Source organism: Bradyrhizobium sp. IC4059 (assembly GCF_020193615.1).
GTDB lineage: Bacteria > Pseudomonadota > Alphaproteobacteria > Rhizobiales > Xanthobacteraceae > Bradyrhizobium > Bradyrhizobium yuanmingense.
Genome location: NZ_JADYVH010000002.1, coordinates 894,913 through 952,583, shown reverse-complemented (window position 1 = coordinate 952,583; position 57,671 = coordinate 894,913). Strand labels below are relative to the sequence as shown.

46 protein-coding genes (1 of these 46 running past the window's edge) are annotated in these 57,671 nt (G+C 65.0%); 26 read left to right on the top strand and 20 right to left on the bottom strand.

What is annotated here, in order from left to right:
- The 6 genes from I6F12_RS10480 to I6F12_RS10455 form a co-directional block, all read left to right on the top strand.
- Positions 1-433: the end of a VTT domain-containing protein gene (locus tag I6F12_RS10480; protein ID WP_225156124.1), read on the top strand. Its footprint begins 1,787 nt before the window's first position; only the last 433 of its 2,220 coding nucleotides appear in the window; its start codon lies off the left edge, out of view; the stop codon is at positions 431-433.
- Positions 433-1,107, top strand: coding sequence for an endonuclease/exonuclease/phosphatase family protein (locus tag I6F12_RS10475; protein WP_225156123.1), 675 nt, complete (start codon positions 433-435; stop codon positions 1,105-1,107). The genes I6F12_RS10480 and I6F12_RS10475 overlap by 1 nt, the downstream gene beginning before the upstream one ends.
- Before the next feature lie 170 nt (positions 1,108-1,277).
- Positions 1,278-1,469, top strand: coding sequence for a hypothetical protein (locus tag I6F12_RS10470; RefSeq protein WP_035999201.1), 192 nt, complete (start codon positions 1,278-1,280; stop codon positions 1,467-1,469).
- Between the two features lie 224 nt (positions 1,470-1,693).
- The gene (locus tag I6F12_RS10465; RefSeq protein WP_225142005.1) at positions 1,694-2,014 is read left to right on the top strand and encodes a DUF1476 domain-containing protein; all 321 of its coding nucleotides are present in this window, start codon (positions 1,694-1,696) and stop codon (positions 2,012-2,014) included.
- Between the two features lie 105 nt (positions 2,015-2,119).
- Positions 2,120-2,410 carry a hypothetical protein gene (locus tag I6F12_RS10460; protein WP_035999207.1) on the top strand — a complete coding sequence of 97 codons (291 nt, stop codon included), beginning with the start codon at positions 2,120-2,122 and terminating at the stop codon, positions 2,408-2,410.
- A gap of 949 nt (positions 2,411-3,359) precedes the next feature.
- Complete coding sequence (locus I6F12_RS10455; RefSeq protein WP_225156122.1) at positions 3,360-4,286, top strand: septal ring lytic transglycosylase RlpA family protein; 927 nt, start codon at positions 3,360-3,362, stop codon at positions 4,284-4,286.
- Here the strand turns inward: I6F12_RS10455 and I6F12_RS10450 are convergent.
- A complete protein-coding gene (locus tag I6F12_RS10450) occupies positions 4,280-5,236 on the bottom strand; it encodes an alpha/beta hydrolase (RefSeq protein WP_225156121.1) in 957 nt (318 codons plus the stop codon). The two genes, I6F12_RS10455 and I6F12_RS10450, sit on opposite strands and share 7 nt — an antisense overlap.
- Positions 5,237-5,390: 154 nt before the next feature.
- Here I6F12_RS10450 and I6F12_RS10445 point away from each other — a divergent pair, with 154 nt between their 5' ends.
- The 9 genes from I6F12_RS10445 (at position 5,391) to I6F12_RS10405 (ending at position 15,126) form a co-directional block, all read left to right on the top strand.
- Positions 5,391-6,653 carry a D-alanyl-D-alanine carboxypeptidase family protein gene (locus I6F12_RS10445; protein WP_225112894.1) on the top strand — a complete coding sequence of 421 codons (1,263 nt, stop codon included), beginning with the start codon at positions 5,391-5,393 and terminating at the stop codon, positions 6,651-6,653.
- A 2-nt stretch (positions 6,654-6,655) separates the two neighbouring features.
- Entirely contained in the window at positions 6,656-7,342 is a 687-nt protein-coding gene (gene tmk, locus I6F12_RS10440) for a dTMP kinase (RefSeq protein WP_225112893.1), read from the top strand.
- The gene (locus I6F12_RS10435) at positions 7,339-8,385 is read left to right on the top strand and encodes a DNA polymerase III subunit delta' (protein ID WP_225140893.1); all 1,047 of its coding nucleotides are present in this window, start codon (positions 7,339-7,341) and stop codon (positions 8,383-8,385) included. Before tmk ends, I6F12_RS10435 begins: the two co-directional genes overlap by 4 nt.
- A gap of 108 nt (positions 8,386-8,493) precedes the next feature.
- Entirely contained in the window at positions 8,494-10,440 is a 1,947-nt protein-coding gene (gene metG, locus I6F12_RS10430; protein ID WP_225156120.1) for a methionine--tRNA ligase, read from the top strand.
- 13 nt (positions 10,441-10,453) lie between these two features.
- On the top strand, positions 10,454-11,230 hold the full coding sequence (locus I6F12_RS10425; RefSeq protein WP_036039597.1) for a TatD family hydrolase: 777 nt from the start codon (positions 10,454-10,456) through the stop codon (positions 11,228-11,230).
- A gap of 13 nt (positions 11,231-11,243) precedes the next feature.
- Positions 11,244-12,041, top strand: a complete 798-nt coding sequence (locus I6F12_RS10420; RefSeq protein ID WP_035999229.1) for an MBL fold metallo-hydrolase — start codon at positions 11,244-11,246, stop codon at positions 12,039-12,041.
- Between the two features lie 158 nt (positions 12,042-12,199).
- A complete protein-coding gene (locus tag I6F12_RS10415; protein ID WP_035999231.1) occupies positions 12,200-12,793 on the top strand; it encodes a TRAP transporter small permease in 594 nt (197 codons plus the stop codon).
- Between the two features lie 2 nt (positions 12,794-12,795).
- Positions 12,796-14,109: a TRAP transporter large permease subunit gene (locus I6F12_RS10410; RefSeq protein ID WP_035999234.1), complete on the top strand. Its 1,314-nt coding sequence runs from the start codon at positions 12,796-12,798 to the stop codon at positions 14,107-14,109.
- A gap of 39 nt (positions 14,110-14,148) precedes the next feature.
- Complete coding sequence (locus tag I6F12_RS10405; protein WP_057029200.1) at positions 14,149-15,126, top strand: TRAP transporter substrate-binding protein; 978 nt, start codon at positions 14,149-14,151, stop codon at positions 15,124-15,126.
- A 54-nt stretch (positions 15,127-15,180) separates the two neighbouring features.
- Here I6F12_RS10405 and I6F12_RS10400 read toward each other — a convergent pair whose 3' ends face one another.
- The 8 genes from I6F12_RS10400 to I6F12_RS10365 all read right to left on the bottom strand — a co-directional run bounded on the left by I6F12_RS10400 (position 15,181) and on the right by I6F12_RS10365 (position 26,587).
- On the bottom strand, positions 15,181-16,830 hold the full coding sequence (locus I6F12_RS10400) for an acyl-CoA synthetase (protein WP_225156119.1): 1,650 nt from the start codon (positions 16,828-16,830) through the stop codon (positions 15,181-15,183).
- Between the two features lie 21 nt (positions 16,831-16,851).
- The gene (locus tag I6F12_RS10395) at positions 16,852-18,741 is read right to left on the bottom strand and encodes a TRAP transporter large permease subunit (RefSeq protein WP_225156118.1); all 1,890 of its coding nucleotides are present in this window, start codon (positions 18,739-18,741) and stop codon (positions 16,852-16,854) included.
- A gap of 30 nt (positions 18,742-18,771) precedes the next feature.
- Complete coding sequence (locus tag I6F12_RS10390) at positions 18,772-19,803, bottom strand: TRAP transporter substrate-binding protein (protein ID WP_225137299.1); 1,032 nt, start codon at positions 19,801-19,803, stop codon at positions 18,772-18,774.
- 572 nt (positions 19,804-20,375) lie between these two features.
- Positions 20,376-21,344 (bottom strand): tripartite tricarboxylate transporter substrate binding protein, encoded by a 969-nt coding sequence (locus I6F12_RS10385; RefSeq protein WP_225156117.1) that lies wholly within the window; start codon positions 21,342-21,344, stop codon positions 20,376-20,378.
- Positions 21,345-21,410: 66 nt separating this feature from the next.
- Complete coding sequence (locus I6F12_RS10380) at positions 21,411-22,595, bottom strand: CoA transferase (RefSeq protein WP_306469111.1); 1,185 nt, start codon at positions 22,593-22,595, stop codon at positions 21,411-21,413.
- Positions 22,596-22,619: 24 nt separating this feature from the next.
- On the bottom strand, positions 22,620-24,842 hold the full coding sequence (locus tag I6F12_RS10375; protein ID WP_225156116.1) for an acyl-CoA dehydrogenase: 2,223 nt from the start codon (positions 24,840-24,842) through the stop codon (positions 22,620-22,622).
- Positions 24,843-24,851: 9 nt separating this feature from the next.
- Entirely contained in the window at positions 24,852-25,661 is an 810-nt protein-coding gene (locus I6F12_RS10370; RefSeq protein WP_035999270.1) for an enoyl-CoA hydratase-related protein, read from the bottom strand.
- 56 nt (positions 25,662-25,717) lie between these two features.
- Positions 25,718-26,587, bottom strand: a complete 870-nt coding sequence (locus I6F12_RS10365) for a GntR family transcriptional regulator (RefSeq protein ID WP_051056824.1) — start codon at positions 26,585-26,587, stop codon at positions 25,718-25,720.
- A gap of 81 nt (positions 26,588-26,668) precedes the next feature.
- Here I6F12_RS10365 and I6F12_RS10360 point away from each other — a divergent pair, with 81 nt between their 5' ends.
- Entirely contained in the window at positions 26,669-27,808 is a 1,140-nt protein-coding gene (locus I6F12_RS10360; RefSeq protein WP_035999273.1) for an acyl-CoA dehydrogenase family protein, read from the top strand.
- Between the two features lie 512 nt (positions 27,809-28,320).
- Entirely contained in the window at positions 28,321-32,139 is a 3,819-nt protein-coding gene (locus tag I6F12_RS10355) for a Dyp-type peroxidase domain-containing protein (RefSeq protein WP_225156115.1), read from the top strand.
- A gap of 27 nt (positions 32,140-32,166) precedes the next feature.
- On the opposite strand, the gene I6F12_RS10350 is transcribed toward I6F12_RS10355, so the two are convergent.
- The 4 genes from I6F12_RS10350 to I6F12_RS10335 form a co-directional block, all read right to left on the bottom strand.
- Positions 32,167-35,256, bottom strand: coding sequence for an adenylate/guanylate cyclase domain-containing protein (locus tag I6F12_RS10350; RefSeq protein WP_225156114.1), 3,090 nt, complete (start codon positions 35,254-35,256; stop codon positions 32,167-32,169).
- 302 nt (positions 35,257-35,558) lie between these two features.
- Complete coding sequence (locus I6F12_RS10345; protein ID WP_225156113.1) at positions 35,559-36,386, bottom strand: hypothetical protein; 828 nt, start codon at positions 36,384-36,386, stop codon at positions 35,559-35,561.
- 87 nt (positions 36,387-36,473) lie between these two features.
- Positions 36,474-37,766 (bottom strand): siderophore utilization protein FsrB, encoded by a 1,293-nt coding sequence (gene fsrB / locus I6F12_RS10340; protein ID WP_036028050.1) that lies wholly within the window; start codon positions 37,764-37,766, stop codon positions 36,474-36,476.
- Between the two features lie 212 nt (positions 37,767-37,978).
- Positions 37,979-38,854: a helix-turn-helix domain-containing protein gene (locus I6F12_RS10335; protein ID WP_225140868.1), complete on the bottom strand. Its 876-nt coding sequence runs from the start codon at positions 38,852-38,854 to the stop codon at positions 37,979-37,981.
- Positions 38,855-39,109: 255 nt separating this feature from the next.
- Here I6F12_RS10335 and I6F12_RS10330 point away from each other — a divergent pair, with 255 nt between their 5' ends.
- The 5 genes from I6F12_RS10330 to I6F12_RS10310 all read left to right on the top strand — a co-directional run bounded on the left by I6F12_RS10330 (position 39,110) and on the right by I6F12_RS10310 (position 45,145).
- Positions 39,110-40,327 carry an amino acid ABC transporter substrate-binding protein gene (locus I6F12_RS10330; RefSeq protein WP_225156112.1) on the top strand — a complete coding sequence of 406 codons (1,218 nt, stop codon included), beginning with the start codon at positions 39,110-39,112 and terminating at the stop codon, positions 40,325-40,327.
- A gap of 64 nt (positions 40,328-40,391) precedes the next feature.
- Positions 40,392-41,267 carry a branched-chain amino acid ABC transporter permease gene (locus tag I6F12_RS10325; RefSeq protein ID WP_109143775.1) on the top strand — a complete coding sequence of 292 codons (876 nt, stop codon included), beginning with the start codon at positions 40,392-40,394 and terminating at the stop codon, positions 41,265-41,267.
- Positions 41,264-42,934 carry a branched-chain amino acid ABC transporter ATP-binding protein/permease gene (locus I6F12_RS10320; RefSeq protein WP_225156111.1) on the top strand — a complete coding sequence of 557 codons (1,671 nt, stop codon included), beginning with the start codon at positions 41,264-41,266 and terminating at the stop codon, positions 42,932-42,934. The genes I6F12_RS10325 and I6F12_RS10320 overlap by 4 nt, the downstream gene beginning before the upstream one ends.
- The gene (locus I6F12_RS10315) at positions 42,927-43,658 is read left to right on the top strand and encodes an ABC transporter ATP-binding protein (protein ID WP_036028046.1); all 732 of its coding nucleotides are present in this window, start codon (positions 42,927-42,929) and stop codon (positions 43,656-43,658) included. The genes I6F12_RS10320 and I6F12_RS10315 overlap by 8 nt, the downstream gene beginning before the upstream one ends.
- 35 nt (positions 43,659-43,693) lie before the next feature.
- Positions 43,694-45,145 (top strand): aldehyde dehydrogenase, encoded by a 1,452-nt coding sequence (locus tag I6F12_RS10310; protein WP_225156110.1) that lies wholly within the window; start codon positions 43,694-43,696, stop codon positions 45,143-45,145.
- 51 nt (positions 45,146-45,196) lie between these two features.
- Here I6F12_RS10310 and I6F12_RS10305 read toward each other — a convergent pair whose 3' ends face one another.
- The 3 genes from I6F12_RS10305 to I6F12_RS10295 all read right to left on the bottom strand — a co-directional run bounded on the left by I6F12_RS10305 (position 45,197) and on the right by I6F12_RS10295 (position 50,958).
- A complete protein-coding gene (locus I6F12_RS10305; RefSeq protein WP_225156109.1) occupies positions 45,197-47,437 on the bottom strand; it encodes a TonB-dependent siderophore receptor in 2,241 nt (746 codons plus the stop codon).
- 326 nt (positions 47,438-47,763) lie between these two features.
- The gene (locus I6F12_RS10300) at positions 47,764-49,752 is read right to left on the bottom strand and encodes a primary-amine oxidase (RefSeq protein ID WP_225156108.1); all 1,989 of its coding nucleotides are present in this window, start codon (positions 49,750-49,752) and stop codon (positions 47,764-47,766) included.
- Between the two features lie 15 nt (positions 49,753-49,767).
- On the bottom strand, positions 49,768-50,958 hold the full coding sequence (locus I6F12_RS10295; protein ID WP_225156107.1) for a serine hydrolase: 1,191 nt from the start codon (positions 50,956-50,958) through the stop codon (positions 49,768-49,770).
- A gap of 183 nt (positions 50,959-51,141) precedes the next feature.
- Between I6F12_RS10295 and I6F12_RS10290 the strand changes: the two genes are divergently transcribed.
- Positions 51,142-52,131, top strand: a complete 990-nt coding sequence (locus I6F12_RS10290; protein WP_225156106.1) for a helix-turn-helix domain-containing protein — start codon at positions 51,142-51,144, stop codon at positions 52,129-52,131.
- A 6-nt stretch (positions 52,132-52,137) separates the two neighbouring features.
- Here the strand turns inward: I6F12_RS10290 and I6F12_RS10285 are convergent, their stop codons facing one another.
- From I6F12_RS10285 to I6F12_RS10275, 3 genes are all read right to left on the bottom strand, one after another.
- The gene (locus I6F12_RS10285) at positions 52,138-52,803 is read right to left on the bottom strand and encodes a methionine ABC transporter permease (RefSeq protein WP_057029183.1); all 666 of its coding nucleotides are present in this window, start codon (positions 52,801-52,803) and stop codon (positions 52,138-52,140) included.
- Positions 52,793-53,932 carry a methionine ABC transporter ATP-binding protein gene (locus I6F12_RS10280; protein ID WP_225141957.1) on the bottom strand — a complete coding sequence of 380 codons (1,140 nt, stop codon included), beginning with the start codon at positions 53,930-53,932 and terminating at the stop codon, positions 52,793-52,795. Before I6F12_RS10280 ends, I6F12_RS10285 begins: the two co-directional genes overlap by 11 nt.
- Before the next feature lie 225 nt (positions 53,933-54,157).
- On the bottom strand, positions 54,158-54,964 hold the full coding sequence (locus I6F12_RS10275; protein WP_225156147.1) for an enoyl-CoA hydratase/isomerase family protein: 807 nt from the start codon (positions 54,962-54,964) through the stop codon (positions 54,158-54,160).
- Positions 54,965-55,082: 118 nt separating this feature from the next.
- On the opposite strand from I6F12_RS10275, the gene nthA reads away from it, so the two are divergent.
- From nthA to I6F12_RS10260, 3 genes are read left to right on the top strand one after another with little or no spacing between them, the layout of a single operon-like run.
- Positions 55,083-55,715: a nitrile hydratase subunit alpha gene (gene nthA / locus I6F12_RS10270; protein WP_225156105.1), complete on the top strand. Its 633-nt coding sequence runs from the start codon at positions 55,083-55,085 to the stop codon at positions 55,713-55,715.
- Positions 55,712-56,371, top strand: coding sequence for a nitrile hydratase subunit beta (nthB, locus tag I6F12_RS10265; protein WP_057029182.1), 660 nt, complete (start codon positions 55,712-55,714; stop codon positions 56,369-56,371). The genes nthA and nthB overlap by 4 nt, the downstream gene beginning before the upstream one ends.
- Positions 56,371-56,748 carry a nitrile hydratase accessory protein gene (locus tag I6F12_RS10260; RefSeq protein WP_036028031.1) on the top strand — a complete coding sequence of 126 codons (378 nt, stop codon included), beginning with the start codon at positions 56,371-56,373 and terminating at the stop codon, positions 56,746-56,748. Before nthB ends, I6F12_RS10260 begins: the two co-directional genes overlap by 1 nt.
- A gap of 111 nt (positions 56,749-56,859) precedes the next feature.
- Here I6F12_RS10260 and queC read toward each other — a convergent pair whose 3' ends face one another.
- Entirely contained in the window at positions 56,860-57,573 is a 714-nt protein-coding gene (gene queC / locus I6F12_RS10255) for a 7-cyano-7-deazaguanine synthase QueC (RefSeq protein ID WP_225156104.1), read from the bottom strand.
- Positions 57,574-57,671: the final 98 nt, after the last annotated feature.

Sequence of the window (57,671 nt, the reverse complement as noted above, 5' to 3'; positions counted from 1 at the left end):
CTGGCTGGGTTTCGTCACCGCAATGGCGGGCGTCTCGCTCAGCGCACTCCTCCTTTTTGCGATCGGACGGTTCCTGGGCCGAGAGCGCCTTCAGCGCTTGCTGGGACGCCGTGCCGCGCGCATCCAGGAACGCGTTGTCGGCAAGGGAATCCTGGCCGTTGTCGTCATCCGGATGATTCCGATCGCACCATTCTCGCTGGTGAACGTCGCGGCTGGCGCGAGCACGCTGCCGCTCCGTGATTTCCTGGTTGGAACGCTGCTGGGCATGATGCCCGGCATTCTCGCCATGGCCGTTCTGGGAGCGCAGATCGCCGATCTGGCCAGGAATGCGTCCTGGAGCAGCGTATTGCTGCTCACGCTGGCATTTCTGGGCTGGCTCGGCGTCTGTGCGGGCGCTCAATTCCTCGCGACGTGGCTCGCCGGGAGGCGCTGATGGCGCCGATGCGCTTCATGACGTGGAACGTGCACGGCACGTTCAATCTCAATCCGACGTTCGATCTGGAAGGTGTTTGCTCCATCATTCGCAAATGGTCGCCGGATGTCGTCGCGCTCCAGGAGGTGGATTCCCGATCGCGGTCGGACGATCCGTTCGCGAAGCTGGCGCGCGTCGTCGGCGATCATCGCGTTCATGCCAAGTCGATCGTCACGGAGGACGGTGACTACGGCCAGATGCTCATGAGCCGCTTTCCGTTCTCCAGCGTGCCCGAGATCGTAGACGTGTCGTATCGAGAGCGGGAGCCGCGCAGGGCGATCGCGACGGGATTGCTGACGCCTTTCGGCGACGTCCGCGTGGTCGCCACTCATCTCGGCCTCAGCATCCACGAGCGTTATGCGCAGGCTCAGGCCGTGGTGAGCCTGGTGAAGTCGGAAAGGACCGTCGTCCTCGGCGATTTCAACGATTGGTTTTGGGTGAAATCGGTGCGGCGCGTGCTCGCGCAGGCCTGCCCGAACCGGACGCGGTTGCGGACTTTCCCATCGCGCTTGCCCCTCATGCGGCTCGACCGGATCTACGCAACGCGTGACAGCCGGATCGAGAAAGTCTGGACCGACCATGCGGCGCGCGCCTATTCCGACCATTTGCCCGTGATCGCGGACATCGCGATCTAACGGTTCCAGCGACCGGAGTGCGGATCTCTGGCCCTCATTGAGAAAAGCGTTGTGCTAGAGGAACTTAGCTACTGTGCATGGGGTTGTTTTCAGACAACTTTTATGCCTGCGGCCGACAGTCTCGAAAAGGACCATGCGGAACTTTTTCCTCACGGCCACGTTCATTCAGCATGACTGAAGACCTTTCCTTCCGACGCAAACCCCTGACCCCCGAACAGCGCCATGCCCGCGATGCGGCTCGGCGGATCGAGGCGGAGAAGGCCATGCGCGACCACGAAGCGGCGCAGAAGGCGTTCTATGCCAACAAGGAACGGCTGAAGGCCGAGCGGCTGGCGCGCGAAGCGGCGGCGGCGAAGGGCTGAGCGAACGCGCTTAGCCGCGCAACTACCAAAAAATCGCATCTGCTGGCGGCCTGCATTTGATTGTCGGCCGCCAATGCCGCTTGGGTGTCTGCTTCCCATCGGCAGGCTTGACGGCGCTTCGCTTCCGGGAGGAAGCTTCTGATGATCCAAAAGTGACCTGAACCATGGATACGTTCGCTCCCAGCAAGTGCGATCCTCATCAGCGACGCAGAATGGAGCTGACCATGACCACGTTCGACAAGCGCGAGCGGGGCTTTGAAGCCAAATTCGCCCACGACGAGGAATTGATGTTCAAGGCCACGGCGCGGTCCAACAAGCTGCTCGGGCTTTGGGCCGCAGGCCAGCTCGGGCTCAGTGGCGATGCCGCTGCAGGCTACGCGGCTGCGCTGGTGACGGACCATCTGGAGAGCCGGACGATGGACCATGTGGTCGGCAAGGTGGCGGGCGATCTCGCAGGCAAGGGGATCGCGCGCGAGCAGGTCGCGCAGAGGCTTCAGGACTGTCTGCACGAGGCGCTGGCGCAGCTCGAAGCGGACCGGCAATGACACCCGCTGCCGCGTTCATTCGGCGTGCTTGCCGCCTTCCGCGGGCTGTGCCGTTTCGTGCTACCGTGCCAGCCGCCGGAGACGGCGGCGAGCGGGAGGTGGGGCATGTCAGGGGGCAGCTTTGGCAAATGGTCCGGCGCAATCGCATGCGCCGGCGCCATGCTGGTCGCTGCAGGTGGCGCCGAGGTCTCGGCGACGCCGCTGACGCCGTTTCGATACGAGGCGCAGGCCCAGCGTCATTGCCCGCGCGACAAGGTGGTTTGGCTCGACTTCGGCAAGGGCGTTTATTACCGCAAGGGTCAGAAGCGCTACGGCCAGGGCTTCGACGGCAGCTTCGTCTGCCAGAACGAGGCCCGCGGCGGCTTCTACCGCCGCTCGCTGTTGGGCCTGCGCTGAGCGGCGGGTTTCGGCGGCCGGCGGACGTGCCGGCTATTTCGCTGATGGCAGCCTGACCGGCACATGCGGGGAGGTGCTGATGACCCGGGGGCCTCCATCCGGATAGGTGCGGTTGCCGCGGATCAGGGATTCCAAGACCAGGAAGAACTTCTCGGCAAGCATTTGCGTCACCCTCGTTGGTGATGGCCTCTTGCAATTGGTCGAGGCGCCGAACGCAATAATTCAATCAACTGAATGGGAGCGGGGACGGCCGCGCCTGCTGCGCCGCAATGGAGAGAACCCCGTGTTGGACAGGAGGACGTGCGGTTCAGGCAAACGCCAGCGCGACGAGACTCGAGCAGAGCAGCACCAAGCCGCCGGCGGTCAAGGCCAGGAAGCCATCAGATACGAGGTCATGATTACGCATGGGACACCTGCCGCTCTCGTGTTCGATGCGCGAGTGGATCGACCGTCCGAACGCGCCGCTTTGAAAGAGGTGATGCTTGCCGTCCGCGCGAGTGCCTTCAGGCCCTCGTGCGGTAACCCTCGAACGCATGGGCCAGGAAGATCCCCACGCTTACCAGACCCATCAGTGCCGAAACCGTCTCGATCATCGTTAAATTCCAAATCCCGCCCTCGCATCCGAGAGAACGCGGGCGGCCTTGCACAGTCAAAAGAATTTCGGTGAGCGGCGCGACAATGGGGGTGGAGTGAGGATTTGGCGCAACAGACTGTCCGGCACTGGCACAGTGCGGGGGCCATCGCCCCGTAGAACAACGGAAAAATGCGAACGTCTCGTTTACCATCCCGGCGTGATCGCCATGGGCTCCCCATTTCCGCCGCGTTCGGGTTGCGTTATCGTTACCGCTTCCGAGACGGTGGTGGGCCGCCTCGGATGAGATGACCGGACAGCGCTCCCCGTAGCCAAAGCGGGTTGGGTACGCCTCCGGCGAAGTGGTATTTGGGGCGCATGGGGATCCATCGGTCAGATTCGGTTTTGCGAGCCGCGCGCGGTGTTGCGGCGGTCGCGACCTGCCTTGCGCTCGCCAACTGCGCCTCCTCAAACAAGTTCGCCAGCCGCGTCGACCCGAAATACGGCGTGTCCTCGAGCCCGCGGGTGGTGGCCTTCGGCGATCCGGTCCCGAAGGGTGGCGGCACCTACCGCGTCGGCAAGCCCTATGTCGTGGCGGGCCGGACTTACGTGCCGGAGGAGGACGTCAACTACCGAGCTGAGGGCATGGCCTCCTGGTACGGCGACAGTTTCCACGGCCGCCTGACCGCCAATGGCGAAGTGTTCGACATGACCTCGCTGACCGCGGCGCATCCGACCCTGCCGATGCCGTCTTATGCGCGGGTGACCAACGTCTCGAACGGCAAGTCGCTGATCGTCCGCGTCAATGACCGCGGGCCCTACCACGGCAACCGCCTCATCGACGTCTCCAACAAGGCCGCCGAACTCCTTGAATTCAAAGGGAACGGCGTCGCCAAGGTCCGCGTCGAATATGTCGGCCGGGCGCCGCTCGAAGGCTCCGACGACCGTCAGCTTCTGGCGACCCTGCGGACCGGCGTTCCGGCGCCGTCGCCCTCGATGGTCCGGGTCGCCTCGGCCAAGCCGTTTGTGCCGGAGCTGCCGTCCTCGGCCCGCGGTGCCATTCGCGGCGAGGTCCCGATGCCGGAGGGGCGGCCGTACAATCTCGGCAGCACCTCGGCCGATATGGCTTCGCTCAATGCCACCTCGGAAATGTCAGCCTCGGGCCGCAGCCGGGGCCGGGCGCTCCAGAACGCCCGCGCGGTGTCCTATGGCGAGGACGGCCGCTACGCCGCCGACAGCGCGGCCGCGTCGACCGATGGCGCCGCCGAGGCCCGCAGCATCCTGAGCGGCCGCGGCCTCTACTGAGCTGCGCTCTCCGTCAAGAACGTGACGAGCGCCGCATTCACCTCTTCGGGCCGCTCCTGCTGCACCCAATGGCCGGCGCCCTCGATGATCAGCTTGCGCTTCAGATTGGGCAGCACGCGTTCGAGCTCGTTGACGCGCTTGGCCCCGATCAGGCCGGTGATGACGGCGTCCTTCGAGCCTGCGATGAAGAGGGAAGGCTGGTGAATCTGCGCGTCCTGCCAGGGTGCGGTCAGCTCCCAATTGCGGTCGATGTTGCGATACCAGTTCAGCCCGCCGCGGAAGCCGGACTTGCGGAAGGCCTCGGTGAAATAGGCCAGGTCTGCCTCGCTGAGCCAGCCAGGCAGCGGCTCGTCGGCGCCCGCGTGGCCGAGAAAGCCCTTGCCCTCCTGCACGAACATGGCCGCGGTGGGATCGGCGAGGCCCCGCCCGCCGAGGACGATGCGCATGGTGCGTGCGACGTCACGCTCGAGCTCGGCCTCGGCGACGCCGGGCGTCTGGAAATACTGCCAGTAGAAATTGGTGACGCCGCCCTGGCGCAGCAGGTCGAGCGGCTTGCCGCGGCCCCGGAACGGCGGCGGCACGCTCAGGCCCGCGACCGCCGTGAAGATGTCCGGCCGGAACAGCGCCGCGTGCCAGGCGACCGGTGCACCCCAATCATGGCCGACCACCATCGCCTTGGTCTCGCCGAGGGCCTGGACCAGGCCGACCACGTCGCCGACAGTGTCGAAGATCGAGTAGGCGTTCGCGTCGAGCGGCGCCGCGCTCTGGCCATAGCCGCGCATGTCGGGGGCGACGACGTGAAACCCGGCTTCGGCGAGCGGCAGGATCTGGTGGCGCCAGGAATAGGACAGCTCCGGCCAGCCATGGCACAGCACGACCAGCGGTCCCTGTCCGGCTTCGCGGACGAACAGCTCGACCCCGTTGGACTTGATCATGCGGGTTGAGGGCATTCGCTTTTCCGCCTTGTTTCAGGGGTTTGGTCGAAAAACATGAGGCGTCACGATAGGGGCGCAGCGAGAATCGTGCAATCTCGGCGACAAGCGTCCAACCGCGTGTTGTTCGCATCTGTTCCAGCTGTTAGAACGCCTCTCTCAGGGCTTCGCCATGGCACTTCGTCTTCCTTTGCTTCGTCGCAACCGGCTCACCGCAGGAACGCTGGCGCGCGGGCTGATCGCGACGGTTTTGGCGGCGGCCATCGGCTGGGGCGGGGCGCTCCATGCGGCCAACCAGAGTGTCCAGGGCGGCAAGAAAGCGGAAGATGCCGGCTTCGACGGCGATGCCCCGACCGCGATCCTGATCGAAGCCTCCTCGGGCAGCGTGCTGTTCGAGAAGAACGCCGACGAGCTGCGCGCGCCCTCGAGCATGATGAAGCTGATGACCGCGGAGGTCGTCTTCAATGCCATCAAGAAGGGCGACATCAAGCTGAACGACGAGTATCGGATCAGCGAGAATGCCTGGCGCAGAGGCGGGGCCCCCTCGGGCGGCTCGACCATGTTCGCCGCCATCAACAGCAAGGTCTCGGTCGACGATCTCCTGCGCGGCGCGATCATCCAGAGCGGCAATGACGCCTGCATCGCGCTGGCCGAAGCCATGGCGGGCAATGAGCGGATCTTTGCCGCCGACTTCATGACCAAGCGCGCCCGCGAGCTTGGCATGACCAGGTCGACCTTCGCCAATTCCAGCGGTCTGCCCGATCCCGGCAACAAGATGACGGTGCGCGAGCTCGGCATGCTTGCCCGGCACATCATCCTGGACTTCCCCGAATTCTACAAACTGTTCGGCGAGAAGGAGTTCACCTGGAACAAGATCCGCCAGCAAAACCGCAATCCGCTGCTCAATTCGATGGAAGGCGCTGACGGCCTGAAGACCGGCTACACCAAGGAAGGCGGCTACGGCATGGTCGGCTCCGCCGTGCAGAACGGCACGCGGCTGATCGTCGTCGTCAACGGACTTGACGATCCCGAGGACCGCGCCACGGAAGCCAAGAAGATGCTGGAATGGGGTTTTCGCAATTTCGAGACCCGCACCCTGATCGCAGCCGAGCAGCCCGTCGGCTACGCCAAGGTGTTCGGCGGCGAGAGCCGGTCGGTCAAGCTCATCGCCAAGACCCCTGTGAAGGTGATGGTGCACAAGAACGGCAGCGACAAGCTGATTGCGCGCATCGTCTATAGTGGCCCGGTGCGCGCGCCGATCGAGGCCGGCCAGCGGGTCGGCGTGGTCAGGGTCTGGCGCAGCGGCAACATCGCGGTCGAGACGCCGGTCTATGCCGCGGAGGCGATCGGCACCGGCTCGACCATGCGCCGCGCGATCGACGGCGCCAGCGAGCTCGTGATCGGCATGTTCCGCGCAGGCGCCGAGAAGCTCTGATCATGAGTGAGAGCGCTGCACAGCGACCGTCCGGACGGGGACGCTTCATCACCTTTGAAGGCGGCGAGGGCACGGGCAAGTCGACCCAGATCAAGAAGCTCGCCGACCGCCTGAAGGCGGCAAAGCTGCGCATCCGCGTGACGCGGGAGCCGGGCGGCTCGCCGGGCGCTGAAATCATGCGTCATCTGGTGCTGTCGGGCATGGGCAAGCTGCTCGGCCCCGAGGCCGAGACGCTGCTGTTTGCCGCCGCGCGCGATGACCATGTCCGCACCGTGATCCAGCCGGCGCTGAGCCAGGGCGTCTGGGTGCTGTGCGACCGCTTCGCGGATTCGACGCGGGCGTATCAGGGCAGCCTCGGCCAGGTGCCCGATGGCCTGATCAACGCGATGCAAAGGGTGACGATCGGCGACCTCAAGCCGGACCTCACCATCATCCTCGATTTGCCGGTCGAGATCGGCCTGCAACGTGCCGCCGCGCGCCGCGGCAGCGGCACGCCCGACAGGTTTGAGGCTGAGAAGCTCAGCTTTCACCAGGGCCTCCGCGAAGCCTATCGCAAGATCGCGGCGGAGGATCCCGCGCGCTGCGTGCTGATCGACGCCAATTCCGATCCGGACACGGTCGCCGCGCGCGTCTGGACGGCGCTGCGCGAGCGCCTGCTGCCAACGCCTGCGTCAGTGGTGTCGGTATGAGCCCGCGTCAGGCCGAGCGCGAAACCGCCATACCGCATCCGCGCGAGACGTCGCAGCTGTTCGGCCATCGCGAGGCGGAGGCCGCGCTGCTTGATGCCTATCGCAGCGGACGCATTCCGCATGCCTGGCTGATCGGCGGGCCACAGGGGATCGGCAAGGCGACGCTGGCCTATCGCATGGCGCGCTTCGTGCTCACCCATGCGCAGCCGCTGGCGCCGGCCGTGCAGCGCGCCGAAAGCCTTGCGATCGATCACGACGACGCCGTGGCGCGGCAGGTGGCGGCCGGCTCGCATGGCGGCCTGCTGACGCTCGAGCGCACCGCCAACGAGCGCGGCGTGATGCGCACCGTGATCACCGTGGACGAGACGCGCGAGACGATCGGTTTCTTCGGCTCGACCGCCGCGGCCGAAGGCTGGCGCGTCTGCATCGTCGACACCGTCGACGAGCTCAATCCGAACGCGGCCAACGCGCTTCTGAAGATCTTGGAGGAGCCGCCGCAGCAATCGCTGTTCCTGCTGGTGAGCCACGCGCCCGCGCGGGTGCTCGCCACGATCCAGTCGCGCTGCCGCAAGCTGCGCCTGCGGCCGCTCACCACGAACGATGTGATCGGCGCCGCCGCTTCGGCGGCTGAGCTCGATCCGAACGATGCCGCGCTGCGCGAGGCGGCCGAGGCCTCCGAGGGCAGCGTCGCACGGACGCTGACGTTGCTCGGTGGCGAGGCCCTGAAGCTTCAGCAGCGCACGGCGGCGCTGCTCGCGCGCCTGCCGCAGGTCGATCCGCGCGAATTGCACACGCTCGGCGATTCGCTCGGCACCAGCGACCGCGTGGCGCTTGCGGCCTTCATCGACGGCATCGACCGCTGGATTGCGGAGCGCCTGCATGCGGATGAGGCCAATGCCAACCAGAACCTGCCGCGCCTTGCGCGGCTAGCTGAGGTATGGGAAAAGATCGTCCGCGCCGCGCGCGACACCGAAACCTACAATCTGGAGCGAAAGCCCTTGGTTTTCTCGGTGTTCGGCTGGCTGGCGGACGCAACGCGCTAAAGCATGATCCGGAAAAGTGCGCAGCGGTTTTCCGAAAGATCATGCGCAAAACAATAACGGAACGCCGAGCCGTTTCCAAAATTCGAGAAGCCGGTAAAGGAATTCGTGGTGGCAACGCGAGCTAAGAAATCCGTCAAACGCAAGAGCGGCAAGAAGGCTGCGAAGAAGGCCGTCAAGAAAGCCGCGAAAAAGGCCAAGGCGCGCGCGGCCAAAGCTGCCAAGAAGGTCAAGAAGACCAAGAGGGCTGCCGTCAAGAAGAGCGTGAAGAAGGGCGCCGCAAAGAAGGCCGCGAAGAAGCAGGTCGTCGCCAAGAAGGCGGTGAAGAAAGCTGCCAAAAAGCCGGCCAAGGCTCCGGCGAAGAAGGTCGCGAAAAATGCGGCTGCGCCTGCCGTGACCGCCGCACCGACTCCCGTCGTGACGCCTGAGAAGCCAAAGGCGCCGAAGCCAAAGGCTCCTCGTTCGCCGAAGCCCGTCGCTTCTGCGCACGTTGCCGCGCCTGCGGTTGCCGCCGCGCGCGACAACATCTTCTACATCACCACCGCGATCGCCTATCCCAACGGTAGCCCGCATATCGGTCATGCCTATGAGGCGATCGCGACCGACGCCCTGGCGCGCTTTGCGCGGCTCGACGGCAAGGATGTGTTCTTTTTGACCGGCACCGACGAGCACGGTCAGAAGATGATTCAGACGGCGGCGAACGAAGGCATGTCCACCGCCGCGCTCGCGACGCGCAATGCCGGCCGCTTCAGAGAGATGGACGAGCGCCTGGACGTGTCGTTCGACCGCTTCATCCGCACCACCGAGGAGCAGCATCACCGTTCCAGCCAGGAGATCTGGCGCCGCATGGAAGCGAACGGCGACATCTACGCTGACACCTATTCGGGCTGGTACTCGGTCCGTGACGAGGCCTATTACGCCGAGGACGAGACGCGTGTGAACGACGATGGCGTGCGCTTGGGGCCGCAGGGCACGCCGGTGGAATGGGTGGAGGAGAAGAGCTATTTCTTCCGCTTGTCGGAGTACCAGGACAAGCTGCTCAAGCTCTATGCGGATCAGCCCGACTTCGTCGGGCCGGACTCGCGCAAGAACGAGGTGGTGAGCTTCGTCAAGGGCGGCCTGCGCGATCTCTCGATCTCGCGCACCACGTTCGATTGGGGCGTGAAGGTGCCCGGCGACGAAGAGCACGTGATGTATGTCTGGGTCGATGCGTTGACCAACTACATCACCGGCGTCGGTTTCCCCGATGAGAGCGACAAGAACTGGCGCTATTGGCCGGCCGACGTGCACGTCATCGGCAAGGACATCATCCGCTTCCATGCGGTGTATTGGCCGGCCTTCCTTTTGTCGGCGGGCATCCCGCTGCCGAAACGGGTCTATGCCCACGGCTTCCTGTTCAACAGGGGCGAGAAGATGTCGAAGTCGGTCGGCAACACTGTCGATCCCTTCAACCTCGCCGACCAGTACGGCGTCGACCAGTTGCGCTACTTCTTCTTGCGCGAGGTGCCGTTCGGCCAGGACGGCAACTACAATCACGAGGCGATTGTCGCGCGCATCAACGCCGATCTCGCCAACGATCTCGGCAATCTCGCGCAGCGCTCGCTGTCGATGATCGCAAAACAGCTCGGCGGCGTGCTGCCCGAGCCCGGCGAGTTCAGCGACAACGACAAGGCGATCCTGGCGATGGCCGACGGCATGATCGCTGCCTCGCGTGAAGCCATGGCGACGCAGCAGATTCATCAATGGCTCAACGCCGTCTGGGCCGTGGTCGCGGAGGCCAACCGCTATTTTGCGGGTGAAGCGCCGTGGGCGCTCGCCAAGACGGATCCGGCCAGGCAGAAGACGGTGCTCTACGTCACCGCCGAAGTCGTGCGTCAGATTGCGATCCTGGCTCAGCCCGCGATGCCGACCGCCTCCGGCAAGCTGCTCGACAGCCTCGGCATCCCCGAAGCCGAGCGCAATTTTGACATGCTCGGCGGCGCCAAGCGCATCGCGCCCGGTTCGACGCTGCCGGCGCCGATGCCGGCGTTCCCGCGCTACGTCGAGCCGGCGGCCTGAAGGCGTTCGCACGATGCTGGTCGACAGTCATTGCCATCTGGATTTTCCGGACTTTGCGGAAGATCTCGACGGTATCGTGTCGCGGGCGCGAGCCGCCGGGATCGCCCGCATGGTCACGATCTCGACGCGGGTCCGGCGGCTGCAGGACCTGCTCGCCATCGCGGAGCGCTATGACGACGTCTATTGCTCGGTCGGCACCCATCCGCATCATGCGGACGAGGAGGACGGCATCGCGCCGGATGAGCTGATTGCGCTGACCCAGCATCCCAAGGTCGTCGCGCTCGGCGAGGCCGGGCTCGATTATTTCTACGACAACGGCTCGCCGGAGGCGCAGGCGAGGGGCTTTCGCGCCCACATCGCCGCCGCCCGCACCACCGGCCTGCCGCTGGTGATCCATACCCGCGAGGCCGACGAGGACTGCGCGCGCATCCTGGAAGAGGAGGCCGCAAAGGGATCGTTTCGCGCCGTCCTGCATTGTTACACGGGCGGGCGCGAGCTGGCACTGAAGGCGGTGTCGCTCGGGCTCTATATCGGCTTCACGGGAATCCTGACCTTCAAGAAATCGGAGACCTTACGCGCGATCGCAGCCGAACTGCCGCCCGATCGTATCCTGGTCGAAACAGACTCGCCCTATCTTGCGCCCGGCAAATTTCGGGGCAAGCGCAACGAGCCGGCCTACGTGGTCGAGGTCGCAAAGGTGCTCGCCGAGACGCGCGGCGTGTCGCTCGACGAGATCTCGCGCCAGACCAGCGAAAACTTCTTCCGCCTGTTCTCGAAGGTGAAAGCTTGAGACTGGGAGCCACATGACGCTGACGCTGACGATCCTGGGCTGCGGCTCCTCCGCCGGCGTGCCGCGCCCGGCGCTCGGCTGGGGCGCCTGTGATCCCAACAATCCCAAGAACCGCCGTCGCCGCTGCTCGCTGCTGGTCGAACGGACGTCCGAGCATGGCACGACACGCATCGTGATCGACACCTCGCCGGACCTGCGCGAACAATTGCTCTCGACCAATGTCGACCACATCGACGCGGTGTTCCTGACGCACGAACATGCCGACCAGACCCACGGCATGGATGATCTGCGCTCGGTCGTCATGCACATGCGCCGGCGCATTCCAACCTATTTCAACCAGTCGACCGCCAAGGACATCCTGTCGCGGTTCTCCTATTGCTTCATCTCGCCCGAGGGCAGCGATTATCCGCCGATCCTGACGCGGCATTCGATCGAGGCGGGAGAAAGCCAGACCATTCTGGGGAAGGGCGGCGCGGTGACGATGACCGCCTTTCTGGTGCAGCACGGCAACATCCCCGCGCTCGGCTACCGCATCGGGGATGCGGCCTACACGCCTGATCTCAATGATATCCCGCGCGAGAGCTGGGAGGCGCTGGAAAATCTCGATCTCTGGATCGTCGACGGCCTGCGCTACACCGGCCATGTCAGCCATTTCAGCATCAACGACGCGCTGTCCTGGATCGAGCGCTTCAAGCCGAAGCGCGCGGTCATCACCAACATGACCGCCGACGTCGATTATGAGGTTATCCGGCAGTCGCTGCCTCCTGGCGTGGTGCCGGCCTATGACGGGCTGCGGCTCGAGACGCACTAAACCCGCGGTAGAAATTCTCCTGCCAGCCGGCATAGACCTTGCTTGCACCGGCCCCATCATGTTGATCTAACGTCTGAAAGACAGGCGTTGGGCAGGGCGATATTCAAACAGGACCGGCAGTCGGATGCTATCGGTCCGTCGAGTCGCATCGTGTGAGGATGGGGATCGCGTTGGCAGAGGACGATGTAGCGACTCAGGGACCGGTACGACGCGCGCTGGACCTCCTCTATCTCGGCGCGGGCTATGCCGCGGGCGTCTTCCTGGTCGCGATCTTCGCAATCATGATGGTGATGTCGGTCGGGCGCCAGTTTGCGCTCAACATTCCCGCCGGCGATGATTTTGCGTCCTGGTGCATGGCGGCGATGGCGTTCCTCGGCCTCGCTCACACGTTCAAGCGCGGAGAGATGATCCGCGTCGGCCTGTTGCTGGAGCGCTTGCACGGGCGGACCAAGCAGATCGCGGAGGTCGTGGCGCTCGGCATTGCCGCTGCCTTCATTCTCTACTTCACCCGTCATGCTGTGCAGATGACCTACGATTCCTGGCGCTTCAACGACGTGGCGCAGGGCGTGGTCGCGCTTCCGCTCTGGATTCCCCAGCTCGGCTTCGCCGGCGGCCTCGTGATCCTCTCGATCGCGCTGATCGACGAGATGGTCAACGTCATCGGCGGCAACCGTCCGAGCTACGAGAAGGGCTCGCCCGACGAAACTCCGGAAGAGTTCGTCGAACGCATCTCGCAGGGCGGTGGGGGCTGACCATGGCCAGTCTCGGCATGATCGAGCTGTCGTTCGTCCTGCTCGGCGTCATGATCCTGCTGCTGGGAAGCGGCGTCTGGATCGCGGTCTCGCTCGGGCTGGTCGGCTTCGTGGCGATGGCGCTCACCACGAGCCTGCCGCTCGGCACCGTGCTTGCGACCACCACCTGGAGCGCGAGCTCATCCTGGACACTGGCGGCCCTGCCGTTGTTCATCTGGATGGGAGAGATTCTCTTCCGCACCAAATTGTCGGAGGAAATGTTCCGCGGCCTGTCGCCCTGGGTGCAGTGGCTGCCGGGACGGCTGACACATGTGAACGTGATCGGCTGCGGCATCTTCGCGGCGGTGTCGGGTTCGTCGGCGGCGACCTGCGCGACGATCGGCAAGATCGCGCTGCCGGAGCTCGACAAGCGCGGCTATGACAAGGGCCTGAGCCTCGGATCGCTGGCGGGCTCGGGCACGCTCGGCCTGCTGATCCCGCCGTCGATTCCGATGGTGGTCTATGCCGTCACGGCGAACGTCTCCGTGCTTCAAGTGTTTCTCGGCGGCTTCCTGCCGGGATTGCTCGTGATCGCGCTCTATTCCGGCTACATCATCATCTGGTCGCTGCTCAACCCGACAAAGGTTCCGCCGCGCGATCCGCCGATGCCGCTCCGGCAGAAGCTGCGCGAGTCCGCCAAGCTCGCGCCCTGCCTGCTGCTGATCCTGGCGGTGTTCCTGTCGCTCGTTCTCGGCTTTGCGACGGCGACGGAGTGCGCGGCCTGGGGCGTTTCCGGCGCGCTGCTGCTGGCTTGGTGGAGCGGCACGCTCACGCGCAAGAACTTCCTCGAGAGCATCATGAGCGCGACGCGCCTGACCTGCATGATCATGCTGATCCTGGCAGGCGCGGCCTACACCACGGCGGCGATGGCCTATACGGGGATTCCGGCCGCGCTCGCCACCTGGGTCCAGGGCCAGCAGCTCACGCCGAGCATGCTGGCGCTGTATCTGAGCATCATGTACATCATCCTGGGTTGCCTGATCGACGGCATCTCGATGATCGTTCTGACCGCTGTCATCGTGCTGCCCATGGTCAGGCAGGCCGGCCTCGACCTGGTCTGGTTCGGCGTCTATCTGATCATCCACGTCGAAATGGCGCAGATCACGCCGCCGGTGGGGTTCAACCTGTTCGTGCTCCAGAACATGAGCGGCCGCGATACGTTCACGGTCGCGCGGGCGGCCTTCCCGTTCTTCGTGCTATTGCTCGCTGCGGTCTTCATCATCACGGAGTATCCGCAGATCGTGACGTTCCTGCCGAAGCTCGCTTTCCCAGACTGAGCGTACCCGTTCTCTAGATCGACTGTGAGGAGAAGTCCGATGATGTCTCGCTTATTCCACGCATCCTTGATTGCCGGCGTTGTGCTGGCCGCGACACCTGCCTTGGCTCAGAGCAAATGGAATCTGCCGGCAGCGTATCCTGCGGACAATCCGCACTCCGAAAACCTGGTCGCGTTCGCCAAGGACGTCGAAGCCGCCACCTCGGGCAAGCTCCAGATCACGGTTCATCCGGGCGCCTCGCTGTTCAAGGCGCCCGACATCAAGCGCGCCGTGGTGACCGGGCAGGCGCAGATGGGTGAGGTGCTGCTGTCGATCCACGAGAACGAAGACCCGATCTTCGGCGTCGACGTCGTGCCGTTCCTCGCGACCAGCTTCCCCGAGGCGACGAAGCTGTATCAGGCCTCCAAGCCTGCGATCGCCAAGAAGCTCGACGCGCAAGGTCTCAAGCTGCTGTTCGTGGTGCCGTGGGCACCGCAGGGCGTCTACGTCAACAAGCCGCTGGCCACGATCGAGGACATGAAGGGTCTGAAGTGGCGCGCCTACAATGTCGGGACCGCGCGGATCGGCGAACTGGTCGGCGCGCAATCGGTCACGATCCAGGCTGCGGAACTGCCACAGGCGTTGGCGACCGGCGTGGTGAACTCCTTCATGTCGTCGGGCGGCACCGGCTACGATTCGAAGGCGTGGGAGTCGCTCAAATACTTCTATGACGTGCAGGCCTGGATTCCGAAGAACTACACTTTCGTCAACAAGGCTGCGTTCGAGGCGCTCGACAAGCCGACCCAGGAGGCCATCCTGAAGGCCGCCGCCACCGCGGAGACGCGCGGCTGGAAGGCTTGGGAAGAGAAGGCCAATTGGTACCTCGGTCAGCTCAAGGCCAAAGGCATGACTGTCGAGCCGCCGAGCCCGGCACTGAAGGCCGGCTTCCAGAAGATCGGCGACCAGCTCACGGCCGACTGGCTTAAGAAGGCAGGGGCCGACGGTCAGGCGGTGCTCGACGCCTACAAGAAGATGTGAGGATGAGAGAGCTTCCGCCCGCCGCAGGCGGGCGGAAGCTTCTTTGGCCGCTGGTCAGGCCGAGATCGCCTTCACCGAGCCGACTTCGTTGCGCAGCAGGAACTTTTGGATCTTGCCCGTGGACGTCTTCGGGATCGGCCCGAACACGACCGCCTTCGGCGTCTTGAAGCCGGACATCTGGCTGCGGCAGAAGGCGATGATATCCGCCTCGCTGGCACTGGCGCCCTCTTTCAGTTCGACGAAGGCGCAGGGCACTTCACCCCATTTCGGATCGGGCTTTGCCACCACGGCCGCGAACAGCACGGCCGGGTGCTTGTAGAGGATGTCCTCGACCTCGACCGAGGAAATGTTCTCGCCCCCGGAGATGATGATGTCCTTGGAGCGATCCTTGATGATGACGTAGCCGTGCTCGTCGAGCACGCCGAGATCGCCGGTGTGGAACCAGCCGCCTTCGAAAGCTTCCTTCGTCGCCTTCTCGTTCTTCAGGTAGCCCTTCATCACGATGTTGCCGCGGAACATGACCTCGCCGATGGTCTCGCCGTCGCGCGGCACCTGCTGCATCGTTTGCGGGTTGATCACGGTGACGCTTTCCTGCAGCGGGTAGGGCACGCCCTGCCGGCGCTTCATGCGCGCGCGCTCGGCGGCGGGCAGGTCATCCCAGCCCGGCTGCTCGGCGCAGACGGAGGCGGGGCCGTAGACCTCGGTCAGGCCGTAAACATGCGTCAGCTTGATGCCGATGCTTTCGGCGCCTTCCAGCACCGCGACCGGTGGCGCTGCGCCCGCGATCAGGCCGACGACGCGGCGGGCCGCATCGCCCTTTGGTGCATCGGGCGCGTTGATCAGCGTGTTGTAGACGATCGGCGCGCCGCACATATGGGTGACGCCGTGTTGCTTGATCAGCTCGAAGATCCTGGTCGGCTCGACCTTGCGCAGGCAGACATTGATGCCGGCGGCCGCCGCGATGGTCCAGGGAAAGCACCAGCCGTTGCAGTGGAACATCGGCAGCGTCCAGAGATAGACCGGATGCTGGCCGAGATTGCCGGCGAGGATGTTGCTGACGGCGTTCAGGTAGGCGCCGCGATGATGGGTGACGACGCCCTTGGGATTGCCCGTCGTGCCCGAGGTGTAGCTCAGCGCGATCGCGTCCCATTCATCGCTCGGCGTGATCGGCGCGAAGCTTGGATCGCCTTCGGCGACGGCTGCCTCGTATTCGATCTCGCCGATGCGGGTGCCGCCCTTGAACGATGCATCGTCGACGTCGACCACCAGCGGCTTGGGGCCGGTCATCTGCGCCAGGGCCGCAGTGATGACGCCTGAAAACTCTGGATCGACCAGGATGATTTTCGCGCCGCCATGATCGAGCTGGAACGCGATCGAAGGCGCATCGAGGCGGATGTTGAGCGCGTTGAGCACGGCGCCGGTCATGGGCACCGCGAAGTGCGCCTCGTTCATCGCGGCAATGTTCGGCAGCATCGCCGCGACGGTGTCGCCGACGCCGATGCCCTTGCTCGAAAGCCACGAGGCGAACCGCCGGCAGCGCTCATAGGTCTGAGCCCAGGTGAAGCTGCGGCCTTCATAGACCGTGCTGACGTGATCGGGATAGACCGCGGCGCTGCGCGCGAGGAAGCTCAGCGGGCTCAGCGGCACATAATTGGCTTGCGTCTTGTCGAGGCCGATATTGTACGGGTTCTGTCGCTCGCTCATCGACACCCTCCTTAAACCGCATCAAAGAAATCCGATCGAGATCCAGGGGAAGATCGCGACGATGATCAATCCCACCAGCAGCGCCAGCAGATAGCCCCAGATCGGCCTGATGCCTTCGGCCGGATCGACGCGCCCGATGGCGCAGGCGGCATAATAGCCGACGCCGAAGGGCGGGGCGAATAGCCCGATACCCATGGCGAGAATGATCACCATGGCGTAGTGCACCTCGTGCACGCCGACGGCGCGGGCGATCGGAAACAGCAGCGGTCCGAACAGCACGATCGCCGGGATACCCTCCAGCACGCTGCCGAGGATGGTGAAGGCCAGGATCGACACGGCGATGAAGGTCGCAGCCCCGCCCGGCAATCCCGTCATGGCCGCAGCCAGCGAGCGCGAGAAGCCGGATTGGGTCAGGCCCCAGGCCATGCCGGTCGCCGTGCCGATGATCAGGAGGATCGCACCCGACAGCGCGGCGGTCTCGACGAGCATCGGAAACAGCCGCCGCCAGTCGAAGCGGCGGTAGATCAGAAGGCCCACGAGGGCGCCATAGACGATGCCGATGGTGGAGACTTCGGTCGCGGTCGCGATGCCCTCGACCACGGCATAGCGGATCACGAAGGGCAGCGCGAGCGCGGGCAGGGCGAGGACGAAGGTCTTGCCGATCTCGGATGCCGTCGCGCGGCGGACGTGGCCCATGTCCTCGTGGCGGTAGCGCCACCACACCAGCATGCAGAGCGTGACGGCGAGCACGACGCCGGGCAGGAGGCCGCCGGTGAAGAGGGCGGCGATCGAGACGCCCGTGACCGAGCCGATCGTGATCAGCACGAGGCTGGGCGGGATGGTCTCGGTCTGGGCGCCGGTGGCCGCCAGCAGCGCGACGAGATCGCCGGGCTTGGCGCCGCGCTCTTTCATCTCCGGGAACAGCACGGGCGCGACTGCCGCCATGTCGGCCGCCTTGGCGCCAGAGATGCCGGAGACGAGGTACATCGCGCCGACCAGCACGTAATGCAGGCCGCCCCTGATATGGCCGAGCAGGCTTGCCAGGAACGCCACCATGGCCCGCGCCATGCCGGTCATCTCGATCAGCAACCCCAAGAACACGAACAGCGGCACGGAAAGCAGGATGAGGTGGCTCATGCCCTCGTCCATGCGCCCGACCAGCACCATGACCGGCGTGCTCGTGGTCAGCGCGAGATAGCCGTAGATCGCAAGACCAAAGCCGAACGCAATGGGAACCCCGGCAAACACGCAGAAGCCGGCGACGCCGACGAAGAAGATGATGAGGTTGAGATTGCCGAGCGGCCGCAGCAATGGCTCGGCCAGCCAGAACAGGCCGATCACGACCGCAACCGACAGCACGGCGGCCGCAACCATGCGGTGGTCGGCGGCGCGCGCGAGCCGCAGCAGGGCAAAGGCCGCCATCAGGCCGATGCCGGCCGGCAGCGCGGCGGCGCGCCACATATTGGAGATCTGCAGCGCCGGCGTCGTGATGTAGCTTTCTTCATAGGCGTAGTCGCAGGCCGGCCACACAATCAGGATCAGGAACGCCAGGGCCGCGGAGGTCGCGACCAGATCGAGATAGGCCCGCATCGCCGGCCTGGCGCTGGCGACGACCGCCGTCATGCGCATGTGCTCGGAGCGGCGGAACGCGACCGCCGCTCCCAGCATGGCGAGCCACAGGAACAGGATCGAGGCGAGCTCGTCCGACCAGATCAGCGGCCGGTGCAGGCCGTAGCGTGCGACCACCCCGGCAAACAGGATCACGATCTCGGCGACCACCAGGATCGCCGTGGGGATTTCGACGACGAGGCCGAGCACGCGCTCGACTGAGGCCAGCAGCGAAGGTCGGCGAGGGGACTGCAACGTCACCTCGCCCACAGCTTCGGTCATCTCGATCTCGACATGAGCCATCCTGATACCGACCTCGACGGCCCCAACGTGCTACGACAGCTTGCCGACGGCCTTCTCCAGAAGCTCCCAGGCCTGATCGCCATATTTGCCCTTCCATTCGGCATAGAAGCCGGCGGAGCGCAGCTTGTCGCGGAACGGCGCGATAGGCGGTTGGTTGAAGGTCAGGCCCTTGCCCGCGAGCTCCTGCTGCAGGTTGGCGTTCAGCTTGGCGGTATCCTCACGCTCCCTAACGGCGGCGGCATTGATGTTCCTGGCGACGATGGTGCGCACGTCCTGCGGCAGCTTTTCCCAGGCTCTGCGGTTGGCCAGGAACCAGAAGCCGTCCCACATGTGGTTGGTCAGCGAGCAGTACTTCTGCACCTCGTAGAGCTTGCCGGTCGAGATGATGGCCAGCGGGTTCTCCTGGCCCTCGACGATCTTGGTCTGGAGTGCGGAATAAACCTCGCTGAAATTGATCGAGGCGGGCGCGGCATCGAACGCCTTGAACATCGAGGTCCACAGCGGCGACACCGGCACGCGGATCTTGAAGCCCTTGAGATCGTCAGGCCCGGCGATCGGCCTGGTCGACGACGTGGTCTGGCGGAAGCCGTTGTCCCAGATCTTGTCCATGACCTCGAGGCCGGCCTTCTTGATCTCGCCGCGGACATGGGCGCCGAGATCGCCGTCCATGGCCTTCCAGACCGTGTCGTAGTCCGGGAACGCGAAGCCGATGCCGTTGATGGACGCCGCCGGCACCAGGGTCGACAGGATCAGGCCGGACAGCGTGAAGAACTCGACGCCGCCGGAGCGGATCTGGCTCAGCATGTCGGTGTCGGAGCCGAGCTGATTGTTCGGGAAGATTTGCAGGTCGAACTTGCCGCCTGTCTCGGTCTTGATCGCCGCCGCCATCTCCTTGGCACGGACGTTGAGCGGATGGGTGTCGGGCAGGTTATTGGCGTACTTGTAGGTGAACTCGGCGCTCTGGGCGCGGGCCACATGGGGCGCACCGAGGCCGCCGAGGACCGCGGTCGCGGCGGAAGCCTTGAGAAGCGTGCGTCGGGAATAGCGCGTGGAAAGGACCATGGGTCTGCTTCCTCGGAAGGTTTGTTGTTGTTCTGAGATGCAAACCTATACGGGCGGTCGGCCTTAGGGTCATCTGCGATCTCGCGGATGCCTCGCTTATTGCAGCCGGACAAGGTCACGGCAATATCGGCTTTCGCAGACCTCGACCCGTTTCAAAACCTGAAAAACAACCCCATGCACAGTAGACGTCAAGAGCTAAGACGACGGCCGACGCGCAGACGGAGATACGGGCTTTGGCGAAGGTCGGATGTCAGCAATTCCGCCCAAATGATTGATCTCATTGTACATAAATATATTCCATAATATAGCTTATGCGAATTGTGGATGTGCCGGGCACCACGGCCAATGTCCTCCGGCGATTTCGACGATGCTACGTTGATCTGGTTCTGCCGACTGGTACCCCAAGTGATCGGCGGCTTCCTCCTCTGGCAACGTGACGATGCGGCTGCGGCGCGAGCCTACCTCCAAGCTCCGGCGGTCGGCGGAAGCCCAGACGCCGCGATCCACCGGCTGGTGATCGCCCTATTCGAGGTCTCTTCCGCCTCGGCCAGTCCCCTCTCCCCGAACGTCCGCTATTCGGTCTTGACGTTGCGTTCCTCGATCACCTTGCGCCAGGACGGGATTTCTGCGGCGATCAGGGCGTGCAGTTCGGCAGGCGTGCTGGCCTTGGCCTCCACGCCATAGGAGAGAAACCGATCCCGTATTTGCGGCATCGCCAGCACCGTGCCAAGCGCAGCGTTGAGCTTGGCCAAGACGTCTGGCGGAGTGCCGGCAGGCGCGAGAATGCCGAACCACGTTTCGACCGAATAGCCCTTCAAGGCACTGCCGATGGATGCCGCACCGGGAGCAACCGGAGAAGGACCGGGCGAGGAAACCCCGAGCAGCTTCACCTTGCCGGAGCGGATGTGCTCGTTCAGCGTATCGGACGTGGTGGTGAGCAGAATGTCGACCTCGCCGGCAAAGATGGCGAGCGTCGTCGGCGCCTGGCCCCGGTATGGGACGTGGACCATCTGCAGACCTGCCTGATTGAGGAAGCGTTCCGTGCTCAGATGCCCGAGCGAGCCTGGTCCAGCGGAGGCATACAGCATCGGCTTGCTCTGCGCCTTGGCGTAGGCAAGCAGCCCGGCAACGTCGTTCACGGGCACCTTGTCGCTTGACACCAGAACCAGAGGCGCCGTGGAGGCCAGGGACACCGGTGCAAAGCTCTTCAGCGGATCGAAATCGATGCCCTTCTGCAGCAACGGTGCGATCGAAATCGGCCCATTGTTGGCAAACAGAAGCGTGTAACCGTCGGCATCCGATCGGGCCGCTTCGTTGGAACCGGTCGTGCCGGCCGCACCGCCGCGATTGTCGATGACAATCGGCTGGCCGAGGATTTTCGTCATCGGCTCCTGCAGTGCACGAGCCATGATGTCGGTCGAGCCGCCGGCGGGATATGGCACGATGAGCCGGATCGGACGCGATGGATAATTGTCCGCTGCGGCGGGCGCAACGAGGATCGCCGCTCCGAATATGAAAGTCAGAACACGCAGTACCTTCACGTCGATCCTCCCAAGCTGTTTTTTGATGATCTTGCGGTAGAACAATTCGCGGCTTGCAGCTTTAAATCATAGGGGTGTCTCACCCTTGCCAAATGCGCCGGCGGCAGCCGCCTGTCCGATGTCGCTGTTGGATAGGCCGAGCACGCGCGCGAGGATCTCATCCCGATGCTCGCCGACCGCGGGGATGTCGTGGCCGATCCCAGTCCGCGCGCCCGACATCCGCCACGGCGCGTTGACGCCCCTGAACTCGCCTGCGACGTCGGCGATCGGCGCGAATACGCCGCGAGCAGACAAGTGCGGGTCATCCAGCGTTTCCGCGGGATCGCGAAAGCGGGCGCTCGGAATACCGGCGCGATCGAGCGCTGCCAGGCACTCATCCACCGTGTGCTGCATCGTCCACCGCTCGACGACCTGCATCAGAGCGGTCCAGTTCGCGCCGCGCGCCGACACCGAGGAGAAACGAGGTTCGGACGAGAGCTCCGGCAGGCCCGTGAGGTCGCGAAGCGCGGAAAAATTGCGTGCCGACACCGGCGCGATCAGGACGTCGCCGTCTTTGGCGCGCACAGGGCCGTAGGTCGGGCGCGCCACCGGCGCCGAGAACTGCGCTTCCTGCAGCTCGTACACCAAGAGGTTCAGCATACAGTCCATCAGAACGACATCGACGTGCTGCCCTGCTCCCGTACGCTCCCGTTGTACCATCGCCGTTTGAATCGCCGAGAAGCCGAAAACGCCGCCGAGAATATCGGCGACGAACACGGCTCCAGCCGCCGGCCGGTCGCGATCGCCGGCATATCGCATCAGTGCGCGGTCGAAACCGCTCTCGGCATGAACGATCATTGCATAGGCCGGGCGTTCCGACTGCGGACCGGTCTGGCCGTAGCCGGATATCGAGCAATAGATCAAACGGGGATTGATCTTGCGAAGCGCCTCATATCCGAGACCCAGGCGCTCCATGACGCCGGGCCGGAAATTCTCGACCAGAATATCCGTGCTTTCGACCATGCGATGCACGAGCTCGATCGCCTCGGATGATTTGAGGTCCAGCGCGATGCTCTTCTTGCCGGCATTGAGCTGACCGAAATAGGCGCTTTGGCCGTCGCGAAGGGGCGCGCGCAGACGCATCTCCTCGCCTTCCGGCGGCTCGATCTTGATCACTTCGGCGCCGACATCCGCCAGCAGCCGCGCGCAATAGGGTCCGGCGAGCATGATGGAGAAATCCAGCACGCGGACGCCCTCGAGTGGTGATTTCAATGATTGGCCCTGCATCATCGGTTCCTATCGAGGTAAGCCAAGCGCACGCTGCGCAATCAGGCTGCGCTGAATTTCGTTCGTGCCGATGCTGATCACCCACATCAGCGAATGACGCAGGTTTTGCTCGAACCGGCCGTTCTCGACGGCCCCCGGCATCTGTTCGGACAGCGTGGCCCGCATGCCAAGGATGTCGAGCGCGGCTTCGCCAAAGCGTTCCATCAGCTCGCTGGAAAAGACCTTGCTGATCGCGCCATATTCCGGCGGCGTGACGCCGTCGGCGGCAAGGTCCGCGCAATGCATCATCAGTTGGCGGCCTATCTCGATTTCGCAGGCGAACGCCGCCATGCGGTCCCGGACAATCGGATCTCCACTCAACTCCTGCCGGGCGATCACATGCTGGCGCAGTTGTTCAAAGGTATGCGCAACTTTCAGCACGATGCCGCCGCCGACCAGTCCCCGCTCGAAAGCGAGCGCTCCAGTCAGGACTTTCCAGCCCTCGTTTTCACCGCCGACGAGGTTCTCCACGGGCACGCGAACATCGTCGTAGAAGATGTTGGCGAACGTTCCATCGTACATGGTGGTGGCCGGCCGGATCTTGATTCCGGGTGTGTTCATCGGCACGATGAACATGCTGATGCCTGCATGGGGCTTGGCGTTCTTGTCGGTTCGCGCCGCCAGGAACATGTATTTTCCCCACCAGGTCGTGGTCCAGATCTTCTGACCGTTGATGACCCAATGGTCGCCGTCGCGGACCGCGCTGGTTCGCAGCGCCGCAAGGTCGGAGCCTGCCTGCGGCTCGCTGTACCCCATCCCATGCATGGCCGCGCCGCGCAGAATTTCCGGCAGATACTTCTTCTGCTGCTCGGGCGTACCGAACATCATCAAGGCGTTGGCCTGGATCGAGGCGCCGAGGCGCGGAGCTTCGTACTGCTCCATGGTCTCCATGAAGGCGATCTGCTCAAGCGGCGAACGCGCCTGGCCACCGAACTCCTGCGGCCAGCCGAGGCCGATCCAGCCGGTGCTCCCCATATCGGCAGCAAATTCAGCGTCGAATTCACGCTTTGCGAACGGCTTGGCGTCAAAAGCGGCCTTTCGGCCGCCCGCCCAGTTCTGTGCAAGCCACCGCCTGACATGTTCGCGCAGTTCGTTCCCGGCGGAGCCGAGATCATATTGCGGCATCGCTGCACCGCCATTGTCGAACAGGTGGGCGGCGAGGCGGCGTCTGGCATGGGCCGAGCCACCAAGCGCTATGGTGTCCAAATGCACGCGCTTGAAGTGCAGCGGCGCTTCGTGTTCTTCGGCGTAGCCGATCGCGCCGAATGTGTGCTGCGTCTCAAGAGAAACGCGTCGCAAAGACGGACCCCCGAACGCCATGGCGCAATCGGAGAAGTATTGCCAGTCGCGATCACCCTCGTCCCGCAGCTTCGCCGCGTGGCGCAGAACGAGACGCACGCCCTCGAGATCGACGAAGCAGCTGGCGAGCTTGTGCTGGATCGCTTGAAATCGCCCGATCGGTTGGCCGAATTGCTGCCGCTCCCCGGCGTAGGCTACCGCCAGCTCGAACGCACGACGCGCGGCACCATGGGCGCGCGCCAGCAGCGCCAGTCGCGCGATCGATCGCAAATCGCTCAGGCTGATCTTGGCAGCAGGAACAAGTCTTGCCGGCGCCGCATCGAGCGCCAGCTCCCAATTGCCCCATGCACCCATCGCGCGCGTGGGGGTACGATTAACGCCGTGAGCCCGAAGGTCGACGAGCGCGAGCTGTTTCTCGTCCACCGGCGCGAGCAGGTGGGTAGCGCTCCCCGCGGCCTCAACGAACCGAAGCGATCCTGTTGCCTTCTCGCCAAGAAGCGCGATCGACCCAATACCAGGATCGGAGTCGAATGCACCGAACGAAAAAACAACACGCGCCGTGCCCCCCTGAAGTGCTGTTCGCAATTCCCCTGCATCGGGGGATGCACCTGACAGCACGAGATTTGCCAGCACGGCAGACCACATCGGAGCGGGACACGCCGCGCGGCCAAGTTCTTCCATCACCGTCAGGATCTCACGAAGGCCGCCCTCCTCCGGATCTGCGCCCAGAGCCGTGAGACCTTGCCCGGCCAGCTTGTTCCACATCTCGGTGATCGCGTCGGGCGATGCACCATCCTTCAGGCAGTCGGCTCGCCAATGCGCTTCGAGAAGCCCGCGCAGGGATTCGCGAAGCATGCCCGCAACGTCGTCGCTTTCGATGCCGGAGGCCGCCATTGCGAGAGCCTACACCTGACCGAACCTCGGTTTGCGCTTCTCCTTGAAGGACATGGTTGCCTCCTTGTGATCCGCTGTCTCGAACGTGACCTGTTCGAGCGCCATTGACGCCTCGAGCAACATGTTCACGCGATCCTTCACGATCTGGTTGATCGACAGCTTGGTCCAGCGGATCGCCCAAGTTGGGCCGTTTGCTAGTTCAACGGCGATTTCCCGCGCCTTGCCCAGCACGTCAGCACGAGGAACGACATGATTGACGAGGCCGATCCGCTCCGCTTCCCGCCCCTTCAGCAGCGTGCCGCGGATCAAAAACTCCTTGGCCTTGTTGATGCCGACCAGCAACGGCCAGATGACGGTGCCGCCGTCCCCGGCAACCAGCCCAACGCGCGAGACGTGCGTGTCGCCAATGCGCGCATCTTCGGACATGACGGTGATATCGCACAGCAGCGCATGGGTCGCAGCGAGCCCGATGGCATCGCCATTGATCGCCGCGATGATGGGCTTGTCGAGCTCGAGCTGCCGCGTCACGCCGCGGCGGCTGATCATGGGATCATGGACCTCACCCTCCTCTAGGACGTCCCCGCCGGGACGCTCAGACATGGCCTTGACGTCGCCGCCGACGCTGAAGAAATCGCCGGCGCCGGTCAGCACGACGACGCTGACGGCGTGGTCATCGGCGAGGTCGTCCCAGATCGTCCGCAGCTCGCGGATCAGCTTCTGATTGATCGCGTTGCGCAACTGCGGCCGGTTCAGGGTCACCGTCGCCACCTTCTCCGACACGTCGACCTTGAGGCATTCATACTTTGCGTAGTTCGACACTTTATTCCTCCCGTTGTTATCGTGTTCGAGCGCAGGCCTTCGGCGTCCAAGCCCGGCTAACGCCGCATGCCCGGCTGGACCTCGGCCAGCGCGACATGCAGCGACATCGCGCCCGGATCCTGCTCCAGCATTCGCTGGACAGCTTCGAGATGCGCGCGCATCAAGCGGCGCGCCGATGAGGTGTTCCGTTCGGCTATGGCGGAGAGCAATTGACGCCGCCGGTCGGCCAACCGGCTCATCGCGACGCCGCTCGAGGCCACCTTGGCGTAGACGAAGCGCATGTGAATTTCGGTCACCGAATCCATGATCATCGCGATGACCTTGTTTCCGGTCGAGGCCGCCAGCAGCTTGTAGAATTCGCGCGAGCACTCGACCCGGTCGAGCAGCCTCCCCTCCTTCGTCGCAAGCTCGGTTCGCCGGATGTTGGCCTCCAGTGCATCGAGATCGGACTGGCGTGCATGGTCGCACGCAAGACCGACGACGAGGTCGAGCACGTGGACACGCGCCTCCGACAGCTCCCGGACCGAAATCGTTCCAAGGCTCAGCATGTCCCGCATGACGTCGTTCATGCGTCTGGTGTCGCCCTCCTGGATGAAGGCACCGCCTTTGACGCCCTTCAGCAATCGAAGCACGCCAGCCATCTCGAGGCTGCGCAACGCCTCCCTCAGGACATTGCGGCTCACACCGAGCTGCTGCGCGAGATCGCGCTCCGGAGGCAGCTTGTCGCCGGGCTTCAGCTGCCCGAGCGCCAGCTGCTCGCGGATGCGCTCGCAGATTTCCTCGAACGCCCGCCTCGTATGGATCGGCCGGAACCTGGGGGCCGGCGCGGGACTTGCCGTCGCCCGCTGATCGGCCGGGCGCTCGCGCCTACCGGGCGAAACATTGCGTGACTGCGCACCGGCGCGGGGGCTTGACTTGGTGTTCATGTGGTGAATTATTAAATGGATCACCCATTCAATGGAAGCCCCTTTCTGGGTTTCACTCAAGAAAGTCCACTACGAGGGTCCATGAGCTTTTCCGAGGAGCAGATCGCCTTCCGCGACACCGTCCGCAAGATAGCCGAGAAGCATGTGGCGCCGATCGCCGCCGAGATTGACGAGACCGACCGCTTTCCGACCGAGCTCGTGAAGCTGTTCGGCGAAATGGGGCTGATGCAGCTTTGGGTGCCGGAGCAATATGGCGGCCCGAACGGCAATCTCACCATGGCTTGCATCGCGCGCGAGGAGATCTCGAGGATATCACCTGCCTGCGCGTCGATCGCCTGTCTGAACACCATGTTCATTATGCCGCTCCTCCACTTTGGCTCAGAGGAACAACGAAAAAGATACCTGCCGATCATCGCCAAGGGCGGCGTCGTCACCGCAATCGCCATCTCCGAGCCGCAGGCCGGTTCAGACGTCACCGCTATTGCGACACGCGCGCGGAAGGATGGCGATTCCTACGTTCTCGATGGCCGCAAGCAGTGGTGCAGTTACGGGGTGGTCGCCGACTATATGGTGGTGATGGCACGGACCAGCGACGGTCCAGGCTCCGATGGCATAAGCGCCTTCATTGTCGAGCCGAAGAAGATGGCCGGAATTTCCTTTGGACGTCACGAGCGCAAAATGGGTTTCCGGGGCGCGCCGAATACCCCGATCTTCTTCGACAATGTGCGCGTGCCGAGGGAAAATCTGGTTGGGGAAGAAGGCAAGGGCTTTCGAGCCTCGATGCGCGCCCTCGATCTCAATCGGCCGACCATTGGGGCACAGTCCGTCGGATTGGCTCAGGGCGCGCTCGACGCCTGCGTCGCCTACGCGAAAGAGCGCAAGCAGTTCAAGAAATCGATCTCGGAGTTCCAAGGCGTCCAGTTCATGCTCGCGGACATGGCGATGCAAATCGAGGCCGCACGTGCACTGGTCTACGAGTGCGCGCGCGCCGGGGACGCGGGTGACTGGAAGCGCCTAAATGTTCTTGCCAGCATGGCCAAGTGTGTGGGCAGCGATATGGCCATGAAGGTCACAACGGATGCGGTGCAGATATTCGGGGGCTATGGCTACACCATGGATTACCCCGTCGAGCGCATGATGCGCGACGCGAAGCTAACCCAGATCTTCGAGGGCACGAACCAAATCCAGCGGGTCGTCATCGCGCGTGAGCTGCTCAGTTAGACAAACGCGGCCCTGGTCCTGAACCGGGCCGCACCTTTCTCGACTTCGCCTCCGCCGCGTCTAGGGTGGTGCGCGAGCCAGTTGTTGCGCAACCTCGCGGAATGAGCCGCGGCGATGCTCACCGTCAGACGTGAATGCGGTGTGGTGTTAATTCACGGCAATGATGCGCGCGATTCGACCACAAATCGGTGAGCACCCTCGTATGGAATCTCAATACCGTGCGAGCTACGTCCCGAGGCCCAGCTCGGCCAGTCGAGATGGCCGAAGCCGATATCGCCCCTTACCGAACTCAAACCCGAGGTCGCTCAGTCCTGGTGGATTGCGCTGCTCCGGCGAACTTTCCGACCGCTGACCGCAACGGAAAGTTCGGAAAGTGTGGGCCAGTTCATACAATCGAGCGGCCGCGAGCCGCACTATTCGCAAATAGCGTTGCATTGCGAAACACGTTTCGGTTGCCGGGCTCAGGCGCGAAATGGCCTCAAGTCTGCGTGCGACCCGGGGGAGCCAAAAACATGCGTCGTGATTTGACCATCAAGACCGGCAGCATGGCCGGCACGTCCGATTTCAGGGTGATGGCTCCGATCAAGAAGGGGTTCGTGCCGTCCCTGGATGCGACCACGTACAAGACCCGCGTCAAATACGTGCTACGGGCGCTGAATGGCGGACGCGCCAACGCGTATGAATACGAGCTCGCCCGCGTGCTGACCGATTCCGTTGACCGCGTCGGGCGGATCCACTCGGTGGGCATCGCCGTGCTCGAACCCGAGGACGAATCCGTGGACGGCGTGGACTATGTGCTGCTGACCGCCACGTTCGACGGCTCCTGGGAAGCCTATGTCCGCGTCATCTGGCAGAAGGCCGCCCGGCTGCTCGACCTCATCTTCTGCAATACCGAAGGTTATGTGCTCGGATACGAGAACACGTACGAAAACTGGGGTATCTGGCTCAAGAGCAAGCAGACCGAAGCCTATTTCCTCTATGCCACCCCCGACCTGACCGTGGATGACACGCGCTTCCTGCGGATGGAGGAGCGAGTCTATCGGCGCGCCTCTGGCGCCGGCGCCGACAAGATCGTCACGCGGATCAGGATTCCCTCGCCGGAAGACATCGCGCGACACTCGATATTCGAAGTCGACGGCCAAGTCGGCGTCGATCCGACCAATGCCGGCTTCAGCAAACCGCTCAGCATCGAAGCTGCCGCCCGGCCTCCGTTTCGCCACGGCATCCGCGCACTGGCGGGACTCTACCGTCTGGCCGACTTCTATCCGCCGGGGACGCATGACGGGGTGCTTCTGCATCGGGCCGGCCACGAGCTGCTGCCGGAATTCGTCACCATGATCAACGACCCGACCTACGCGGAAGGCGTCAAGCGCGCTCGCCGGCGCTATGATGAGGCCCTGCGCTGGTTGATGACCCCGCCCGATGTGGCGCCGGTACGGCGCAACCTGCCCCTCGCCCCGCCGGCAAAACTGCCGTTGCAGGATCCCGGCAACGTGCAGGGCGGAATTCTGACCGCCTACAATTCAGATCACGGCTGCCTGCTGCTGCTGCAGTTCGCCAACCCGGCCGCACTGGCCGCGTTTCTCGACGTCCTCCAGGTGACGTCCGAAGCCGACGTTCTGACGCCGGGGCAGATCGTCACCAACATCGCATTCACGGTCGAGGGACTGCGTCAGGCCGGCCTGTCCGACGAAGAGGTGCGCACTCTGCCGGAAGAGTTCGTGCAGGGCATGGAAAGACGCGCCGGCCTGCTCGGCGACGTGCGCTGGAATCATCCGCAGCGATGGCGCCTTCCCGCCAGCAACTGGGCGCTCGGGACCGACGCGCCGGACCTGCCCGAAGGCGACCCGGCGCCGCGCATCAGCATGAGCTCGGTCCATGCCGTCCTCCAGCTCCGCCTGTTGCTGTCCAAGGATGCGCAGCCGACGGCGGATGCGAGACAGGCGTTGATGGCCGAAATGAAGCGCCTGGTCGAGGTCGATGCGGGTATCAGGCCCCTTTCGATCCAATGGATGCAGCGGCAGCGCGACAAGAGATCCCGCGACATGCAGGACCATTTCGGGTTCGCCGACGGCAGTTCGAACCCGGTGCTGCGTGAGTGCGAGGCCGGCACGTACTATTCCAATCGGGTGCATCTCGGCGAAATCTTGTGCGGCTATCCGAACATCGCCGACGAGGCGGCGCCGTTCGGCAACGCGACCAATCGTGCTCACGCGATGCTCCGCGACGGCAGCTTCATGGCGCTGCGCAAGCTGCGACAGGACGTCGAGCAGCTCGAGGATGTGCTTGCCCGCGCGACGCGACAGGCAGCCGAGATGGCCGGACCGGACGCACCTGCCCTGACGCGCGAGACGCTGATGGCCAAGATGATGGGACGCTGGCCGACCGGCCATCCCCAGGCCGGGCAACCCCTGACCCCTACTCCGCCCCCTGACAAAGGCCACAACGACTTCAACTACGACGCCGACCCGCAGGCCCAATCGTGTCCGTTTCACGCGCACATACGGCGCGCCAATCCGCGCGTGTCGATCACCAAGGCGGATGCCGGCGCGCGGCCCCCACGTATCGTCAGGCGCGGCATGTCCTACGGGCCGCCCGTCGAGCCGCAAGCCGCCAAATCCGGCCAGCAAGCAGAGCGGGGCCTGGTTTTCATGGCCTACAATGCCAGCCTCGGCGAGCAATTCGAGGTGGTGCAGAGCTGGCTCTCTGGCGGCAACAGCGCGGGTTCGTCCTCGGGGGTAAGCGATCCTTTCCTCGGCCTCGCCGAGCCTGGCCGGCTCCGGCATTTCCGTTTCGAGCATGAAGGCCAAACCATTCGCGTCGCGCTCGACGGCTCGGACCGGCTCCACGACGAACCTCGTCCGTTCGTTCGTCTGGAATGGGGAGCATATTTCTTTGCGCCATCGAAGAAGGCGCTTGCCGATCTAAAGCAATGGGCGGCGAGCCGGGGGTATAAACCGGCCGTGACATGGTGCGCGGATCGGGGAGAAAAGGAGATCGCGCGTCTGCGCCTGATCGAGCGCCAGCAGGGCGAAGCCGCGGCGATGGCCGCGTGGAAGACAGCGCTCGAAGATCCGGATTCAGCCTCGCATTTCGTCAACGCCTCGATCTGGGCTGCGATCCGCGAGCGCCACGGCGGCGCACTTCGCACGCCCTTCGGGGTCTTGGTGGCCGACCGCGACATGGTCTACAAGGTGTTCGCCGATTCCGACACCAAGCTGACCATCACCGGCTATCTTCCCCGCATGCTGCGGTCGTTCGGCATCCTCTATCTTGGCCGCGACGCCGGGCAGCCAGACCAAGTCTACGAGCAGGAATCCGAGGCCTGCAACGCCGCGATCATGGCCCTTGACCAACCCGCCGCATTCGAGCTGGCGCGCGCGGTCACACAGAAGGTGCTGGGCTTCATGGTCAAGCAGACGATCGACTATGCCGCCAGTGACGGAGACGCGAGCTGGGAGCTGACCGTCGACGTGCACGAATTGGTGGATCCGCTGCTCGCCGCCTTCTGCGAAGCGTGGTTCGGGTTGAGCGAGGACGGGGGTCATTTCCGCCGCGTCGGCTATCGCTGGGATTGGACGCCGGGCGAGCCGCCCGGCTATCCCGGGCATTTCCTGTCGCCTTCGCGCTACATCTTCCAGCCGCACCCGAACGCGACAGTGGAGGCGATCGGCGCGGCACATGGCGACGCTGCACGGCGTGCCATGGAAAATTTCCTGACGCAGTTCGGGCCGACAAACGCGCCGGTGACGAAGGCGGTTTACAATTCGCCGCGGGGCAACGGCGACATTCCGTTCGTGGCGCGCACGGTCGCCGGCGCCATGATGGGATTCATTCCGACCGTCGACGGCAACCTGCGGCGGATATTGAACGAATGGCTGCGCGAAGGAACGCTATGGGCGTTGCGCGCTCGCTACGCCGGCACGAAGGCAAAGAACTACATGGACGCCCTCAACCGGCTAAGAGACGACTTCATCCCCGCGATGCAACTTCGCGCGGTGCCCGAATTGATCTGGCGGACAGCCGTCGTTTCGCAAAGCATCGGAGGGGTCGAGGTGAGGCCTGGCGACGTCATCGTCGCCGGCGCGGTCTCCGCCACCCAGCAAAGTCTCGCCGAAGGTCGCCAGGACATCTACCACGCCTTCGGCGGCAACCGCAGGGTCGCGGGGCATCCGACGCATTCATGTCCCGGAGCAGACCCGGCAATGGCGGTGATGCTGGGTTTCTTCAGCGCACTGGTGGAGACGGAGCTGCCCTTAAGGACCGGCCCCATTCCAATGAGCCTGACGATGGACGGAAGAGTTCCCGCGCCGAGCCCACCTCCACCCTAGAGCCGTGTAAGGAAAGGTGCGCAGGGGTTAGACGGCACAATGCCGAGCGAGCTGATCGTTGGCATAGACGACGGGTGTGCCGATGACGAGCCTGATCGTCTGCTCCGCATGCCAGTGCATGCCGAGCGCGCGCAATTTCTCGGCTGCTTCCATCATCGTCTGGCGGGCCGCCTCGCCCCGCCCCTGCCCCGCGAGAAGCTCGCCGCGCAGGGAAAGGTTCAGGGCCGCATCGCGCAGCGAACCGCGCCACCCTGCGGAGGTTTCGGCACGTCGCAACCAGCGCTCGCTCAGGCCGCGATCCTGGCGCAGCGCTGCGAGCTTCGCCAGCGAGCGGCATGCTGCCGCCTCGCCCAATCGCTCGCCTTCGCGTGCGCGGCGCAGGACATGGGCGGCATACCGCCGCGCCGTCTCGACATCGCCTTCGGCGGTCGCCGCCTCGACGAGCCAGCTGTACTGAACCGACGTGTAGAAGTGAAAATTGCGCCGCTCCATCCATTCCGCGGCATTCCGCAACTGCAGCAAGCCGTCGGCGTCGCCGGTCGCCGACCAGCGGGCAAATCCCGAGGCGGCGCGGCAATCCGCCAGAAGCAGCAGGCTGCGCGTGTTCTCGGCGATGCGCGCCCCTTCCACGGCAAGCTGCTCCGCCTCCTGCCAGCGGCCCTGCCAGATCAGCGCGACGGCAATCCAGTTGCGGACGGAATTGACGACCGGGTGAGTCGAGCCTTCGACCAGAGCCATGCCTTCACTGAAACAGGCGTGGGCGCCCTCGAAATCGCCGCGATCCGCCAAGACACCGCCCTTGCACGACAGCGCATAGGCCGCCCCGAAGGATATCGCACCATGACGCCGGCTGCGTTGCTGCTTGGTCGAAATGGCAGCGTCGATCAAGGCGATGGCTTCGTCGTACTGACAGCTTGCAGCCAGAATCTGCCCGAGCGTCGCTTCGATCTGCGCGATCAGGCGGCGGTCTTCGAGCTTGCGCGCCAATTCCAGCGCCGTCCGCGTGTGGGTCACGGCCTCCCGGAAGCGGCCGAACCCGTAGCACATCCAGCCGAGCCATTCATAGGCGCTGGCCATCGCGGCGGTGTCGCCGAGGGAGGACGCGACCGCAACCGCGCGTTCGAACACGGAGGTGTCGTCGGTCAGCGACAGCGGGTCGAAGATATTGGCCATCGCCAGCTTGTTGGCCAGCAGGCACCAGCGCAGCGATTGCTCGCGCGAGCGATCGGGCACGCGATCCAGCGCCTGCATCGCGACCTGGTACTGCGCACTGGCACGATCGAGCGCAAATGCAGCCATGGCCTTGTCGCCGGCACGTTCAGCATAATGGGCTGCGCTTTCCCAATGACCTGCGCCTTGCGAATGGTAGGCCAGAGCTTCCATCGCATCCTCGCGATCAGCCTGCTCGGACCGCGCCAGCAGGGTGTCTTCGATCCGCTTGTGCAATGCCTGACGCTCGTGCAGGCCAATGGTGTCGTAGACCGCATCGCGCGTGATGCCGTGCTTGAAGCGAAGGACGCCGCCCGCTGGATCCGCAAAGAGAAAGTCCGCATCCGCCAATGCCCGCACGATGGCCGGGTCGGGTTCGCTGCCGCACGCCGAAACCAGCAACCCGTGCGGCACGGTGTTGCCGATGACGGCCGCGGCGCGCACCACCTTCGCCTCATCGGGCGGCAGGCGTGCCAAGCGCGAAGCGACCAGGGTTGCGATCCAGCCCTGTTTGCTGCGCGCTTCGAACGAGGCAGGATCGTTGGCGGCGATGGAATGGCAGAGCTCTTCGATGAACAACGGCACCCCGCCCGCATAGGCATGGATGCGGGCTACGAGGAAGGGATCGGCCTGCGGGACCCAGCGTCGTACGGCAAAGTCGGTTTCCGGCCCCTGAAACGGTTCGAGAAATAGGTGCGGTGCGCCGGAAATCCATTCGCTGCCGTCCTCGCGCGGCCGGCTGGCGAGGATGACGCGAGGTCCGTTGGGCAATTCCAGCAAAGCCTGCAGCAATTGGCGGCTCGCGTCATCAGACCATTGCCAGTCGTCGATCACCAGCACCAGCGGGCCATGTGCCGACAGTCCGGTGAAGAACCCGAGCAGATCGCCGACGACGCCGTCGACGGTGATGCGGCCGCCACGCGCATCGGCGCCGGCCGACGCCAGTGCCAGGATCGATTCTGCATTCGGACCGAGCTGGGCCGCCCATGGCTCCAGAGCCGCGCGCGCTGTCTCCTTTGCCTCGACGAGGGAGGCGTCCGCTCGAATTTCCAGCGCAGCGCGCAGCATTTGCAGGAATGGTTGCAGAACCTCGGCACCGACGTAACTCTCGCAACTGCCTCGCAGCAGCCTGATGCGCTCGGTGCCGACGTGCCCCAGCACCTCTTCCAGAAGGCGCGTCTTGCCGAGTCCGGGCCCGCCGACGACCACCGCGCAGCGTTGCGCCTGCGCAGGTGCTTCGCTCAGAAAGCGTGTCAGGAAGCCGAATATCTCGTTGCGGCCGATGAAGGGTGTCAGGCCGCGGCGCGAGGTTGCTTCGAAGCGTCGGGTCGCCGTGCTTCGACCCAACACCAGCCTCGCCTGCGGCATTCCCGAAGCCGCCGGGAGGTGGGCGGCGAGCTCGAAGAAGTTGGCATGCGGCCCAAGGGCATCGAGGCTGGCCAGGATCTGATCCGGACCGGCGTGGCGCGACAGGTGCGCTGCCGTGTTCACGACATCGCCGATCAGGTCATACCGGCCGGACTCGATGTCGCCTTGGGTCAGGAGCACGGTGCCGGCATGGATACCCGAATGCATTCGAAGCGGCATCAGCGCCGGCGATACGCCATCGTGGCGCAGCTCTCCGACCCATTCGTGAATATCGAGTGCTGCTTCCGCAGCACGACGACCGTCATCTTCGCCGGATTGGGGATAGCCGAAAATGGCGAGCGCACCGTCTCCCTGCGTTCGGATGATGCGACCACCGTGCTTCGCCACCGCGCGATGCCAGATCTGCCGCAACTGGCTGAGGAGTTCGGAAAGGTGCTCGGACTCGACATCCCGGCCCAGGGCGGTTGATCCGACAAGGTCGGAGAACAGCACCGTCAATCGATGACGTTTGCCTCTGGGGTCGCGGGTCTGCGTAATCATCGTCAATCGCAGCCAACTCGTTGACGAACCGCAAGAACGGTCTCCAGCGGGTGCCAGACCGGATGCAGCAAGTATCGCAAAAGGCCATAGTAACTCGCCCAACCCGCAAGTGGAAGCTCGCGAGGATTGCATCCGCCGAATATGGCGATCAGGACGACCGCATTGGCCTAACCTATTAAAAAACCTCATGTCTTCCGTTTGCCGACGGCGCGGCGCCGCCTCGCCTGCGCAGGCCAAGGCGTGGTTCAAAGCCGGTGGTTCACAGCCGGAGGATCACGGCGGAGAATATCGAGCTGGCATTCCTAGGGAAGCGGCAGCCGGTCCAGCTGGCTCTGCGCCTTCTTGACGGCGGCCGCATACCAGCTCTGGCTCGGGGCTTCCTTGGCGAAGCACGCCGTGAAGGCGGTCATTGCCTTGTCCTCGCGGGCCATCTCGCCGCGCGGGTCTTTCTTGTCGACGGGCTTTGCCATCATCTGCTTCCAGACTTTCTCGCAGGTCGGGATCGGGGCGGTCTTCACGGCCTCCCTTGCCGCGAGGAAATAGACCTTGTCGCCCTGGATCGCGACGACGTCGATTTCGTCCGGCGGGCCCTTGAGGCCGCCATTGCCGCGCACGCCGAGCACAGCGACTGCGACGCTCGCCCTTGCCGGCTTGTTGATCGGCAGCTCCGCGTAGATCGCGAAGGCGGCGTCCTGGATGGCGTAATAATAGAAGCGGTCGGATTTCAACGCGGCGCCACTGTCCTGAGGCATGCCGTCGGCGCGATGCTCGCCAAGCCAGTGCTTGAGCAGCCCGGTCGTGGTCACCACAGCCTGCATCTTGTCGCCTTCGGATGCGAAGCTCAGCCCGTCGAGATGGCCGAAGCCGATGTCGTCCTTGAACAGCGTATCGACGTTCGACTTGCCCTCGGCCGGGAGTCCCTTGATCGCGACCGGACCGACCAGGCCGCGCAGCACGCCGGCCAGCTCCTTCAGGGCCGCATCGTGCTGCTTGTAGATCTCGTCGCTCTCCTTGGCATTCGAGAATTTTGCGATGTAGCGGTCGCGCAGGTCGAGATAATGCTGCTCGGGCGCGGCCGCCCCGGCGGGCGCGGCCAGGACGAGCAGGCAGAGCAAGGCAAGCAATCTCATTGCAATTCCGGGAAGACTGGAGAGCGATCTCCATCTTTGTGCCGACGCCGCGTGCCAAGGTTCATCCATTGGCGGAACGCGGGTGCCCTACTCTGCCGGCGTCAGTTGCTCCCGGTTCAGCCGCACGGCCGCCGTCTCCCGCACGCGAACGCGGGCGCGGCGCTTGCGCCACCAGATCACGACGCCGGTGACAGAGAGCGCGGCGACCACGAGGCCCATCACCGAGATCAGGATACGCCCGAACAGTCCGACGATGCGGCCCGAATGCAGCGGAAACTGCGCCTGCACGAAGATGTCGGCGGCGGTGCCGACCCAGGGCAGCCGCTCGCCAATGGGGCGGCCGTCCTCGCTGTCGTAATAGAGCTGCGCCGGGCCGACGCCGCCGGCACCGTGATCGTCGCCGGGATGGAAGAACGCGGCGGCGTAGACGCCATGGGCCGGGCCGTAGCTGAGCGCGCCGACCGGGGTGGTCCAGCCTCGCGCCTTGCCGTCGGCGGCCGCGCGGGCAGCAATCTCGGCGAACGTCATCTTGGGCTCGATCGGATTATCGAGATCGCGATAGGGCCGCTGCTCATAGGGTGTCGGGGTGTAATTCGACACCATCTTCATCAGCGGCGAGAACACCTCGAAGTAGAGGTTCAGCGAAAACGCGGTGAAGGCGATGATGAACAGTACGCCCCACGTCCACAGGCTGAATGCGCGGTGGATGTCGAAATTGATCCGGTAGGCGCTGCCCGAGGTCTTGATGGTCCAGGCCGGCGCCCAGCGCGCCCAGAAGCCGCGCTCGAGCTGGCGCGCGACCTCAGGCGCCCGCGCGGCCTTGGCGCGCCGGCGCGAGGGTAGCGTCAGATAGAACCCGACGAAGCAATCGATGGTCCAGATGATGGCGATGATGCCGAGCACGCGCATGCCCCAGCGGTCGCTGCCCCAGAATTCCGGGATGTGCATCGTGTAGTGCAGCTTGTACAGAAACGAGACGAAATTCTCGCGCGTGACGGGCCACACCGCGCCCCAATAACGCCGGCCAAGCTCCGCGCCGGTGTTGGGATCAAGGAAGACCTGGTTGTAGTCGAGCGGGTAACGCTTGCCGGTCGCGGGGTCGATTCGCGGCATGACGAAGAACCACAGCGAGTGGCCCTGCTCCGGCGTCATGAAGAGGTAGACGACGCGCGCGCGGGGATCGCGCTGCTCGATCATCTTGGCAAGCTCGAGCGAGGGAATGGCCGGGCCCTTCGTCGAGACATCGAACAGATGGCTGTTCAGGACGTCGTCGAGCTCGTGATCCCAGGAGATGATCGCGCCGGTGATGCCGGAGAAGAACAGGAAGGCGGCCGTTAGCAGTCCCGCCCAGCGATGCAGTTTGCCGAATATCGCTCTCATCGCTCAGATCTCATTCCCACTTGGCCCGGCCCCTCATTTGCCGGACCGCTTTTCGATTGGACTCGCCGCCGGCAGTTCAGCCGGTGGGCCTTCGGCCTAACGCAGGGACAGTTGCAGTGCGAGAGGTCCGACATTAGAATTTATCGAGACTGGCCAATCAGCTGCGCGACAAAGCGTCCATGCGTGATCGGGTGTCGACGCAGCCGCGTGCGTTACGGCCAATCGGCAAAATTCAGCGTCGGTCTCGATCGCCCCGCTCTCGCGCGTGCCGCAACGCGCCGACGCCATACGCCCGGTGCCTCGCCGGTGTGCTTGCGGAAAAAGCGGCTGAAATAGGCGGTGTCCGTGAAGCCCAGCGCAAATGCGATCTGCTTGACGGCGATGGTTCCAGCCTCCAGCCGCGTCGCCGCTTCCCTGACGAGGCGCTGCTGAATCAGCTCGCTCGGCGAGCGCTTCAGCTCGCGGCTGCACAGCGCGTGCAGGCGATCCGGCGTGGTGCCGAGTAGCCTGGCGTAATCGCTGACGCGCAAGTGCTGTTGATAGCGCTCCTCGAGCAGCCTGCGGAACCGGCTCAGGATCTCGGTGCTGCTGCTCTCCTCGTTGCGGTTCCCGTCGCCAGCGAACAGGCGCCAGAATCGCAGCACGCACAGCGTCAGCTCCGCCGACATGATCGACGCTGCACCGCTGCGTGCGGGCGAGGCGATCTCGGCGGCGATCGCCGCGATCGAACGCGCGATCGTGGCCGCGAGATCGGCCTCGACCTGCAACGCCAGGATGCCGCCCGCCCCCTCGAGCGCGAGATAGGCCGCCTCCGCCGACGGCGGGAGATAGCGATGCCAGATACCGGCGCGCAATTGCAGCAGCTGCGCCGTCGTGCCTGCCGACACCTCCAGATAGTCGGCGGATCCCGCCGGGAGCCAGACCAGCGCGGATCCGACCGTCCGCATGGTCCTGCCGGCCTGACCGATCTCAGCGGTCCCGCCGCCGGGAAGGCAGAGCAGATGAATGAACGGACGGGCCGCTTTCGAGGTCAGCGTCCATCGCCGCGCGACGTAGTGCGCCGCGATCAGCTCGGCGCCCACAGGCACAGCCCCACTCGGGGCGGTTGCCGGTGCCGGATCTGAGCCCGCGACGCCTCGACGCACTTGGCCATCGAGGCCAGAACCGTCCAATCTTTCACCGGATTTGTCCATTGTGCGAGCAAAGCTTGGGATGCTTGCTAGGTCAAGTCCCGGTGGCGGCCGGCTCAATGATGCCGCCCTAGAGAAAGTCGGGACCAAGGGGAAACGACCACTCACTGCGATGCCGACCATCGCTTGAGTGCAACAGGAGGGAGACACGATATGTTTTCAGCGAACCGTCGAACGTTGCTGCGCGTCGCTGGCCTTGCGGCTCTGGCCGGAACGCTCTGGACCTTTCCGTCCACGGCCGATGCGGAGAAGATCCGGATCGGCTACGCCATTTCCAAGACCGGTCCCTATGCCGGCGGCGCCGGCATCACCACCCTGCCCAATTATGAGCTGTGGGTGAAGGACGTGAATGCCGCCGGCGGCATCAAGCTCGGCGACAAGAAGCTACCGATCGAGGTGGTCGAATATGACGACCGCAGCAACTCGGAAGAAGCCGTCAAGGCGATCGAGCGCCTCGCCAACCAGGACAAGGTCGATTTCATTCTTTCGCCGTGGGGCACGGGCCTCAACCTCGCGGTCGGCCCGACTCTGAACCGTCTGGGCTACCCTCACCTCGCGGTCACGTCGGTGACCGACAAGGCGCCGGAGCTTGCCAAGCGCTGGTCGAACGCGACGTTCTGGCTCGGGACGTCGGCCCAGATATCCGAGGGGCTCGCCGATCTGCTCGGCAAGCTGAAGAGCGAAGGCAAGATCGGGGCGAACATCGCGATGGTCAGCATCGCCGACCAGTTCGGCATCGAGCTGTCCGCCGCGGGCCGCGAGGCCTTCAAGAAGCACGGCTTCAAGCTCGGCTATGACAAGACCTATCCGATGGGCACGCAGGATCTCCAGCCTCTGTTGAAGGATGCGATCGCGTCTAACCCGGATGCGTTCGTCGCCTTCAGCTATCCGCCGGATACGATCGCGCTGACCGAGCAGGCGCAGCTGTTGAAGTTCAACCCGAAGGTTTTCTATGTTGGCGTCGGCACCGCGTTCCCGCTCTACAAGGGCAAGTTTGCCGCCAACAGCGACGGCGTGATGGGCATCGGCGGTTGGAATGCCGAGTCTCCGCAGCTGAAGGAGTATCTGGCGCGCCACAAGGCCACGACCGGCAAGGAGCCCGATCGCTGGGCGAGCTCGATCACCTATGCGAGCCTGCAGGTGCTACAGCAGGCGATCGAAAAGGTCGGCAAGCTCGATCGCACCGCTGTCGCGGCGGAAATCCGTGCGGGCACGTTCGAGACCATCATCGGCAAGGTCAAGCTGAAGGACGGGCTGCTTCAGGAGGTCTGGAGCGTCGGACAGTGGCAGAACGGCGAGTTCTACGCCCTCGCACCGACCTCGCTGCCGGGCGCGCGTGCCGCGGTCGTGCCCAAGCCGCAGTGGCAGTAAGGCTGGTTGGCAGGCCTTGCGTCGGCGAGGCCTGCCTGCCGTCCGCTCAAGGGGACGCCGTTTCATGTTGCTTGTCGACATCATCCTGCCGGGCCTCGTGCTCGGCGGCATGTACGCGCTGATCGCGCTCGGGCTGACGCTGCAATATGGCGTGGCGCGGATCATGAACCTCTCCTATGGAGAGTCGCTGGTCGCGGCCGCCTTCGGCGCGTTCTCGCTCTACGGCGGCCTCGGGCTGAGCCCGCTCGCGGCGCTGCTGCTGGCGGTCCCGGTCGCGATGGTGCTGAACTGGCTGCTATATCGCTTCCTGCTGGAACGGCTGATGCGGCGCGGCAAGGACCGGGGCGCACAGGAGATCGACAGCATCCTCGTCACCTTCGGCGTTCTGTTCGTGATCCAGGGCGCCATGCTGGTCGCCTTTGGCGGCCAGTACTACAGCTACAGCTATCTCTCCATTCCGCTGACGATCATGGGCTCGACGCTTGCCGTCAATCGGCTCGTCGCGCTGCTGTTCGCGGCGCTGGTCGGCGGCGCCGTCTATCTCGCCCTCACCCGCACCCGGATCGGCACTGCGGTACGCGCCATCGCCGTCGATGCCAACGCCGCGCGTCTCGTCGGCATCGACGTCGCGGCCCTGTCGGGGCTGGCGTTTGCCTTCGGCGGCGGCCTCGTCGCCGTCGGCGGTGTGCTGATCAGCATGTTCCTCACCTTCAATGCCGCGATGGGCGTGGTCTTCACCATGAAGGCGCTGGTCGTCGTCATCATGGGCGGTGTCGGCAACGTCATCGGCGCGCTGGTCGCCGGGCTGCTGCTTGGTGTGGTCGAGACCGCGGTGGCGCGGCTGGTCGATCCCGGTCTGACGCTGGCTGCGACCTACGCACTGTTTCTCGGCGTGCTCGTGATCAAGCCCACCGGCCTGTTCGGCAGGGCGGCGTCATGACGGGGCCCGTCCGCATTCTGCTGTGGTGCGCCGGCCTCGCCCTCGCCGCATGCCTCGTCACCTATCCGCTCTATGCCAACGGCTATTATCTCGCGCTCGGCATCAGCGTGCTCTATTTCACGATCCTGGCGACCGCGTGGGCGATGTTCTCGGGCCCGACGCGCTACATCTCGCTTGCAACGGTCGCGTTCTTCGGGCTCGGCGCTTACACGGCTGCGGTGCTCGGCGAGACCATGCCCTGGCCGGTCGTGCTGCTGGCCGCAGCCGGCGTGGGCGCACTCACCGCCGCAATCACCGGGCTTTCGACGCTGCGGCTGTCCGGAATCTATTTCGTGATCTTCTCCTTCGGCCTGGCCGAGCTGATCCGGCAGCTCGTGATCTGGTACGAGGTCAACATCCACAAATCGGTCGGCCGCTATCTCTTCAGTGCGGTGACGCAGGACGTTCTCTACTGGCAGCTGCTGGGCTTGACCGCGGTTGTCTTCCTGGTGGGCTGGATGCTCGGGCGCTCGCGCTATGGGCTGGCCCTGCGCGCCATCGGCGCCGACGAGACCGCGGCGAGCCATTCCGGCATCGATGCCACGCGGATCAAGCTCGGCGTCTTCATTCTGAGCGCGACCTTCATGGCGGTGACCGGCGCGGTGATGGCGCCACGCTGGACCTATATCGATCCAGCCATCGCGTTCAATCCGACCATCTCCTTCCAGGTCGTGATCATGGCCCTGCTAGGCGGTGCGGGCTCGCTGTTCGGGCCCGTGCTGGGCGTCATTCCGCTCGTCCTGCTGTTCGAGGTGCTGACTGCGATGCTGCCCAACCATTTCAGCATCGTGCTCGGCGTCATCTTCGTGTTCATCGTGATGGTGCTGCCGAACGGCGTGATCGGCCTGTTCGGGGCGGGCCGCTGGCGCGTTCCGGCCGGCGGTCCCGCCGCCGCGCCTGCCCGCACGAGCGATGCACCGCTGCTCGCGGTCGACGGCGTCAGCAAATCGTTCAGCGGACTACGCGCCGTCGACGGTGTCAGCTTCACGGTCACGCCGGGCGAGATCATCGGCATCATCGGCCCGAACGGATCCGGCAAGACGACGCTGCTGAATACGCTGTCCGGGGCGCTGCGGCCCTCCTCGGGCACGATCCGGCTGGGCGGCATCGTCCTCAACGGTATGCGCGCGCACCAGATCGCGCGCCTTGGCCTTGCGCGCACGTTCCAGCTGGTGCGCGTGATGCCGGACCTGACGGTGGCCGAAAACGTTGCGGCGGCGCGGCTGTTCTCGACGACGAACGGATCGGGCGCAACGGCAAGCGAGCTGCTGGACCTGGTCGGGCTCGGCAAGCTGCAGGAAACGCCCGCGAGCGAGCTGACCTATATCGACCAGAAGCGGCTCGAGCTTGCCCGCGCGCTGGCGCTGCAGCCGCGCCTCGTGCTGCTCGACGAATGGCTGGCGGGCCTCAATCCGAGCGAGCTCGAGACCGGCATCGCGCTGATCGCGAAATTGCGCGATCGCGGCCTCACCATCATCATGGTCGAGCATGTCATGGATGCGATTCGAGCGCTGTGCAGCCATTGCATCGTCATGAATGCCGGCAGCGTGATCGCGCGCGGCGCGCCGGAGGCCGTGTTGTCCGATCCAAAAGTCGTTGCAGCCTATCTCGGAGGCGACGATGCTTGAGGTCGCCGCCCTCTCCCATTTCTATGGCAAGCACCAGGCTCTCGCCGACATTGCGCTCGCTATTGGGCAAGGCGAGATCGTCGCGATCCTCGGCGCCAACGGCGCCGGCAAGTCCACCCTGCTCAAGAGCATCGCCGGGCTGGTCAAGCCTGCCCCCGGCGCAACGATCCGGTTCGAGGGACATCACATTGGCGAATTGCCCGCTCACCTGATCGTGGAGCGCGGCATCGCGCTGGTGCCCGAAGGCCGCGGCGTGTTCGGCGATTTGACGGTTGCCGAGAATCTGCAGCTCGGCGCCTACCCCGCCCGCGCCCGCGCAGGCGAGGCAGACCGGCTCGCGAGAATCCTGCGGCTGTTCCCGCGGCTTGCCGAGCGCATGGCCCAGGCCGTTCGCACCATGAGCGGGGGCGAGCAGCAGATGGTCGCGATCGGCCGGGCGCTGATGTCGAACCCGCTGCTGCTCCTGCTCGATGAGCCTTCGCTCGGCCTGTCGCCCCTGCTCAGCCGCGAAGTGTTCCGTGCACTGGCGGAGATCCGTAGCAGCGGCCTCAGCGTGTTGCTGGTCGAGCAGAATGCGCGGGCGAGCCTCGACATCGCCGACCGTGTCTACCTGATCGAGTCCGGCCGCAACGCCGGCAGCGGGCCGGCCAGTGCGATGAAGAACGATCCGGAGGTCCAGCGCGCCTATCTCGGCAAGGCCCGCGCGGCCCCGTCCCCACCATAATCGCTCAATCCCGCCTGCAACCTTTGGAGTGCATCATGAACGCGATCGACCTTCTCATCGGCGGCAAGGACCAGTCGGCCAGCCATCAGCGTACCTTCCAGCGCCACAACCCGATCTCCAGCGACGTCGCGACGATCGTGGCGGCGGCCTCGATCGACGACGCGATGCGGGCCGCGGACGCTGCGGCCGCCGCGTTCCCGGCCTGGTCACAGCTCGGCCCGTCGGAGCGCCGCAAGCGGCTCAATGCGGCCGCCGATATCCTCGCGCGCCGTGCCGCGGAGTTCACCGCGCTGATGGTCGCTGAAACCGGCGCCACCGCGGGCTGGGCCGGATTCAACGTGCACCTGGCCGAAGGCATGCTGCGCGAAGCCGCGGCCATGACGACGCAGATATCCGGCGAAGTCATACCGACCGACAAGCCCGACAACCTCGCCATGGCGTTTCGCCAGCCGGTCGGCGTGGTGCTCGGCATCGCGCCCTGGAACGCTCCCGTGATCCTCGGCGTGCGATCGGTCGCGATGCCGCTCGCCTGCGGCAATACCGTGGTGCTGAAGGCGTCCGAGATGAGCCCGGGCGTGCATCGGCTGATCGGAAGCTGCCTGGCGGAGGCCGGCCTCGGTGACGGCGTCGTCAATGTCGTCACCAACGCGCCGGAGGATGCGCAGGCGGTGGTCGAGGCGCTGATCGCCCATCCTGCGATCCGCCGCGTCAACTTCACCGGCTCGACCCGCGTCGGCCGCCTCATCGCACTCGCATGCGCCAAGCACCTGAAGCGCGCGCTGCTGGAGCTCGGCGGCAAGGCCCCGCTCGTGATCCTCGACGATGCCGATCTGGACGCCGCCGTGAATGCGGCAGCGTTCGGCGCCTTCATGAACCAGGGGCAGATCTGCATGTCGACCGAGCGGATCGTGGTCGACGACAAGGTGGCGGACGCCTTCATCGCCAAGTTCGCCGCCAAGGCCAGGAGCCTTCCCTTCGGCGATCCCCGCAAGGGCAATGTCGTGCTGGGCTCGCTGGTCAGTGACGCCGCCTGCGAGCGCGTCCGGGGCCTGATCGACGATGCCGTCGCCAAGGGCGCCGTGCTCGCTGCCGGCGGCCACGGCAGCGGCACCATTATGCCCGCCACCATCGTCGACCATGTCACGCCGGCGATGCGGATCTATGGCGAGGAGAGCTTTGGTCCGGTCGTGACCGTGGTGCGCGTGAGCGGGATCGACGAGGCCGTGCGCGTGGCCAACGACACCGAATACGGCCTCTCCTCGGCCGTGTTCGGCCGCGACATCGCCCGTGCGCTCGGCGTTGCCAGGCGGATCGAGGCGGGCATCTGCCACGTCAACGCTCCGACCGTGCATGACGAGCCTCAGATGCCGTTTGGCGGGACCAAGGCGTCAGGCTATGGCCGCTTCGGCGGCAAGGCCGCAATCGACGAGTTCACCGAACTGCGCTGGATCACCGTGCAGACCGGGCCCCGGCACTATCCGTTCTGATCGGCCGGATGCAGGTCCGGTCTCCAAGGCCGGACCGTCCTCGCATTGTGCTCACCAGCGGTAGGTCAGCCTGGCGATGGCTTTCCGCCCTTCCGCGTAGAAGCAGCCCGACATGCTGTAACATGAGGCGACATAGCGAGTGTCGGCGAGATTGGTGACGTTCAGCGCCAGGCGCCAATTGTCCCTGTTGTAGGCCAGCAGCGCGTCGAGAACGGTCGACGATCCCACCTTGAACGTGTTGGCCTCGTCGCCCCAGGTCGCGCCGACATAGCGGATGCCGCCGCCGAACTGCAGGCCGGCGAGCGGCCCGTTCTGCAGCGTATAGTCGCTCCACAGCGAAGCGCGGTTGAGCGGCACCGTAGTTGGCGCCTTGCCGACATTCACCGGATCCTGCGTGACCATGGCGTCGACATAGGCATAGGCGGCGCGCAGGTTCCAGCCATCGGCGAGCGACATCGTGCCTTCGAGCTCGATGCCGCGCGACTTCACCTGCCCGATCTGTTCGTAAAAGGTGGCCGCGGGCACGTACACAGCGACGTTATCGCGCGTCAGGTCGAAGGCGGCGAAGGTGAACAGCGCGTTCCAGCCGATCGGCTGATACTTGACGCCGACTTCGTACTGGACGCCGGTCTCGGGATTGAGCATTTGTCCGCCAAACCCGGTCGCGAGCAGCGGCAGGAACGATTCCGAGTAGCTGAAATAGGGCGCGATGCCGCTATCGAAATTGTACATCACGGCGGCTCGGCCGGTGAAGGCCGAGGCGTCCTTCGCGGCCGTGGTATTGGCGATACCGTTATCGACCTGCGTGGTCACGAAATCCTGACGGCCGCCGAGCTGGAACGAGAGCCGGCCGAGCTTGATCTGATCCTGCGCATAGACGCCGACCTGGGACTGCTTGACGCCGGTGTTGTCGTACATGGCGCCGATGGCGTAGTCGTAGCTGTAGTTCGGGTTGAAGACGTTGATCTCGGGGGACGAGGTCGTGACGCCGAAGGCGGTGTCGCGGAAGGAGGTGTTGCGATAGTCGACGCCAACCAGCGTGGTGTGGCTGAGAATGCCGGTGGTGAACTTGCCCTGGAGCTGGTTGTCCACGGCGAATGAGTTGATGTAGGAGTTGCTGTAGCTGCCATAGCGCGCGAGCTGCCCTGCGGCTTCGTTGGTATAGCCGCCGCCGTAAAACACCTTCTCCTCGTTGTGCTGATAGGCGTAGCGCAGATTTTGCCGGAACGTGACGTTGTCGGTGAAATTGTGCGCGAGCTGGTAGCCGACGGTTGCGATCTCGGTGTTGAATGCGTCGAAGCCCGGCACGCCCGCGAAGAACGAGACCGGGATGGTGCGGCCGTTGTTCGGCCAAACCGTGCCCGAGGCCGGCAGGAACTGAAGGCCCCACCCTGCCCGGTCCCGCTGATAGTTGGCGAGCAGGGTGATGGTGGTGTCCTCGTTCGGCTTGAAGGTGACGGCGGGCGCGATGAAGACGCGATTGTCCTTGCTGAAATCGACCTGGGTCTCGCCGTCGCGCACGACGCCGGTCAGGCGCCACAGCACCGTGCCTTCCTTGTTGGCGGCGCCGCCCATGTCGAACTGGCCCTGATAGCGGTTGAAGCTGCCACCCGAGATCGAGACCTCGCCGAACTGCTGCGCCGTCGGCAGCTTGGTCACGTAGTTGAGAACGCCGCCTGTGCCGCTGCCGCCATACATCGCGGAGGACGGACCCTTGAGCACCTCGATACGCTCGGCCCCATAGGGCTCGAGGCCATTGAAGTGCACGTAGTTGCTGGAGGGAATCCGCAAGCCGTCGACGAAGAGGCCCGGCATCGTCATGTCGAAGCCGCGGATCTGGAGGCCGCCGAAGCGGGTGTCCGAGCCGCCATTGACGTCGCCGCTGACGCCGGCGGTGTAGCGCAAGGCCTCGCCGATCGAGACCGCGCCCTGGTTTCTGATCTGGTCGGTGGTGATGACCGACACCGACTGCGGCGTTTCGATCAAGGGCGTATCGGTCTTGGTGGCGGTGCCGCTGCGCGTCGCGACGAAACCGCGTACCGGTCCGTTGGCGCGTTCGCTCGTGGCACCGTTCGATGCTGCCGACTGAGTGGGCGCGGCCTGCTGCGCCGGGCCCCGACGATTGGCGCGTGCGGTTCGCGCCGCCGCAGCCCGTCGCGACGACGCAATCGCCGCTGGACGGGTGCGCTGCGTCGGCGCTTCGACGGTGACAGAGGGAATCTGCGTCTGGGCTTGGGCAGAGCCGAAGGGCACGGCGAGAGCGAGTGTGCTGGCCGCACCGAGGAAGAGCATCTGGATTTGTCGGCGGCGCGTGTTCTTACGCGAAGAAGGTTGGAAATCGGTCACGTCTGTTGAGCCCCACGCACTGCCGGCTTTGCCGGTATCGATCTTGATGGCCCGCCCTAACTCAGGCGGTTTCGGAGTGCGATAGGAACGGCGTTAGAATTTCTCCAGACGTGTGCACAGCACGTGCGACGCATGCGCTCATGCGCGCTGCTTCTTTGGGATTGGAATCCTTCCAAATGATCTTGTCAGTGTGTTCGGAACCCGACCGCATGTGACGGCCGTGTCGCGCAATCAGCGTTGCAACCAAAGCCAGGGGTGGGAGCGGATGAAGGTCACGTCCGGTCCGCGTGACAACAGGTCGTGCTCTTCTCGCCAGCCAGCACGCTGCGGCTGTTGCGGTCCGGCGGAAGGTCGCCAGCCGCATTCGCCGCAAAGAATCCGGTTGGCTTCAACACGAAGCCGGCATATTCCACCGGCATGATCGGAAAGTCTTCGGGCTTGCAGACATGGGTGTGGCCGAAGGAGTGCCACACCACGATGTCGGCATCCTCGATGTTGCGATTCTGCGCGGCATAGCGCGGCAGGCCGTCGCTGCCGGCGTGAACGTTGGGATAGTCGCCGCTGGCATATTTCTCGGCCGGATCGAATGCAGTTACCCAGACATGCTTGGTGGCGAAGCCGCCACGCTTGCGCACGTAACTACCCTCCTGGGCCAGCATCAGCGGGCTGGGATTGACGACGAGCTTGTAGGCCGGTGCACCGCCGACCGAGTTGATCTCGTTCGGATTACTGATCTTCCAGAATCGGCCGGTCTCGCCATTGGCGACCGCTGCGGCGTCGCGCTCGCGCGACAGCACGCGCGTGGTGGTGTCGAACACGTTGCCGTGCGGATTGTCGTCGCCCCATGGCCGCGGCACGAACTCGTGCTCCGTCACCGTGTTACCGCCGCCGTCGAGATCCATATGCAGGCGGACGTTGAAGAAGTGCTGGTGCGTGGGGCCGCCGAGATTATCGTCGACCATGCCACCCCATCGGTACTTTTCGCCTGACTGGACCGCGGCGGTCTGGATGATGCCGGTGAGTTTCGTCTCCAGCTGAATCGTGCCGTCCTGATAGAGATACCAGTAGAAGCCGTAATCGTAATTGCCGACGGTGGCGAAGAACGAGATCACGAGCCGCCGGGATCTCCGCACCTCGAACAGGCCGTTGCGGAACTCGTAGTGCTTCCAGGCAATCCCGTAATCCTCCTCATGCATGCAGATCGCGTTCTGCATGACGAAGGGCTCGCCCTTGCTGTCGACCGCGGGCACGTCGAAATAATGGATGTTGCCGAGACAGTCGCAGCCCAGCTCCAGCGCGTTGGCGAGCATGCCGAGCCCGTATTCGCCGGCATCGAAGGCCGACTTCCAGAAATGGTTCGCGGTCGGATCGGCATAAGGCACCACCATCTCGGTGACGCTGGCGCGGTGGATCAGCGACCGCTTACGCGCGCCGTCCTGGTAGGCGAGCTGATGCAGCACGAGACCCTCGCGCGGCGTGAAGCCGACGCGGAAGCTCCATTTCTGCCAATCGACTTTCCAGCCGTCGACCTTGAAGCTCGGCCCTTCCGGCTGCTCGATATGCAGCGGCTTGATGTCGGTGCGCGGGTTTGGCACCTCATGCGCGCCGTAGTTCCGCTTCTTGCGCGGAATCGGCACGATCGGATCTTCATCGGTGAGCTCGATGACCTTGCCCCCGATGAGGTCGACCACAGCGACCACGCCCTCGATCGGATGGGCGTAGCCGTTGTCCTGGAGATGCTCGCGAAAATAGCTGACGGCCCGCACGATGCGGGCGCCGCGCTCGAACTCCTTGTCGAAGAATCCGGAGGAGAACGGATCGACCTGGACCAGCTCGATGTCCTTGTCGGTCAGCCCGCGCCGAACCATCGCCGCCCGCCAAGCGGGATCGGCCTTCACCACGGCATCGCACTTGAAGAACTCTTCCAGCATCACCGGCGGCTGCCCATAGGGCGCCTCGCGATTCGGCACGACCTTGCGGCCGACGATCTCGCCGCGGCCGAGGTCAACGATATGCTCGATCGCCTCGCCCGTGGCGACGTCGAGCGTCAGCGCGAAGGCGCGGCGCTCCACCCCGCCTGCGGCCAACTCCTGCTTGGTCGGCTCCTCCAGCCGCACCGTCGGGAAACGGCAGTTCGCCGCTGAGGTGGCCGCCGCCCGCACCAAAGCGCAAGCCGCCGTGATCTCGTCGGCCGTCAGCGGATCGAGCGGATGCGGTGTCGCGCTCTGCGCTCGCGGTTGGGCTTTGGCGATTTCAAGCATGAGGACGTCCAAATATCAGGCGAGATGTGCGGTGATGGCGCGGAAGGCAGCAAACCAGCGCTGGTCGATCGACACGTCCATCGCCTTGGGCTGTGTTGCGAGCTTGACGATGACGGTGTCGGAGTCGAGGTCGACATAGAGGTGCTGGCCGTGAATGCCGATCGCGGTGAGCGCGTTGCGCGAAGGATCGATGGTGAACCATTTGCTGCGGTAGCGCGCGCCCGGGAAGAACTCGGCGAGGTCGCCATCGGCCCACGCCTTGGGATCACCGTTCTCGCGGATATCGTCGATCCACCAGCCCGGCACCACCTGCCGGCCCTCGACGACGCCGCGGCAGCGGATCATCTCCCCGAAGCGGACGAGATCGCGCGCGGTGACCGAGATGCCGCCGGCAATGCGGCCCATGCCGTGGCTATCGAGAGTGAGAGAGCCGTCCTCCTCCGCGCCCATCGGCTGCCAGAGAAACTCGGAGAGAATAAGATGGTAGGGCTTCCCGCAGGCGCGTTCATACACCCAGCCGAGCACCTCGGTATTGGGCGAGACGTAGTGGAACACCTTGCCGTGCGGCTTACCCGTGCCGCGCAGCGTCGTCAGATAAGCGCGCTGATGGCTGGGCTCGACGCCTGGCGGCGGCACGTCCCAACCCGAGGAGAACCGATAGCGCGCGACGTCGCCGGCGGGGTCCTCATAATCCTCCTCGAACTTGATGGCGACAGCCATGTCGAGCAGGTTACGGACGGTGCAGCCGGCGTAGACCGATGTCTCCAGCTCCGGCACGTAGCGCAGCACCCTCGCCTCCGGATCGACCAGGCCGCGCGCGGCCAGCACGCCGCCGAGCGTGCCAGCGATCGCCTTGCTGATCGAGCAGATCAGATGGGGCGTGGTCGCGCTCATGCCGTCCCCGTACCATTCATGGATCAGCGTGCCCTGATGCATCACGAGGAGCGTGTCGGCAAAGGTTTCGCGCAGCGCGCATTCGATCGTGGTCGCTTTGCCATCAGGCCCGGTGAAGCCGAGCTTTGCCAGTTCGCGCGGGGCGCTTCTCATTGGCGTCGGCCGGGCGGAGCGGCGGATCTCTGCGGTCGGCAGCACTTCGCGGGTGTGGGTAAAACCCCAGCGGATCGCGGGAAAGCTGCGCCAATTGGCGCGCGTCACCTGAGCCTCGGGTACGGGCGGGCTGCCGCGCATGACATCGGTCGGTCGCATCTCGATCCCTCCGCGAAGCGCCGTCCCGGCAGCGATGTCGGAACGGCAGGACGGAAGCCTGCACCGCGGCGCTGTCAGGCGTTATCGAGATCCAGCAATATTTTGCTGGACAGCGTCTCTGGCCGTGCCAGTCTGGCGTGGTTCCTGCTCGCTGCTCGGCTCAAGGATTTTCGACGTACTGCCATGGCCTTAACGGCAAATCTTCCGATTCAGGACTCGGCTGCGGGCCTGCTCCAGGCGAACAGCACGGATGTCGATGAGCATTGCGCAAGCCTCGGCCGCTGGCGGCTGAGCTACGATCAGATCAGCGCCGGCGCGTTCCGGGGCAGTTTCACGCAACTCTCCTTGCCGCGGCTGGAGGTGTTCTGCGAGATCACCAGCCAGCAGGTCCGCCAATATGGCCAGCTTGGCGCCGACAGTTTTGGCATCGGCCTGCCCTGGCACGGCGACGGCGAGCTCAGCTTCAACGGGACCGGTGCCAGCGGCGCCCGCGTCCTCGCCAGCATCGACGCCGAGATCGACATGTGTACCCCGAAGGCCTTCGAGCTGCGCGGCGTCGTTGCCAGCACGGTGTTGATCGCAGAGCTCGCCGCCTGGCTCGACATCGAGCTGCCGCGCACCGCCTGGCACCGGCTGCAGGTGATCGAAATGGCGGAAGCGCCGGTCGCGCGGCTGCGGGCGCATCTGGCCGCCATTCAAGCGACGATCACGACCGCTCCGGCAACGTTCAACGATCCGGCGGCGAGGCAGGCCCTGGAAGACGCCCTCCTCGTTGAAATCATGGACATGCTGCCGACCGCACGTCCGAGCGATCCCGGCCGCAGTGCGGCGGCTCGGAAGCGAACCGTGGATCGTGCCCGCGAGCTGATGCATGGCAGGGGCGATCGCTCGCTCTCGCTGCTGGAGGTCTGCAAGGCCGTCGGCGCCAGCCCGCGCAAGCTCGGCTATTGCTTCCAGGAGGTTTTGGGCACGAGCCCGATGCACTATTGGCGCGCGATGCGACTGAACCGTGTGCGGCGCGATCTCAGGGGCGCCGGCGGCAACGAGACCTCGGTCTACGACGTCGCGGTGCTGCACGGATTCTGGCACTTCAGCCAGTTCTCGCTCGACTACAAGCGTCACTTCGGCGAGCTGCCCTCGCAGACGCTGCGTCGCGCGAGGTGTGCCGCCTGATCGGATTCAGCGATGCCGCAGCCGGCGGTTGACCCGGCGCGCCAGGTAATCGCCGGCGCTCTGGACTATCTGCACCAGTGCGATCAGCACGACCACGACGGCCAGCATCATCTCCGGCATGAAGCGCTGATAGCCGTAGCGGATGCCGAGATCGCCAAGGCCGCCGCCGCCGACTGCGCCGACCATCGCGGAATAGCCGAGCAGGCTGACCACCGCGAGCGTCAGCGCCAGCAGCAGGCCGGGCAGCGCCTCCGGGATCAGGACCTTGAGCACGATCTGAAGGGGCGAAGCGCCGAACGAGGACGCGGTCTCGATCAGGCCGCCGTCGACCTCGCGGATCGCAGCCTCGACGAGGCGCGCGATGAACGGCGTCGAGGCGATGGTCAGCGGCACGATAGCGGCGGTCGAGCCGATCGAGGTGCCGGCAACGAGGCGCGTGAACGGGATGATGGCGACGACGAGGATGATGAAGGGCGTCGAGCGCGTCGCATTGACGACGATGCCGAGCACGCGATTGACGATGGGCGCCGCGAACAGCTCGCCTTTGCGGCTGGTGGCCAGGAACACGCCGAGCGGCAGGCCGAAGGCGGTGCCGAGCAGCGCCGCGATGCCGACCATGTACAGGCTTTCGAAGGTAGCCTGGACGATCAGGTTGATGAGTTCAGGCGACATAGCCGAGACGCTCCGCCGAGAATTGATATTGAGAGAGCCAGGCGAGCGTCCGCGTCACCGCGTCCTCGCCGCCGGGAATGCCGAGCGTGAGCGAGCCCACGTGCTGGCCGCCGATCTCGTCGATGCGCGCAGACAGCAGCGCGACGTCGAGCCCGAGCTCGCGCGCGAGCCGGGCCACCACGGTGTCGCCCGCCCCTGCCCCGCGCACCTGGATCCGGATCACGGCCTGCCCGCCGGCAGGCTGCTTCGAAACGATTCGGCTCTCCAGCGAGACCGGCAGGCTGTCGCCGATCACCTCGGCCAGGAAGGACTGCGTGATCGGATGTCTTGGCTGCGTGAAGATGTCGGCGACGTGACCACTCTCGACGACGCGGCCGGCGTCCAATACCACCACCTCCTTGGCGAGCTGGCGCACCACGGACATCTCATGCGTGATCAGCACGATGGTCACGCCGAGCTCGCGGTTGATGTTCGCAAGCAGATCGAGGATCGCGCGCGTGGTCTGCGGATCGAGTGCCGAGGTCGCCTCGTCCGACAGCAGCACGCTCGGCCGCGTCGCCAGCGCGCGGGCGATGCCGACGCGCTGCTTCTGGCCGCCGGACAGTTCGGAAGGATAGCGGTCGTGCTTGTCGGCGATGCCGACCAGCGCGAGCAGCTCGGCGACGCGGGCCTTGATGTCGGTCTTGGTCCAACCGGCGATCTCCAGCGGCAGCGCGATGTTGTCGGCCGCGGTGCGCGAGGACAGCAGGTTGAAATGCTGGAAGATCATGCCGATCGAGCGCTGCGCCAGCCGCAGCTCGCGGCCGGCCAAGGCCGAGATATCGCGGCCGTCGACGATCACACGGCCCGTGGTCGGCTTCTCCAGGCCGTTGATGAGCCGGACCAGGCTCGACTTGCCGGCGCCGGAGCGGCCGATCACGCCGGTGATGGAGCCGCGCGGAATGGCGAAGTCGATGTCTTGCAGCGCGTTGACGCCGGGCTTGCCGCGATAGGCCGGATAGGTCTTGGAGATGCCGGCGAAACGGACCATCGCGTCCGGCACGGCGAGCGCGGGTGAAATCGCTTCGATCGTTTCGATCGGTCGTCCGATCGCGAGCGATTGGTGGGCATTCATGGAGATGGCCTTCATGCACGATAGCTCGGTCACCCGCATGCCCAGGGCACATGGGAACCGGTCGCGTCTGCGACGGGGTGAAAATGGCGATGAGGGCTCAATCGAGCGCGCTGCACCGCAGCACGCACCTTCGCTCTTTCTGGTCTTCCTTGCAATCTCAGATATTTGGGAGGACTTGGAGGAAGTTTTCCCGATCGCCTCCAGGCGGAGAAGATTATCCGCCGACTATCGGCGCTGTGATCACCGACCCCGGAACCGCGGCTTGCGGCGCGTCAGGAACGCCTCCACGCCCTCCTTGTGGTCCTCGCTGAGGCTGGCGAGCGCGAACTGGTCGACATCCATATGGCTCGCAAGATCGTCCAGCGCATGCGCGAGCCGGTTGACGGTCAGCTTGGTCATGGCGACGGACAGCGGCGGCTGCGCGGCAATCTTGCGGGCCAGCTCCATTGCGGTATCGAACGCATGGCCGGGATCCGCCACCTGCTCGATGAGCCCCCATTCATAGGCCTCGTCCGCGCTGATGCGCTGGTCGGCCAGGATCACCGCCTGCTTGGTACGAGCCGGCCCGATCAGATGCAGCATGCGCGGAATGCTCTGCCAGCTCATATTCATGCCGAGTCCGATCTCGGGCACGCGCAGATGCGCATCGCGCCCCATCACCCGGAAATCGAGCGCCACGGCCAGCGCGACACCGCCGCCGACGCAAAAGCCTTCGATCGCGGCGATGGTGATCTGTTCCATCTCTTGCCAGGCGTGCGTCAGGCGCGGCCCGAGCTTGAGGTGCCGCCGCAGCGCGCCGAGGTCCATCTCCTTGCGCGAGCGTCCCTCGGCGTCCTTGAGATCGAAGCCGGCGCTGAAGGCGCCCGAGCTGCCGGTCAGCACGACGACCGAGGTCGCTGCATCGTCCTCGAAGCTGCGCGCGGCCGCCGTGAGTTGGCGCAGCGCCTCCGGCGAGAGCGCGTTGATGCCGTCACCGCGGTCGAAGCGCACGACCGCGATCCGCCCCTCCGGCCCGAGACCCTTCTCGATCTTCACGTAATCGGTCACCATCATCTCCACGCTGTTTGCGGGATGCTAGCGTACAAATGCCCTCACGCATACGTGCCAGGACTGCGCTGCAACGAGCCCTCGACAGCCCCTAGCCATTGCGCCTATCTTCCGCGGCATGAGCCAAGATCACGACCATCATCACCACGATCACGATCATTCCGAGCTGTCCGAGACCGAGCTGCGCGTGCGCGCGCTCGAGACGATCCTGACCGAAAAAGGCTATGTCGAGCCGGCTGCGCTCGACGCCATCATCCAGGCCTATGAGACCAAGATCGGCCCGCACAATGGCGCGCGCGTGGTCGCCAAAGCCTGGACCGATCCGGTGTTCAAGACGGCGCTGCTGCAGGACGGCTCCAAGGCGATCGGCACGCTCGGCCATGTCAGCCGCGTCGGCGATCATCTCGTCGTGGTCGAGAACACGCCCGAGCGGCACAACATGGTCGTGTGCACACTGTGCTCCTGCTACCCCTGGGAAATGCTCGGGCTGCCGCCGGTCTGGTACAAGGCCGCGCCCTACCGCTCGCGCGCGGTGAAGGACCCGCGCGGCGTGCTCGCCGATTTCGGCGTCGCGCTGCCGAAGGACACCGAGATCCGGGTGTGGGATTCCACCGCCGAGACGCGCTTCCTGGTGCTGCCGATGCGCCCCGCGGGCACGGAAGGCTGGAGCGAGGAGCAGCTCGCCGAGCTCGTGACGCGCGACTCCATGATCGGCACCGGTTTCCCCAAGACGCCGGGCGCACCGTCGTGAACGGCGTGCACGACATGGGCGGCATGGACGGGTTCGGCAAGGTCGAGCCTGAGCCGAACGAGCCGATGTTTCACGAGGAATGGGAGTCGCGCGTGCTGGCCATGGTGCGCGCGATGGGCGCGGCCGGCGCCTTCAACATCGACACCTCGCGCTTCTATCGCGAGACCTTGCCGCCGCACGTGTATCTGTCGAGCTCCTATTACAAGAAATGGTTTCTCGGGCTCGAGGAGATGCTGATCGACAAGGGCTATCTCACCCGCGAGGAGGTCGCTGCCGGCCATGCGATGCAGCCTGCAAAGGCGCTCAAGCACGGCAAGTTCGACCGCGCCAATGTCGAGCGCGTGATGGTGCGCGGCAAGTTCGGCCGCCCTGCCCCGGCTCCGGCGAAATTCAACATCGGCGATCGCGTCCGCGCCAGGAATATTCATCCAGCCACGCACACGCGGCTGCCGCGCTATGTCCGTGGCCATGTCGGCGTGGTCGAGCTGAACCATGGCTGTCACGTGTTTCCTGACACGGCGGCGATGGAGCGCGGCGAGAACCCGCAATGGCTCTATACCGTGGTGTTCGAGGGCCGCGACCTCTGGGGCGAGGACGGCGATCCCACGCTGAAGGTCTCGATCGACGCATTCGAGCCCTATCTGGATCCGGCGTGATGAGCAGCGCGCTTGCGGCCGCCGCGACGGCGGCGATCCCGAGCATTCCGTGCGACGACGACGGCCCGGTGTTCCGAGCGCCCTGGGAGGCGCATGCCTTCGCGATGGCCTTGAGCCTGCACGAGCGCGGCGTATTCACCTGGCCGGAATGGGCCGCAGCACTCGCAGACGAGATCAAGCGCGCCCAGGCCGCCGGCGACCCTGATACCGGCGAGACCTACTATCTGCACTGGCTCGCCACGCTGGAGGGCCTCGTCGCCCGCAAGGGCGTCGCGTCGATGGAGACGCTGCACCGCTATCGGAATGCGTGGGACCACGCCGCGGATCGCACGCCACACGGCAAGCCGATCGAGCTCAGGCCAGAGGATTTTGGCTAGCTGATTGCTCCGTCGTCATTGCGAGCGCAGCGAAGCAATCCAGAATCCCTCCGCGGTGGCAGTCTCGATTGCTTCGTCGCAAGGGCTGCTGGCAATGACGACAGAGCGAGCCTACCGTCCCGCCACGTACTCGTTCCACCCCTTCGCCCGCAAACTGCAGGCCGGGCACTCGCCGCAGCCGTAGCCCCAATCGTGCCGTGCGCCGCGTTCGCCGAGATAGCAGGTGTGGGAGTGCTCGCGGATGAGATCGACGAGGCCGTCGCCGCCGAGGTCATGCGCGAGCCGCCAGGTCGCGGCCTTGTCGATCCACATCAGTGGCGTGTGCAGCTCGAACTGCTTGGCCATGCCGAGCGAGAGCGCGGCCTGCATGGCGCGGACGGTCTCGTCACGGCAATCGGGATAGCCGGAATAATCGGTCTCGCACATGCCGCCGACGATGTGGCTGATGCCGCGCCGGTAGGCCAGCGCCGCGGCGAAGGTCAGGAACACGAGGTTGCGGCCCGGCACGAAGGTGTTCGGCAGACCGTCCGCGCCCATCGCGATCGCAACGTCGCGGGTCAGCGCCGTCTCGGACACCGCCGCCAGCGTCGGGATCGACAGCGTGTGGCTCTCGCCGAGCCTTGCGGCCCAATCGGCGTGCAGGCCCTTGATGCCGTCGAGCAGGCGGTCGCGGCAGGCAAGCTCGATGGCGTGGCGCTGGCCGTAGTCGAACCCCAGCGTCTCCACACGCGCGAAGCGGCTCAGCGCCCAGGCGAGGCAGGTGGTGGAATCCTGGCCGCCGGAGAACAGCACCAGCGCGATTTGTGAGGAAAATGCATCACTCATGGCCCGCGCTTTAGCATCGCACGACTTGCCCGCCAATCGGTGGAAATCGGCCAGTTCCGCCGCCTTGCGCTGGGATCGGGGGCCCGCTTTTGGCATAA

Bases quoted from the DNA above. Each gene is read 5' to 3' on its own strand.
- I6F12_RS10420 (WP_035999229.1), top strand. From the start codon at position 11,244: ATGACGCTGACGCTGACGATCCTGGGCTGCGGCTCCTCCGCCGGCGTG.
- I6F12_RS10260 (WP_036028031.1), top strand. From the start codon at position 56,371: ATGAGCAGCGCGCTTGCGGCCGCCGCGACGGCGGCGATCCCGAGCATT.
- I6F12_RS10315 (WP_036028046.1), top strand. From the start codon at position 42,927: ATGCTTGAGGTCGCCGCCCTCTCCCATTTCTATGGCAAGCACCAGGCT.
- I6F12_RS10450 (WP_225156121.1), bottom strand. From the start codon at position 5,236: ATGCCCTCAACCCGCATGATCAAGTCCAACGGGGTCGAGCTGTTCGTC.
- I6F12_RS10375 (WP_225156116.1), bottom strand. From the start codon at position 24,842: ATGGCGGCCTCCGGCATCGAAAGCGACGACGTTGCGGGCATGCTTCGC.
- I6F12_RS10310 (WP_225156110.1), top strand. From the start codon at position 43,694: ATGAACGCGATCGACCTTCTCATCGGCGGCAAGGACCAGTCGGCCAGC.
- fsrB (WP_036028050.1), bottom strand. From the start codon at position 37,766: ATGAGAGCGATATTCGGCAAACTGCATCGCTGGGCGGGACTGCTAACG.
- nthA (WP_225156105.1), top strand. From the start codon at position 55,083: ATGAGCCAAGATCACGACCATCATCACCACGATCACGATCATTCCGAG.
- I6F12_RS10465 (WP_225142005.1), top strand. From the start codon at position 1,694: ATGACCACGTTCGACAAGCGCGAGCGGGGCTTTGAAGCCAAATTCGCC.
- I6F12_RS10415 (WP_035999231.1), top strand. From the start codon at position 12,200: ATGGGGATCGCGTTGGCAGAGGACGATGTAGCGACTCAGGGACCGGTA.
- I6F12_RS10330 (WP_225156112.1), top strand. From the start codon at position 39,110: ATGTTTTCAGCGAACCGTCGAACGTTGCTGCGCGTCGCTGGCCTTGCG.
- I6F12_RS10360 (WP_035999273.1), top strand. From the start codon at position 26,669: ATGAGCTTTTCCGAGGAGCAGATCGCCTTCCGCGACACCGTCCGCAAG.
- I6F12_RS10460 (WP_035999207.1), top strand. From the start codon at position 2,120: ATGTCAGGGGGCAGCTTTGGCAAATGGTCCGGCGCAATCGCATGCGCC.
- I6F12_RS10325 (WP_109143775.1), top strand. From the start codon at position 40,392: ATGTTGCTTGTCGACATCATCCTGCCGGGCCTCGTGCTCGGCGGCATG.
- I6F12_RS10295 (WP_225156107.1), bottom strand. From the start codon at position 50,958: ATGCGACCGACCGATGTCATGCGCGGCAGCCCGCCCGTACCCGAGGCT.
- I6F12_RS10395 (WP_225156118.1), bottom strand. From the start codon at position 18,741: ATGGCTCATGTCGAGATCGAGATGACCGAAGCTGTGGGCGAGGTGACG.
- I6F12_RS10410 (WP_035999234.1), top strand. From the start codon at position 12,796: ATGGCCAGTCTCGGCATGATCGAGCTGTCGTTCGTCCTGCTCGGCGTC.
- I6F12_RS10405 (WP_057029200.1), top strand. From the start codon at position 14,149: ATGATGTCTCGCTTATTCCACGCATCCTTGATTGCCGGCGTTGTGCTG.
- I6F12_RS10290 (WP_225156106.1), top strand. From the start codon at position 51,142: ATGGCCTTAACGGCAAATCTTCCGATTCAGGACTCGGCTGCGGGCCTG.
- I6F12_RS10445 (WP_225112894.1), top strand. From the start codon at position 5,391: ATGGCACTTCGTCTTCCTTTGCTTCGTCGCAACCGGCTCACCGCAGGA.
- I6F12_RS10365 (WP_051056824.1), bottom strand. From the start codon at position 26,587: ATGAACACCAAGTCAAGCCCCCGCGCCGGTGCGCAGTCACGCAATGTT.
- I6F12_RS10285 (WP_057029183.1), bottom strand. From the start codon at position 52,803: ATGTCGCCTGAACTCATCAACCTGATCGTCCAGGCTACCTTCGAAAGC.
- queC (WP_225156104.1), bottom strand. From the start codon at position 57,573: ATGAGTGATGCATTTTCCTCACAAATCGCGCTGGTGCTGTTCTCCGGC.
- I6F12_RS10300 (WP_225156108.1), bottom strand. From the start codon at position 49,752: ATGCTTGAAATCGCCAAAGCCCAACCGCGAGCGCAGAGCGCGACACCG.
- I6F12_RS10425 (WP_036039597.1), top strand. From the start codon at position 10,454: ATGCTGGTCGACAGTCATTGCCATCTGGATTTTCCGGACTTTGCGGAA.
- I6F12_RS10345 (WP_225156113.1), bottom strand. From the start codon at position 36,386: ATGAGATTGCTTGCCTTGCTCTGCCTGCTCGTCCTGGCCGCGCCCGCC.
- I6F12_RS10355 (WP_225156115.1), top strand. From the start codon at position 28,321: ATGCGTCGTGATTTGACCATCAAGACCGGCAGCATGGCCGGCACGTCC.
- I6F12_RS10305 (WP_225156109.1), bottom strand. From the start codon at position 47,437: ATGCTCTTCCTCGGTGCGGCCAGCACACTCGCTCTCGCCGTGCCCTTC.
- I6F12_RS10435 (WP_225140893.1), top strand. From the start codon at position 7,339: ATGAGCCCGCGTCAGGCCGAGCGCGAAACCGCCATACCGCATCCGCGC.
- I6F12_RS10390 (WP_225137299.1), bottom strand. From the start codon at position 19,803: ATGGTCCTTTCCACGCGCTATTCCCGACGCACGCTTCTCAAGGCTTCC.
- I6F12_RS10455 (WP_225156122.1), top strand. From the start codon at position 3,360: ATGGGGATCCATCGGTCAGATTCGGTTTTGCGAGCCGCGCGCGGTGTT.
- I6F12_RS10475 (WP_225156123.1), top strand. From the start codon at position 433: ATGGCGCCGATGCGCTTCATGACGTGGAACGTGCACGGCACGTTCAAT.
- I6F12_RS10470 (WP_035999201.1), top strand. From the start codon at position 1,278: ATGACTGAAGACCTTTCCTTCCGACGCAAACCCCTGACCCCCGAACAG.
- I6F12_RS10320 (WP_225156111.1), top strand. From the start codon at position 41,264: ATGACGGGGCCCGTCCGCATTCTGCTGTGGTGCGCCGGCCTCGCCCTC.
- I6F12_RS10400 (WP_225156119.1), bottom strand. From the start codon at position 16,830: ATGAGCGAGCGACAGAACCCGTACAATATCGGCCTCGACAAGACGCAA.
- I6F12_RS10280 (WP_225141957.1), bottom strand. From the start codon at position 53,932: ATGAAGGCCATCTCCATGAATGCCCACCAATCGCTCGCGATCGGACGA.
- tmk (WP_225112893.1), top strand. From the start codon at position 6,656: ATGAGTGAGAGCGCTGCACAGCGACCGTCCGGACGGGGACGCTTCATC.
- I6F12_RS10350 (WP_225156114.1), bottom strand. From the start codon at position 35,256: ATGATTACGCAGACCCGCGACCCCAGAGGCAAACGTCATCGATTGACG.